Below are 43,964 nucleotides of genomic sequence, written 5' to 3'. Positions count from 1 at the left end.
CCCCCCCCCCCCCCCCCCCCCCCCCCCCCCCCCCGCCCCCCCCCCCCCCCCCCCCCCCCCCCCCCCCCCCCCCCCCCGCTACCGGAATTCATCAGGTGCCCCGCGGCTTCGCCCGGTGCGTGGCGGTCGCCGTCCACGGGTCCTCCGGCCACGGATGGCGCGGGTAGCGGCCCTTCATTTCCTTCTTCACCTCGGCATAGGTGTTTTCCCAGAAATTGCGAAGGTCCTGGGTGACCTGCAGCGGGCGGCCACCGGGCGACAGCAGGTGCAGGGTCAGCGGCACGCGGCCATCGGCGATGCACGGGGTGTCGGCCAGGCCGAACAGTTCCTGCAGCTTCACCGCCAGCACCGGCGGCAGCGGTTCACCGCTCTCGCTGTCCAGCGCGTAGCTGATCGATCGCTCCAGACCCGAGGGCACGGTGATGCGGATCGGCGCATGGCGCTCCACCAGCTGCCGCTGCGACCATTCCAGTGGCGACTTCAGTGCTTCACCGAAGCTGCCCTCGTCCAGGGCATCCAGCCGCGTCTTGCCGGCGAAGGCCGGCTGCAGCCATTGCGCGCGCGTGGCGAGCAGGGCGCAGTCGCTGCAGTCGGGCAGGCCGAGTTCGGGCATCCAGCGGCGCAGCGATTCCACCCGCGCCTGCCACTGGCGCAGCCCCTCGGTCCACGGCAGCGCGGACAGGCCGAGTTCGGCCACCGCATCGGTCAGTGCCTGCGCGGCATGCTGCGGATCGACGCGGCCGGCCGAGCGGCTGTCCAGCACGATACGGTCGAAGCGCGTCTCGCGCAGGGCCACCAGGGCGCGGCGCTCGCTGTCCCAGCGCACGGTGTCCTCGGTGACGAAGCGCTGCGGCCATGCCGCGCGCAACGCGTTTTCATCCACGGGCGCGGCGCGCAGCAGCAGGGCATCGCGTGCTTCATAGCGCAGCTCGCTGACCACCAGCCACGGCTCGCCGCGCAGGTCGCTCAGTTCATGCAGGCGCGCGCTGCGGCCGTTGGCCAGCAGGTAGCGCAGCGGATCGCTGGGGTGCTGGAAGCCGATGCGGTCGGGGAAGGCGTGGGCCAGCAGATCACCCAGTTCATGCGCTTCGATGCTGCTGGGCGGCGTGGCGTCGCAGCGCAGGCGTCGGCGCCACTGCTTGGCGGCGGCATCGATGGCGGCCAGTCCGCTGCGGTTGGCATCGGACGGCGCACGACCATTGCGGAATGCCGCCAGTGCACGCCAGCGCGCGGCCAGCGCATCGCCGCCCTGGCGCAGCGGATCGCGTGCTTCCAGCAGTGCGGCCAGATCGGCGGCCAGCGCTTGTGCGCGCGCATCGGGCGCGGCCAGCAGCATCGCCGCCATGCGCGGGTGGGTGCCCAGCGCCAGTACGCGGCGACCGAGTGCGGTGATCGCGCCGGTGTCCGACAGTGCGCCCAGGCGCTGCAGCAGTTCGCGTGCGGCGGCCATCGGGCCGGACGGCGGCGGATCGAGGAAACGCAGGTCGCTGCTGCCCCAGGCCGCCAGTTCCAGTGCCAGCCCGGCCAGTTCCACCTGGTCGATCTCGGCGCGGCGCTGCGGCTCCAGCCGCTGCGACTGCGGCCACAGCCGCCACGCCACGCCCTCGGCCACGCGTCCGGCACGGCCGGCGCGCTGGTCGGCCGAGGCCTGGGCGATGGCCACCACGTCCAGCCGGGTGAAGCCGCTGTTGGGATCGTAGCGCGGCTCGCGCGCCTGGCCGCTGTCGATCACCACGCGCACGCCGGGCAGGGTCACCGAGGATTCGGCCACGTTGGTGGCCAGCACCACGCGGCGGCGGCCATCGCTGGCGACCTGCAGCACGCGTGCCTGCTGTTCCACCGGCAGCTCGCCGTGCAGCGCCAGCACCTCGACGCTGCCGTCCAGCGATTCCTGCAGGCCCGCCTGCACGCGCGCGATCTCGCGCTGGCCGGGCAGGAACACCAGCAGGTCGCCGGGATGATCGGCCAGAGCCTGCTGCACCGCGCGGCGCACCTGCAGTTCCAGCGCCTCATCGCGGCGCGCCGGAAAATGGCTGACCGCCACCGGGTAGCTGCGGCCTTCGCTGCTCAGGCGCGGCGCATCGAGGAAGCGGGCAAGCCGCTCGCCATCCAGCGTGGCCGACATCACCACCAGCCGCAGGTCGTCGCGCAGCTGCGCCTGCACGTCCAGCGCCAGGGCCAGGCCGAGGTCGCCACTGAGGTGGCGCTCATGGAATTCATCGAACAGGATCGCGCCGACCGTTTCCAGCATCGGGTCATCCTGCAGCATGCGGGTCAGGATGCCTTCGGTGACCACTTCAATGCGGGTGCGCGCGGAGACCTTGTTCTCGAAGCGGATGCGGTAGCCGACGGTGCCGCCCACCTCTTCGCCCAGCTGCCGCGCCATGAACAGTGCGGCGCTGCGTGCGGCCACCCGGCGCGGTTCCAGCAGGATGATCCTGCGGTCCTGCAGCCACCGCGCATCGAGCAGGGCCAGCGGCACCTGGGTGGTCTTGCCGGCACCGGGCGGAGCTTCCAGCACCAGCCGCGGCTGCGCGGCCAGGTGCTGCTGGATCTGCGGCAGCAGCGGGGAAATCGGGAAGAGCGGGGCGTTCATGTGCAAAGGATAAGGGGCCATGGCCGGCGCGGGTACAATGCGCGGGCACTTTTCCCCCGCGATGACCATGCACCTGATCGATATCGGCGCCAACCTGACCCACGACTCCTTCGACCGCGACCGCGATGCCGTCCTGGACCGCGCACGGCAGGCCGGCGTGGTGCAGATGGTCATCACCGGTGCCAGCCGCGAGCACTCGCCGCTGGCCGTGCAGCTGGCCCAGCAGCATCCGGGTTTCCTGTACGCCACCGCGGGCGTGCACCCGCACCACGCGGTGGAATACACCGAGGAATGCGACGCCGAAATGCGCGCGCTGCATGCGCACCCGGACGTGGTGGCGGTGGGCGAGTGCGGGCTGGATTACTTCCGTGATTTCTCGCCGCGCCCGGCCCAGCACCGCGCTTTCGAGCGCCAGCTGCAGCTGGCCGCGGACAATGGCAAGCCGCTGTTCCTGCACCAGCGCGATGCGCATGCCGATTTCATGGCGCAGATGAAGAACTTCGAAGGCCGCCTCGGCCCGGCGGTGGTGCATTGCTTCACCGGCGAACGTGACGAGCTGTTCGATTACCTGGACCAGGACTGGTACATCGGCATCACCGGCTGGCTGTGCGACGAGCGCCGTGGCGCGCACCTGCGCGAACTGGTGAAGAACATCCCGGCCAACCGCCTGATGATCGAGACCGACGCGCCGTACCTGCTGCCGCGTACGCTGAAGCCGATGCCGAAGGACCGCCGCAACGAACCGATGTTCCTCTCGCACATCGTCGAGGAACTGGCCCGCGATCGTGGCGAAGACGTGGCCGTGACCGCGGCCAATGCCACCGCCGCGACGCGCACGTTCTTCCGCCTGCCCGACGCGGGTTGATCCTGTAGAGCCGAGCCCATGCTCGGCTGCCGCAAGCCGAGCATGGGCTCGGCTCTACAAGAGCGGTGGACACAGGACGGTAGCGCCGAGCCACGCCCGGCGAGCACAGCGGTGGGAATCAGACGTCGCGCGGTAGCGCCGGGCCATGCCCGGCGAGCGAAGCGGCCAGCTCCTCCAGCCCCTCCCGATACGTCGCAAACTTCGGCGCCCACGCCAGCGCTTCGCGCGTACCGCAGCTGTCGACGCGCTTGCTGCTGGCGTAGAAGCGCCGCAGCGTTGCGCTCACCGCCGGGTCATCCCAGGCCACTGCCGGTGGCAGCGCGAACCCACCGAGCCGTGCGGCATAGGCCAGCACATCCTGCGGTGGCGCCGGTTCGTCATCGGCAGGCAAGTACAGGCCATCCCGCGTGGGCCGCTGCATCGCCGCGATGACCACCGCCGACAGATCCTCCACATGCAGCCGGTTGAACACCAGCCCGGGCCGTACGACATGGCGCGCGCGGCGCTCGGCCAACTGCAGCAGCGCATTGCGGCCAGGGCCATACAGGCCCGGCAGACGGAACACCGCCGAGGCGATACCACGCGCGTCGGCCAGGGCCCGCCACTGCGTTTCGGCCAGGCGGCGCTGCACGCCAGCGGTTTCGCTGGCATCGGCCTCGCTGTTCTCGTCCACCCAGCCACCGCCACGATCGGCATAGACCGAAGTCGAGGATAGATAGCCCACCCAACGCAGCGCCGTACTGGCCTGCAGCGCAGGCAGCAGCTGGCGCAGTGCAGGGTCGCCCTGTGCATCCGGCGGCACGCTGCACAGCACCGCCTGCGCCTGTGCGATGGCCTCCAGCAACGCCACTGACGGCGCGGCATCGGCATGCAGGCGGTGCCGCTGCAGTCCATCGTCGGCTGTCGACGACGGATCGCGCACCGTGCCCGACACCTGTACGCCACGCGCCTGCAGCTGCGCGGCGAGTACGCGCCCACTCCAGCCCAGGCCGAGGATCAGCACCGGCGACGGCAGTGGCGCGGGCGATGCCATCACGCGCTGCGCTGCGACTGGTAGGCCTGCAGGCTGCTGTAGGCGACCTGCAGCAGCAGTGCTTCCTGCTCGGCCTTGCGTGCGCGCACCAGCATGTCACCGACGATGTGCGCCGCTTCCACCTGCTGGCCGGCTTCCAGATCGCGCAGCATCGAGGCTTTCAGTGCAGAACCGGCCTGGCTCAGGGTGCCGCGCGCGGTATCCTGCGCGGCCTGCGGCACCGGCTCACCGGCCGCCTCGGCTACGGCCAGGCACTCGTCGTACAGGCCGCGCACGATGGCCTCGCCATCATCGGTGGCGACGATCGTGCCGATGTCCGCGCGCAGCAGGCAGGTAGCCGCTGCGAGCGCGGTCAGGAAGGTGTACTTGATCCACTGCTCCTGGCCGATCTGCTCGCTGGCCAGGTGGTCCAGGTTGGCCTGCGCACAGGCAGCGGCGAAGGCACGCACGCGGTCGGAGATCGCACCACCGTCGCGCTCGCCGAAGGTCAGCTTGGCGGGCTTGCCCAGGTGCAGCACCGCGCCGTCGGGCGCCTTGGTGGCGCTGATGAAGCACAGGCCGCCGAGCACGGCCTCACGGCCGAAGCGTGCATCCAGCGCGCCGTAGTGGTGCAGGCCGTTGAGAATGGGCAGCACGCTGGTGTGGGCGCCCACCGCCGGTGCGATCGCATCGATCGAACTGTCCAGGTCGTAGGCCTTGCAGCTGAGGATGACCAGGTCGAAGGGCTGCTGCGCGGCAAGCGCGGGCAGGGCATCGGCAGTGACGTGCTGTACCGGGAAGCTGGCGTCGCCTACGGGGCTGCGGATGACCAGGCCATCGCGGTCCAGCTGGCTGGCGCGGGTCGGGCGGACCAGGAAGGTCACGTCCACGCCGGCCTGCGCGAGGCGGCCGCCGAAGTAACCGCCGGTACCACCGGCGCCGAGAATCAGGATGCGCATTGCACGTTCACCGTTTTCCGGGGGAGTGTTCGACCCCCGATTGTGCCGGAGATTGCAGGCAAAAAAAGAGCCGAGCATAGGCTATGCCGGTCGTCCTGACCGGCACCCTTCGGGCCGTCGCACGCAACGTTGGCAGCGGCTCCTGCCGCTGCCTTCGGCTCTACAGGTTTACGCCTCATCCTGGCCACCGGCCAACTGTCGAAGGCGGGGTGGGTCCGGTTGAGGGGGTGTGAGCGGCATGGATGGCGTGACCAAGCCCCCATGGATGGGTCTACGGCGTCCCCCTCAACCGGACCCACCCCGCCAACCCACGGATACCCAGCTTCTGACGTTGACGTTGCTCCGGCTTGCAGCGGGTGCAGGGCCGCAGGCCCTGCAGGCAACCCTCAGCTGCGCATGCCCACGCCACGGCGCAGCAGCCACAGCGCCAGCCCCGTCAGCACCACCACGAAGCCGAGCATCAGCGCATAGGCCACCCACACCGGCACGTCGCTGCTGCCCAGCAGGCCGTAGCGGAACGCATTGACCATGTAGAAGATCGGGTTGGCGTGCGTGGCCGCCTCGGCCCAGCCCGGCAGCAGCTTCACCGAATAGAACACGCCGCCCAGGTAGGTCAGCGGGGTCAGGATGAAGGTCGGCACGATCGCCACGTCATCGAACTTCTTGGCGTACACCGCGTTGATGAAGCCGGCCAGCGAGAAGATCGTCGCGCCCAGGATCACCGTGGTCAGCGTCACCAGCGGGTGCGGGATGCGCACCGGGGTGAAGAACATGGCGATGATGAGCACGATGACGCCCACCATCAGGCCGCGCAGCACCGCACCGGCCACGTAGCCCCACAGGATCACCCAGTTCGGCATCGGGCTCACCAGCAGTTCTTCCACGTGGCGGCCGAACTTGGCGCCGAAGAACGAGGAGCTGATGTTTCCGTAGCTGTTCTGGATCACGCTCATCATCACCAGGCCCGGCACGATGAACTGCATGTAGCTGTAACCGCCCATGTCACCCACGCGCGAACCGATCAGGCCGCCGAAGATGAGGAAGTACAGGGTCATGGTGATCGCCGGCGGCACCAGGGTCTGGCCCCAGATGCGCAGGATGCGCGCCACTTCGCGGCGCACGATGGTCATCAGGGCGATGCGGTTGCGCTGGGCGTCGGTGATCGGCGCAGCGGGCGTATTCGGGGTGCCGCTCATGCGGAGGTCTCCTGGTTGCCGGTGAGGCGCACGAACAGTTCCTCCAGGCGGTTGCTCTTGGTACGCATCGAACGCACGCGGATGCCGGACGCGTTCAACGTGGCGAACACGCGGTTGAGGTCCATGGCGCGCGGCATGTCGATGTCCAGCGTGTGCGCATCCGGCGCGGTGAGGGTCGCGCCCTCGATCATCGGCAGCTGCGCGGGCAGGTCACCATCGATGTCCAGCAGGAAGCCTTCCACATCGAGTTTGGCCAGCAGGGTACGCATCGGGCCTTGGGTGACGATCTGGCCGTGGTTGATGATGGCCAGGTTGCGGCACAGGTACTCGGCCTCTTCCAGGTAGTGGGTGGTGAGGATGATCGTGGTGCCGGCGGCATTGATCTCCTTCAGCACCCGCCACATGTCGCGGCGGATCTCGATGTCCACGCCGGCGGTCGGCTCGTCGAGGATCAGCAGGCGCGGGCGGGTCATCATCGCGCGGGCGATCATCAGGCGGCGCTTCATGCCACCGGACAGGGTGCGGCTCATCACCTGCGCCTTTTCCCACAGGTGCGCGCGCTTCAGTTCCTCTTCGGCGCGCTTCTCCGCTTCCTCGCGGGCCACGCCATAGAAACCGGCGTAGTTGACCAGGATGTCGAAGGGCTTCTCGAACAGGTTGAAGTTGATTTCCTGCGGCACCAGGCCGATCAGGCGCATGGTGGCGCTGCGGTTGCGCACCAGGTCGCTGCCGAACACTTCCACCTGGCCCTCGCTGAGGTTGACCAGGGAGCTGATGATGCCGATCAGGGTGGACTTGCCAGCGCCGTTGGGGCCGAGCAGGGCGAAGAAATCGCCCGGGGCGACCTCCAGGGAAACCCCTTTCAGGGCCTGGGTGCCGTTGTCATAGGTCTTGCGCAGGTCGCGCACGCGCAGGGCGGGCGCCGTATCGTTCAGGGAAGCCAAGCTCGAAGCCTTCGCGCCCATGGGCTGGCGCTGGAGAGGGGCGGGGAGGGGCTATTATAGAAGACCCCGAGGGCTTGCCCCGGCTACACACTGTCCCGAAAAGTCGTGCCTGTCCAATTCCCCATCAAGCTGGTCGGCCGCCGCATGCTGGCGCCCACCGTCGGCCACTACCAGTTCGTGCGTGATGACGGCCAGCCGCTGGATTTCCAGCCCGGCCAGTTCATCCAGGTCCATTTCAGCTACGCCGATGGCACCGAAACCAAGCGCAGCTACTCGCTGGCGACCCTCCATGACCACGCGCTGGGCCCGGGCGAGGCGGTGGATATCGCCGTCAGCTTCGTGCCCGGTGGTGCCGCCACGGCCCTGTTCGAGGCGCTGGACCTCGGCGGCCAGGTCAGTGCGTCCGGCCCGTACGGCCGCTTCTGCCTGAACCCCGGCGACCACAATGCCCGCTACCTGCTGATCGCCACCGGCACCGGCGTTACCCCGTACCGGTCGATGCTGCCGCTGCTGGAAACGGCCATGGCCGAGCGCGGCGTGCAGGTGGTCCTGCTGCAGGGCGCGCGCAGCCCGGGCGAGCTGCTGTACAGCGAAGATTTCTACAGCTTCGCCGAAAAGCACCCGAACTTCCGTTATGTGCCGTGCCTGTCGCGCGAACTGCCGGCCGACCCGCACCCGGACGTGCACCACGGCTACGTGCAGCAGGCCCTGGCAGGCTTCACGCCGGACCCGGCCACCGACATCGCCTACCTGTGCGGCAACCCGGACATGGTCGATGCCTGCGCCGAGGCGCTGAAGGAAGCGGGGCTCGGCAACCCGCAGATCCGCCGCGAGAAGTACGTCAGCAGCAAGTAGGCCGGCCACGGGCGCGATAGTGCCGGCCGCTGGCCGGCACCTCACGTTCTCGAAGCGGCACGTTGCCCAGGGTGCAGAACGCTTCGAGGTCCGACCAGCGCAGCCCGTCGCCGGCCTTCCAGCCATCGCGGGTGACATAGAACTTCCACTCGCGGGTGGCATGCGGCGCCGGGGCCAGGAACTCGAAGGTGTAGCGACCGCTGGCATCGGCGCGGATCAATGATGTCGTCCAGTCGCTGCGGTCCAGGTCCAGGCCGCGGTACTTGCTGTTGCCGCCGCTGCACAGCTGGCCATCGGGCACGACCGCCTGATGGTTGCCATTGGCGTTGGCCTGGTTGATGCCGGCCCAGTCGTAGAACGGCTGCGCCCCCCCAAGGCCTTGGCGGCGGCGCAGGCGGGGTTGGTCGGAATCTCCTGATTGCCCTGGTAACAGGCGTAGATGCGGCTCATCGGCTTGGACAGCGTGCCGTGCGCCTGCGCGCTGCCGGGCAGGAAGATCCCTGCGGACAGCGTCGCGGCGACGGCGAGCAGGAGGCGTGTCTGCATGGGGTGCGTCCCTGGACGTGTGGAAGAGGGGGCAGTCTCCACACCCGTTGCAGCCACCACCATGCAACGATTCCTAAAAGTGCACGAGTGCAAACGCGTTAACCGTTTTCATGCGATGCGTGCCGCAGACCACGCGCGCATCCGGCCGCTTGAATTCGCGCCCGCAACAGCGGTTTCGCCAGAACGCGCTAGGATGCAGGCATTGCCTGGCACGCACGGACCGCATGTCCCTGGACCTTCCCACCATCGGTGTACTTGGCCTGCTGCTGTGCATCGGCATCGCAACGGGCTTTTCGCTGCTGCTGGTGGCGCTGCGCGGGCAGCCGGTGCTGCGTTTGTGGACGGCCAGCCTGTGGCTGCTGACCCTGGGCGTGATCCTGATGGGGCTGCGCCCCTGGCTGCCGCAGGTGCCGGCCATCCTCGGCGGCAATGCGGCCATGGCGGCCTCGAGCGTACTGATGCTGCGCGGCATGGCCCTGCACCTCGGCCAGCCGATGCCGCTGTGGCGCTCGCTGGGCCTGGTCGCTGCCTTCATGGCCGGCATCTTCCTGTTCCTGGTGGCATGGCCCATCCTGGAGGTGCGCCTGCACGTGTTCAGCGTGTTCGCGATCATCATCAACAGCTGGATCGCTGTTCTGCTGCTGCGCCATGCGCCGCCGGCACAGCGCATCAGCTGCCGGCTGGCAGCGGCGGTGTTCCTCGCCGAAGCGGTGGTCTACGTCGTGCGCCTGTTCCTGCCGCCAGATGCCGATGCGGGCGGGGACATCATGCGTGTGGGCTCGCCGATGTTCCTCACCTACCTGGCCGGGATAATGCTGGAACTGGCGCGCTGCTTTGCGCTGGTCCTGCTGCTGCTCGAACGCCTGCTGGTGGACCTGCGCCGCGCCGCCCGTACCGATGGCCTCACCGGCCTGCTCAACCGCAGCGCGGTGCTGGCCGACGGGGCCGACCAGCTGCAGCAGGTGCGCCGCCTGCAGCGCCCGCTGGCGGTGCTGCTGCTGGACGTGGACCACTTCAAGGCGATCAATGACCGCTGGGGGCATCTTTCAGGCGACCAGGTGCTGCAGCATTTCACCGGCGTGCTGGAGCACTGCGCACGCGGCCACGTGCACCTGCTCAGTCGCTATGGCGGCGAGGAGTTCCTGTTGCTGCTGCCCGGCAGTGCCGGCGAAGCGGAGCGACTGGCCACGGTCATCCGTCATGCACTGCAGCAACGGCCGGCGCCGCTGGGTACCGGCCCGGTGGCGGTGACCGCCAGCATCGGCCTGGCCATGGATGATGGTCATAGCGACCTGGCTGGGCTGATCGCCCGCGCCGATGCCGCGCTGTACCGGGCCAAGGCCGAAGGCCGCGACCGGCTGGTGGCGGCTGCCGAAACGGCCTAGCGCGATTGCCCATCGCCGCCAGCGCCGGGGCCGTGTAAGTTTGTTCGAAAGTGGGTCACATCTGCCGCGGCGCTGCGTCGTGGTCGACAGGAACGTCCTCCAGGGGAATCAAGCACGATGCAAAAACACCATTTCCGACTGGCCAGGCGATCGGCCAGCATGCTGTTTGCCGGCGCGATACTTGCCGGCTGTAGTGCAACGGCTCCCGGTGCCGCCGACGGCAATGACACGCCAAGCCAGCGCTACGGGGCGATCGAGTTCCGTCCGTGCACGCTGACCACGGTCGGCGCCAGCGCCAACGTCGAAGCCCAGTGCGGCAAGCTGCAGGTGCCCGAAGACCGCGCCCATCCCGAGGGCCGCAAGATCGACCTGCGCATCGCCTGGCTGGAATCGGATGACAGCGGCAACGGCCAGCCGGATCCCGTGTTCTTCCTCGCCGGCGGCCCCGGCCAGGCGGCCAGCGAAGTGGCAGTCATCGTCGATACGGCCCTGCGCCAGGTGCGCAAGCAGCGTGACGTGTTCCTGATCGACCAGCGTGGCACCGGCGGCTCCAATCCGCTCAGCTGCCTGGGCGCGGACGGCAAGGCGCTGCAGATGGACGAGGACGCGGCGCCGAGTGAGGCGCTGCTGCGCGACTACGCACAGCAGTGCGCGGCATCGCTGCAGGGGCGCGCCGATGCGCGCTTCTACACCACCGCTGAGGCCATCGCCGATCTGGATGCGGTGCGCCAGGCGCTGGGCGCGGACAAACTGAACCTGGTTGGCGGCTCCTACGGCACCCGCGTGGCCCAGCGCTACGCGATCGCCTACCCGCAGCACACCCGCAGCCTGGTCATCGACGGCGTTGTGCCCAACGACCTGGTGGTCGGCGGCGAGTTCGCCAACACCTTCGACAACGCCATCACCCTGCAGTCCGCGCAGTGCCGCAAGGATGCCGCGTGCAGCAAGCGCTTCCCGGTCGATACCCGCACCCAGCTGCGCAGCGTGGTTGACACCCTGCGCCGCGCACCGGTCACCGTCGATTACCGCGACCCGGGCACCAACGCGCCGCGCCAGGATGTGCTGTCCCCGGACAGTGTGGTCGGCCTGGCCTTCGCCTTCTCCTACGTGCCCGAGTATTCCTCGCTGCTGCCGCTGGTGCTGGATGAAGCCGCACAGGGCCGCTATGCGCCGCTGGCTTCGCTGGCACGCGGCGCGACCCGCACCATGGATTTCCAGATCAACCGTGGCATGCAGTGGTCGGTCATCTGCAGCGAGGATGCACCGCGCTACCAGGCACCGGCCACCAGCGACGATGATCTGTTCGGCCCGGAGGCGGCGCGTGCGTTCTTCGCCGCCTGTCCGGTGTGGCCGCACCAGCCGGCTGCGGCCACGCTCACTGCACCGCTGAAAAGCGACCTGCCGGTGCTGCTGCTGTCCGGCGAGCTGGATCCGGTCACCCCGCCGCGCTACGCCGAACAGGTGCTCAAGGGCCTGCCCAACGGCCGCGCACTGGTCGCCCGCGGCCAGGGCCACGGCACCCTCACCGCCGGCTGCATGCCGCGCCTGCTGGGCCAGTTCATCGATGCCAACGATGCCAAGGCGCTCGACGCCAGCTGCCTGGACACGCTGAGCCACGTGCCGGCGTTCACCTCGTTCAACGGATGGACCCCATGATCGTCGCCGACAACCTGCACAAGGCCTTCGACACCCGCACCGGTCGCGTCCAGGCGGTGGCCAACGTCGGCTTCCGCGCCGCCGATGGCCAGATCACCGGACTGCTCGGCCCCAACGGCGCCGGCAAGACCACCACCATGCGCATGCTGTACACGCTGATGACGCCCGACCAGGGCAGCATCACCGTCGATGGCATCGATGCCGCCCGCGATCCGATCGAGGTGCGCCGCCACCTGGGCGTGCTGCCCGATGCGCGCGGTGTCTACAAGCGCCTGACCGCGCGCGAGAACATCACCTACTTCGGCGAACTGCACGGCCTGTCGGCGCAGCGCATCCGCGAACGCATCGAAGTGCTGTCGCACGCGCTGGACATGGCCGACATCCTCGACCGCCAGACCGATGGCTTCTCGCAGGGCCAGCGCACCAAGACCGCCATCGCCCGCGCGCTGGTGCACGACCCGCGCAACGTCATCCTCGACGAACCCACCAACGGCCTCGACGTGATGACCACCCGCGCGCTGCGCCGGTTCCTGCTGGGCCTGCGCGAGGAAGGCCGCTGCGTGATCCTGTCCAGCCACATCATGCAGGAGGTGGGTGCGCTGTGTGACCACATCGTCATCATCGCCAAGGGCACCGTGATGGCCGCAGGCAGTGCCGACGAACTGCGCGCGCAGGCCGGCGAAACCAACCTGGAAGATGCGTTCGTGAAACTGATCGGCAGCGAAGAGGGCCTGCACGCATGAGCATGATGTCGACCCTGATGACGGTGATGCGCAAGGAACTGCGCGACCTCTCGCGTGACCGCCGCACCCTGGCGCTGACCCTGCTGTTCGGCCCGCTGCTGTACCCGTTGCTGATCCTGGGCATGGGCAAGCTGTCGGAAAGCCGCTTCCGCACGCAGATCGAACAGCCGCTGGACATCCCCACGATCGGTGCCGAGCACGCCCCGAACCTGGTCCGCTTCCTTGCCGCGCAGGGCCTGAACGCGACTGCGGCACCGGATGACCTGGCCGAGGCGATCCGCGCCCAGGACATCGACGTGGCGCTGCGCATCAGCGCCGATTTCGGCAAGGACTGGGCCGACGGCAAGCCGGCGCTGGTGGAAGTGATCCGCGACAGCACGCGGCGTGCCGCCGAGGTGCCCACGGCGCGCCTGCAGGCGGCGCTGTCCACCTACAACGGGCAGGTGGGGGCGCTGCGCCTGATGGCTCGTGGCGTCGATGCGCAGGTCGCACGACCGCTCGACATGGCCACCCAGGACATGGCCAGTACCGAAGCCAAGCGCGGCATGATGCTGTCGATGCTGCTGCCGGTGCTGCTGACCCTGACCTCGTTCATCGGTGGCGCGTACCTGGTGATGGACACCACCGCCGGCGAACGTGAGCGGCAATCGCTGGAGCCGTTGCTGGCCACGCCGGGCTCGCGCAGCGCGATCGTCAGCGGCAAGATCGGCGCCGCCTGCGTGGTCGGGTTCGTGTCGCTGCTGCTGACACTGGTCGCGTTCAAGGTCAGCGCCCAGTTCGCCTCGGGCAACGTCGGCCGGCAGCTCAACATGAACATCCTCTCGATGGTGCAGATGCTGCTGGTGATGCTGCCGATGCTGCTGATCGGCACCTCACTGCTGACCTACCTGTCGGCTGCGGCCAAGAGCATGAAGGAAGCCCAGAGCCACATGACCTGGCTGGTGCTGCTGCCGATGCTGCCGGGCTATGCGCTGATGGCCTACCCGGTGAAGAGCCAGCTGTGGCAGTACGCCGTGCCGTTCCTGTCGCAGAACCAGATGCTGCTGAAGGTGATCCGCCACGAAGTGATCACCCCGACCATCTGGGCGGTCTACCTGGGCGCCAGCCTCGGCCTGGCCGCCATCCTGTGGTTCGCCGCCGTGCGCCGCTACCACCAGGAGCGCCTGGCCATTTCCGGCTGAAAAAAGGGGATGGGCAAACGCCAGCGCCGGGTCACGCCCGGCGGATGTGCAGCGAGGCCAGGTCATACCGGGCCTCGTTGTTTTTCGATCCGCCATGACGGGCTTCACCGCACGCCATACCGCGCCGGCGTCACCCCCATCTCGCGCTTGAACACGGCAATGAACGCACTGGGTGTGTCATAGCCCATCGACAACGCGACTTCGATGACTGTTTCCCCTGCCAGCAGACGCGGCAGCGCCAGAAGCACCCGAAGGCGCTGCCGCCACTGGCCCAGCGTCATGCCTGTTTCGGCCAGCCAATGGCGGGCCAGGCTGCGGCCGGACAGCGCACTGGCAAGCGCCCAGTCTTCAACGCTGCGGTTGTCATGCGGTGCGCGCGCCAGTGCGGCGGCAATGCACCGCAAGCGACGGTCGCGCGGTTGCGGCAGCGCAAGCGGCAGGGGAGTGCTGCTGCCAATCTCGTCGGCAATCACGCCCGCCAGTCTCAGCTGCGCATCCTCCAGAGCGCCATGCGGCCACTGCAGGGCGCGCGGTACAGCCGCCTGCAGCAGCACGCTGGGCTGGAATACACGCGGCGCAGCTGGCAATGCGATGCAGGCCGCAGTACTGAAGTACAGGCTCCAACCATCGAAGGCACCGATGCTGGCCAGAGCGTGCGGCAGATCAGGCGGCACCCAGGCGACGTACCCGGCAGGCAACAGCCAGTGATGGTTATCCACTTCAATGCGCAGCAGACCGTTGTGTGCACCCAGCAACTGTCCGCGTGCGTGCCGGTGCCGCGCGGTGCGGCGTGGTCCCGTCGTTGCCAGCTGCGCGCCCAGCAGGCACGGCCCGCTGCCAGCGTCAGCCAGTGCGGGTTCGATCAAGGGTGTCGGGGTTGGCTGGTCTGCCATATCAATTGGCAGTTATACGGCAGAACAGTCATCCCGCAAGCCTGACACTGGGCGTCCATCCCGGAGAGCACTTCCCATGAAACCGCAGGACATCCTTCCCGACCAGCAGAACGACGTGCAGGTGAACGGGCTGACCGTGCGCAAGGGCAGCGTCGGCGCCTTCCTCGCCAGCGTCCGCGACTGGCAGGATCCGACAGGCAGCGATGCCACCCGTGCTGCCGCCGAGACCGATCTGCGCAGCGTGTTGCCGGCATTGCACGCGCTCGGCCTCTTCCAGGTGCTGACGGCGCGTGATCCGGCGCTGCAGCAGCTGATCGACGGCGAGCACTGAAACAAACAAGGCCCGGATCGCTCCGGGCCTTGTGAGGGCGTCTCGCCAGGCATGGCCCGGCGCTACCGTGGCTCTGGTCAGCCGCCCGGCGCGAACACCAGGGTGCGGCGGGTGGTGACCGGGGCGCTCACTGGTTCGAAGCGCCAGCGCTTCACGGCGTTCAGCGCTTCGCGGTCGAAGACGCGCGACGGCGTCGCACGCAGCACGCGGGCGTTGGTCACCGAGCCGTCGGTACCGACGGTGATTTCCATCAGCACTTCGCCCGAGGTGCCCGAGCGCAGGGCCTCGGCCGGGTAGCGCGGGGCCGGGGTGCTGACCGGGCGCAGGGTCGGTGCGGCGGTTGCAGCGGCGGCGCGCGCGGCGCTGGCCTGCTGGGCCGCGGCCTGCTGCTGCTTCTGCTCGGCCTCGCGACGCGCGGCGGCCTGGCGTTCGGCGTCCTGGCGCTCGCTGTCGCGGCGGGCCGCATCCTGCTGGGCGGCAATCTGCTTGGCCGCGTCGGCTTCCTTGGCGCGCTGCTCGGCCAGGCGCTGCTGTTCAACCAGCTGCTTGGCGCGGTCCTCGGCGTCCTTCTTGACCTTGGCGGTCTCGTCCTCGGTGCGCTTGGCGGCCACCTGCACGCCCTTGGTCAGGCCTTCCTTCAGGCGCGGCAGGGCCGGCGCCGACGGGTCGACCTTCTCGATCAGGGCCACCAGGCGCTGGCCTTCAGCGAAGTCCTCGCGGCCCAGATGCTGCTCGGCGGCAATCAGGGTGTAGGGCAGCAGGTCGGTCAGCGCGCTCTTCACCGAGGCGTCGTCCGGCGTCTTGTCGCGCAGGGCGAGGTAGTACTCGATGGCGTTGTCGCCGGCCGGCGCGTACATGCGGTTCTCGGCCAGGGCACGGCTGGCCGAATCGCGCAGCTGTTCGGTGCCCATCGACTGCACTTTGGCCGCCACGGCCGGTGCGGCAGGCGTGGTGGCGGGCGTGGCAGCGCCTTCGGCGGCCGGTGCTGGTGTTTCTTCCTTGCCCGAACAGGCAGCCAGTGCCAGTGCCAGGGCAACCGGCATCCACCGGCGCGCGGCAGCAATCGTTGTGACGTGCGACATCCTGCTCCCCTTTAGAAGACGACGTTACGTAAGCCGTGGATCTGCATGGCCGGGACCGGGGTCCGGGCGTGGCGGCTGGCGTTTCCCGACGCCGCCGCCGGCAACGGCGAGGGTGCAATCTAGCATCCCGCCCACCCTTGCGCACAAGGGGATGGGCCGTGCCGATGGCGACAAAAGCGGTCGCCATCGGCCATGTGGCTCAGTGCGCGCCGGGTTTGCCGTGGCTGTCAGCCTTGTCGTGGCTGCCGGACATCAGCTTGTCGGTCCAGGCGATGCCGATCGCCGACAGGATGAACACGCAGTGGATGATGGTCTGCCACAGCACGCCGTCGGCGGTCAGCATCGAGCACTTGGAGGCGCCGATGTTGGCGGCTGCGATGTTCATCTGCTCCGGGGTGCACAGCGGGATGCCGCCCAGCGCGCCGGTGGCGATGAAGGTCTTCAGCAGGTGGATCGAGGAGATGCCGATGATCGCCATCGCCAGCTTCACCTTCAGCACGCTGGCGTTGACGTGGCTCAGCCATTCCGGCTGGTCCGGGTGGCCCTCCAGGCGCAGGCGCGACACGAAGGTCTCGTAACCGCCGACGATCACCATCACCAGCAGGTTGGAAATCATCACCACGTCGATCAGGCCCAGCACGATCAGCATGATCTGCTGCTCGCCCATCGAGGCCGAATGCGAAATCAGGTGCCACAGTTCCTTGCCAAACAGGAACACATAAACGCACTGCGCCACGATCAGGCCCAGGTACAGCGGCAGCTGCAGCCAGCGCGAGGCGAAGATCAGGTTGGACAGCGGGGAGAGCGGCGGACGGTTTGCACTCATGCGGGGGATGCTGCGTTTCGAGGGAGAGGCGAGGTTACCGGGCCACCATGACGGTGCCAAGCCAACGCACGCACTAGACTTCAGGTTCCTTCCGAACCCCGAGCCGACGCCATGATCGACCTGTATTACTGGCCCACCCCCAACGGCCACAAAGTCACCCTGCTGCTGGAGGAAGCCGGCCTGGAATACCGCATCCACCCGGTCAACATCGGCTCGGGTGACCAGTTCAAGCCGGAATTCCTGGCCATTTCGCCCAACAACAAGATGCCGGCCATCGTCGACCATGCCCCGGCCGATGGCGGCGCCCCGCAGAGCGTGTTCGAATCCGGCGCGATCCTGCTGTACCTGGCTGAAAAGACCGGCCAGTTCCTGCCCAGCGACCCGCGCGGCCGCGTCACCACCCTGGAATGGCTGTTCTGGCAGATGGCCGGGCTGGGCCCGATGAGCGGCCAGATGGGCCACTTCAACGTCTACGCGCCGGAGAAGATCCCGTACGCGATCGAGCGTTACGACAATGAAGTGCGGCGCCTGCACGGGGTCATGGACAAGCGCCTGGCCGAGCACGCCTACCTGGCTGGCGATGAATACACCATCGCCGACATGGCCAGCTACCCGTGGGTTGGCGCCTACGACAAGATTCCGGTCGATTTCGCCGCCTTCCCGAACCTGAAGCGCTGGCATGACGCCATCGCCGCGCGCCCGGCCACCCAGCGCGCCTACGCCCTGAGCAAGCAGGTGAACCCCAACGCTGGCAAGCCGATGAGCGAGGACGAGCGCAAGCACCTGTTCGGCCAGCGCTGAAGGTTGCAGAGGCCGGGGTCAGATACCTTTGCCCGGCAAAGGGATCTGACCCCGCCTGGCCATGGGCAGAAGGTCATGCTGCCTTCGCGCACCGGCTTGGTTAGGATGGACGCTGACGTTGCCCGGGATGTCCCATGCGCCACCTGTTCGCCTCGCTTGCCCTCATGCTCGCCACCACCACTGCCGCCCACGCTGAAAAACTCACCCTGGAAGCCATCACCGGCCCGCTGCCGCTGTCCGGCCCGACCCTGATGAAGCCCAAGGTGGCCCCGGACGGCTCGCGCGTCACCTTCCTGCGCGGCAAGGACAGCGACCGCAACCAGCTGGACCTGTGGAGCTACGACATCGGCAGCGGCCAGACCCGCCTGCTGGTCGATTCGAAGGTGGTGCTGCCCGGCACCGAAACCCTCAGCGACGAAGAGAAGGCCCGCCGCGAGCGCCAGCGCATCGCCGCGATGACCGGCATCGTCGATTACCAGTGGTCGCCGGACGCGCAGCGCCTGCTGTTCCCGCTGGGCGGCGAGCTGTACCTGTACGACCTGAAGCAGCAGGGCGCAGCGGCCGTGCGCCAGCTGACCCACGGCGAAGGCTTTGCCACCGATGCCAAGCTGTCGCCCAAGGGCGGCTTCGTCAGCTTCATCCGCGGTCGCAACCTGTGGGTGATCGACCTCGCCAGCGGCAAGCAGCTGCAGCTGACCGCCGACGGCAGCGCGACCATCGGCAACGGCGTGGCCGAGTTCGTCGCCGATGAGGAAATGGACCGCCACACCGGTTACTGGTGGGCGCCGGATGATTCGGCCATTGCCTTCGCCCGTATCGACGAAGCGCCGGTGCCGGTGCAGAAGCGCTACGAGGTCTACGCCGACCGCACCGACGTGGTCGAACAACGCTACCCGGCCGCCGGCGATGCCAACGTGCGCGTGCAGCTGGGCGTGATCGCGCCGGCGGCCGCCGCCACGCCGCGCTGGATCGACCTCGGCAAGGAACAGGACATCTACCTGGCCCGCGTCGATTGGCGCGATGCCAAGCACGTCACCTACCAGCGCCAGTCGCGCGACCAGAAGCTGCTGGACCTGGTGGAAGTGGCGCTCGATTCCGACCGCCAGCGCGTGCTCGCCCACGAGACCAGCCCGACCTGGGTGCCGCTGCACAACAGCCTGCGTTTCCTCGACGATGGCAGCGTGCTGTGGTCGTCCGAGCGCACCGGCTTCCAGCACCTGTACCGCATCGATGCCCAGGGCAAGACCACCGCGCTGACCCGCGGTGACTGGTCGGTAGACGAACTGCTGGCCGTCGATGAAAAGGCCGGCAAGGCCTACTTCCGTGCCGGCATCGATTCGGCGCGCGAAAGCCAGATCTACGCCGTGTCGCTGCAGGGCGGCCAGCCGCAGCGCCTGTCCAAGGCGCCGGGCATGCACACCGCCAGCTTCGCGCGCAACGCCAGCGTCTACGTGGACACCTGGTCGAACAGCACCACGCCGCCGCAGATCGAGCTGTTCCGGGCCAACGGCGAGAAGATCGCCACCTTGCTCGAGAACGACCTGTCCGATCCCAAGCACCCGTATGCGCGCTACCGCGAAGCGCAGCGCCCGATCGAGTTCGGCACGCTCACCGCCGCCGACGGCAAGACCCCGTTGAACTACAGCATCATCAAGCCGGCCGGCTTCGACCCGTCCAAGCGCTACCCGGTGGCGGTGTACGTGTACGGCGGCCCGGCCAGCCAGACCGTCACCGACAGCTGGCCCGGCCGTGGCGACCACCTGTTCAACCAGTACCTGGCCCAGCAGGGCTATGTGGTGTTCTCGCTGGACAACCGCGGCACCCCGCGCCGCGGCCGTGACTTCGGCGGCGCGCTGTACGGCAGGCAGGGCACGGTGGAAGTGGCCGACCAGCTCCGTGGCGTGGCCTGGCTGAAGCAGCAGCCGTGGGTGGACCCGGCGCGCATCGGCGTGCAGGGCTGGTCCAACGGCGGCTACATGACCCTGATGCTGCTGGCCAAGGCGTCGGACAGCTATGCCTGCGGCGTGGCCGGCGCACCGGTCACCGACTGGGGTCTGTACGACAGCCACTACACCGAACGCTACATGGACCTGCCCAAGCGCAATGAAGCGGGCTACCGCGAAGCGCGGGTGCTCACCCACATCGAGGGCCTGCGCTCGCCGCTGCTGCTGATCCACGGCATGGCCGACGACAACGTACTGTTCACCAATTCGACCAGCCTGATGAGCGCGCTGCAGAAGCGTGGCCAGCCGTTTGAACTGATGACCTACCCCGGCGCCAAGCATGGCCTGTCCGGCGCCGATGCCCTGCATCGCTACCGCGTGGCCGAAGCTTTCCTGGGACGTTGCCTGAAGCCCTGATCCGCAGCCGGGAAGGAGCCCGCCGATGACCCTGCCACCACCGATTCCCGCCCATCGACAGACGTCCGCCGGTTGGTGGTGCCGCCATTGGCGCTGGGCAATGCCGCTGACGGTGGTGCTGGTGCTGGGCGGCGCAGGTGGCGTGGTGACCTGGAGCGTGCTGCGCTGGAGCGAGGCGGCACGCGAGAGCCCGCCGATGCGCGAAGCGCTGCGTCGCGCGGGCTGCAGCATCGAACTGGTGGAAGCCTTCGGCGAGCCGCTGCATATCGAATCGATGCCGCTGGGCAGCATGCAGACCGCGATCAACGGCCAGCGCGATGTCGGCCTGACCGTTGCGCTGGAAGGACCGCATGCGCACGGACGGTTGTTCGTGCAGGGCAGCCGTCGCGATGAAGTCTGGGATTACCCGGTGATGTATGTACTGGCCGAAGACAAGCAGACCTTCGATCTGACCGCGCTGGATGACGACGAGGCTGCGGGAGAGTGCGAGTTGCAGGCCTGCCGTGATCGCGGCGAATGCCCGCTGACCGCGGCGTTGTGACCTCCGGCCGATTGTCGCCACCGCGCTGAGCGCGTAGGGTGCGGGCAACCCTGTCCTGGAGTGCACCATGAAGCCGATTGCGTTCGCCGTTGCCCTGGCCCTGACTGCCGCACCGCTGCTGTCCGCACCGCCGGCCCTGGCCGCGCCGGCTGCCAAGGCCGCCACACCGGCCAGCCCGGCCTGGGTCGCCCGCAGCAATGCGCTGGCGCAGATCCTGCTTGATGCACAAGGCCCGTTCCAGCCGGAGGAAACCGGTTTCTTCGGCGTGCCCGGCTACGACGACAAGGTGGCCGACCTCGGCCCCGACAACGGCAAGCGCTACCGTGCGGCGATCGCCAAGGCCCGCGATGAGCTGAAGACGAAGCTGGCCACGGAAAAGGATCCCAATGTCCGCCAGGATCTGGCGATCATCATCCACGCCGCCGACCAGAACATCGAAGGCAGCACGCTCAACGAGAAGTACCTGCTGCCGTGGAGCGACGCGCCGCAGACGGTGTTCAGCGGCCTCAACCTGCTGCTGTCCGACCAGGTGCCCGCCGAGCGCCGGGCCAAGGCGCTCGACCGCCTCAAGGCCTATGCTGGCCTGCAGCCGGGCGGCACCGCGTTCACCACGCTGGCCCGCCAGCGTTACGAAGAACGCCTGAAGGACAACACGCTGCTGCAGCCCACGCAGATCGAAGTGCAGCAGTCGCTGGACAACGTCGAGACCTACATCACCGGCATCGAGTCGCTGCTGAAGAAGTACCAGATTGCCGGCGCCGATGAGGCAATGAAGGCCCTGGCCACGCAGATGAAGGACTACGCCGCCTGGGCCCGCAAGGAAGTGCTGCCGAAGGCGCGCACCGACGCACGCCTGCCGGCCCCGTTGTATGCGTTCCAGCTCAAGCAGGTCGGCATCGACATCGATCCGAAGCTGCTGATGCAGCGTGCGCAGCTGGAATTCATGGAAACCCGCTCGGCGATGCAGCAGCTGGCGCCGCTGGTGGCGAAGGATAAGGGCCTGAAGGTCGCCGACCCGAGCGACCCGGTGGCGGTGATCCGCGCGCTGAAGGCCGACAAGATCGCTGACGATCAGCTGGAAGGCCACTACCGCAAGGTGATCGACGCGATCGATCCGCTGATCCGCGAACACGGCATCGTCGACGTGCCCAAGCGCGCCATGCAGATGCGCCTGGGGTCGGCGGCGGAGAGCGCCGCCAGCCCGGCCCCGCACTTCCTGCCGGCGCCGCTGGTCAACAACACCGGGCAGCAGGGCACCTTCGTGCTGCCACTGGGCAACCCGGCCGCAGGCCCGGGTGCGCAGTACGATGATTTCAACTTCGGTGCGGCGGCGTGGACGCTGAGTGCGCATGAAGGCCGTCCAGGCCACGAGCTGCAGTTCACTGCGATGGTCGAGCGTGGCGTGTCGCTGGCGCGCACCATGTTCGCGTTCAATTCGGTGAACGTGGAAGGCTGGGCGCTGTACGCCGAGGCGGAGATGGTGCCGTACGAGCCGCTGGACGGGCAGATGATCGCGCTGCAGTTCCGCCTGCTGCGCGCGGCCCGCGCCATGCTCGACCCGATGCTCAACCTCGGCCTGACCGACCGTGCCAACGGCGAGCGTGTGCTGATGGAGCAGGTCGGCCTGTCCAAGGCGATGGCCACCCAGGAACTGGACCGCTACATGGTGCGCATGCCGGGCCAGGCGGGCAGCTACTTCTACGGCTACACCCGCATCCTCGAACTGCGCATGCAGACCGAGCTGGCGCTGGGCGCGAAGTTTGATCGACTGGCGTTCAACAACTTCCTGCTCGACCAGGGCCTGCTGCCGCCGGACCAGCTGGCCGAAGCGGTGCAGCAGCAGTTCGTACCGAAGTACCAGAAGAAGTAAGCGGTAGCGCCGGGCCGTGCCCGGCGAGCGCAGCGGAAAAGCCGCCGGGCATGGCCCGGCGCTACCCGCGTTGCGGCGGTTGCGTCAGCGCTGCGGCTGCGGGGTAATCGTCTGCGTCGGCAACCGAGCCGGGGCGTCCGGGTTCGGTACCCAGATCGCGACACCGGCCGCGCGCTTCTGCGTGGTCGGGATGCCGATGCCGACGCCGCCGCCCACGTGCGAGCCGTAGCTGCCGGCGCCCACCGACATGCCGACCGGCGAGCCGCTGCTGCCTACGCCCATCAGGATCACGCCGTTGGCGCCCAGCGCCGCGGCTTCGCGCTTGAGCCGTGCGACGGCCGCGTCAGTCTGGCCCTGGGTACCGAAACCGACCGCCGAGGACGATTCCAGCTGGGCGATTTCCAGCGAACCGGCCGGCGGAGTGGAATAGATCTGCACCTGCGCCGGGTCGATCGGCGCGCGTGCGCGGCCCAGCATCACCTTGGAGGTGCTGGCGCAGCCGGCAGCGGCCAGCAGCATGGCGGTCAAAGCGAGCCAACGGATGTTCATGGCGTTTACCCCTGTAGGACAGTTCGGATCATCGGCCCGGGACTCTGAATCGGCGCCAACACCGTCGCCCGGGGCATGGCCAGCATGCTGGCATGGGGCGGGTGAGTGTGTCGCCAACGGTGGTAGGCGGCAGCCACCAGACAGGCTAATGTTGGGGAAGGAACCGACCTGAGGGGAGCTGGGCATGGGTGTGATCAGTCTGTTGTGGGGCATCGTGGCGCTGCTGTGGATGATCCTGGCCCTGATCCCGCTGCTGGGCTGGGGCAACTGGTTCCTGATCCCGTTCGCGGCGGTGGGCGCGGTCATTGCTGCGCTGGGCATCCTCTTCACCCACCCCAGCAAGCGCGGCCGCGCCAAGACCGGGCTGGTCCTGAACGGCATCGTGGTGCTGGTCGGCATCGTCCGCCTGAGCCTGGGCGGCGGGGTGATCTGAACACGCTGCTCGGAGTCGCGCCCATGGGTGCGACCGGGCGTCGCAGCCCCACGGCCCGGCGCCGGGCAGGGGAGTACAATGCCGGGCTGCGCGAGCCCCCCGCGTGCCTGTGAAACCGCGCCCGGCGCGGCTGACTCCATGATCATTCGTTCCCGTCCCCACGGCTGGCAACTGCTGTACATCCTGCGCGGTTCCATCGTGCCGGCCATCGCGCCGAAGGTGCTGGCCATCCTGGTGCTGTCGATTGCCGTCGCCGCCGTGGTGGAACTGGCCCCGCCGTTCGGCATCGAGCGGGTCTCGGTTACCCCGTTCACCCTGCTCGGTCTGGTCCTGTCGATCTTCCTCAGCTTCCGCAACAGCGCGTGCCATGACCGCTGGTGGGAAGGCCGCAAGCTGTGGGGCCAGCTGATCTACGAATCGCGTTCGCTGGCGCGCCAGGTGCACCTGCTGCTGGCCGACGACAGCGGCCGCCGCCGCCGCATCGCCTACCTCACCACCGCCTTCGCCCATGCCCTGGCCGCACGCCTGCGCGGGCGCATCGTCACCCTGGTGGCGCTGCCCTGGCTGGACAAGCCGCAGCGCGAGCAGCTGGCCGAGCGCGAGAACGTGCCCGACGCACTGCTGTCGATGATCGCCGCCGAGCTGGCCCAGGCGCTGCGCAGCGGCGAGCTGGAGCCGATCCTCTACACCCAGCTGGAGGACCGGCTGCACGCGATGTCCTCCATCCAGGCCGGCTGCGAGCGCATCCTCAGCACGCCGCTGCCGTTCGCCTACACCTTGCTGCTGCACCGCTGCGCGTGGATGTTCTGCGTGCTGCTGCCGTTCGGCCTGGCCAGTTCGCTGGGCTGGGGCACGCCGGTGCTGTCGGCGGTGCTGGCCTATGCCTTCTTCGGCCTGGACCAGCTGGGCGAGGAGATGGAAGAGCCCTTCGGCCTGGAGCCGAACGACCTGCCGCTGGACGCCATGGTGCGCACGATCGAGATCGACCAGCTCGACGCGCTCGGCGAACGCCCCCTGCCCGAACCCCTGCTGCCGCAGGGCTACCTGTTGCAATAGCCACTCCCCGGAGCCTGCCATGCCTCATCCACATTACCGCCCGCGGCGCATGCGCCATGACGAATTCTCGCGCCGCCTGATGCGCGAGAACACGCTGACCACCGACGACCTCATCTACCCGGTGTTCGTGCACGAGCTGGCCGGCCGCACCGCCGTACCGTCGATGCCTGGCGTGGAGCGCCTGTCGATTGAAGAACTGCTCAAAGTGGCCGAAGAGGCGCTGGAGCTCGGCATTCCGGTGATCGATCTGTTCCCGGTCATCGACAGCTCGCAGAAGTCGCTGGATGCGTCGGCGGCGTGGGCCGAGGACGGCCTGGCGCAGCGTGCGATCCGCGCGCTGAAGACGCGCTTCCCGGAACTGGGCGTGATGACCGACGTGGCCCTGGACCCTTACACCACGCACGGCCAGGACGGCATCATCGACGACAAGGGCTACGTGCTCAACGACATCACCGTTGAAGCCCTGGTCAAGCAGTCGCTGTCGCATGCCGAAGCCGGCGCCGACATCATCTCGCCCTCGGACATGATGGACGGCCGCATCGGCGCGATCCGCCGTGCGCTGGATGCCGACCAACACCTCAACGTGCGCATCATGGCGTACTCGGCCAAGTACGCCTCGGCGTTCTACGGTCCGTTCCGTGATGCGGTGGGCAGCGCCGGCAGCCTTGGCAAGGCCGACAAGAAGACCTACCAGATGGACCCGGCCAACGGTGACGAGGCCCTGCGCGAGATCGCGCTGGATCTTGAGGAAGGCGCCGACATGGTGATGGTCAAGCCGGGCATGCCCTACCTGGACCTGGTGCGCCGGGTGAAGGAGACGTTCGGCGTGCCGACTTTCGCCTACCAGGTCAGTGGCGAATACGCGATGATGAAGGCCGCCTTCGCCAACGGCTGGCTGGACGAACGCGCCTGCGTGATGGAATCGCTGCTGGGCTTCAAGCGGGCTGGCGCCGACGGCGTACTGACCTACTTCGCGCCGCAGGTGGCGCGTTGGCTGCGCGAGCGCTGACAATAGCGCTCACGACGGACGGAGGAACACGCGATGGGACCGGAAATGGGATGGATGCAATGGCTGATCTGGGGCACCGGCACGCTGGTGTTCGGCGCCATCATCGTCGCCGTGTTCGTGGCGGCCTGGCGTGCCAGTCGGCGCCCGCCGGAGCAGCTCTCCGCCGCCGCCCACGTGGCCCGTGAGCAGGCCCTGCCGGAAAGCGTGCAGGCCGAACTGGCCGCGCTGAACCGCCGCAAGGACAACGGCCAGCTGAGCGAGATCGATTACGAGAAGCAGCGCGCCCAGGTGTTGGCGCGCCGGTAGTCGCCAACCTTGGTTGTCGCTCCAGGGCATGCCGACCAAGGTTGGCATCTACCAGACGGTCATCCACGCACGGCGTGGATCTACCGCACGCACCCGGCCACGGCCGCGACCTTCGGCACCGCCAGCCGGTACACATCCACGCCACCGGCACGCGGTGCCCTGGCCGCACTGCTGGCCACCAGCATCTCGCCCGGCTTCGCATTGTCGACCACCGTCGCGCCAGTCCATCCGCCGGTCTGGTTGAACGACAGCCCCAGCGGCTGCAGCGCGGCACCGGTCCAGGCGCAGGCGCTGGTCATCACCTGCGCGGCCTCGCCGTTGCCACGGCTGAACACCACCGCGCCGTCATTGCCCAGCCAATCGCCGTCGGTTTCGTCGGCAGCGGTGTTGAGCGCGGCCAGGGCCACGGCCACACCGCGCATGCCCTGCGCATCCAGCGGCGCCACGAACAGATCCCAGCCCGCGCCACGGCCCTGGTCGCGCGCGAACAGCAGCCGGCGGCCATCGGCGCTGAGGGCCGCGCCACGCTCGGCACGGCTGCCATCCTTGCCGGCCAGCGCCTGCGACCGGCCCACGCTGCCATCGGCGGCCACCGCCGCGCGGTACAGCGCCCATTTCCCCTCGCGGCCGGCGGCGAACAGCAGCCAGTGGCCATCGCGGCTGAAATAAGGGTCCAGCGCCTCGCCGGCCACGTCCACCGGCAGGGCTTGGACCTGCTGCCAGCGGCCGTCCACTACCCGTGCCTGCCACAGCCCCCAGCCTGCCTCGCCACGGCGGGCGAAGACGATGCGCTGGCCGTCGGCACTGATCGTCGCCCGGCCCTCGTCGGCGCGGGTGGAGACCACGCCCATGCCCTCGATGCCGTACTCGTTCAACGCCATCGCCACGGGGGCAGAGAGTAGACTGGCGGCAAGCACCAGCAGGGTCGGGGTGATGCGCATCATCCGGGTCCTTGCACGAAAGTGCACCAGTCTAGCCAGCTTGAGGATTCCATGACCGATCGTTACGCCGTCTTCGGACACCCCGTTGCCCACTCGAAGTCGCCGCTGATCCACGCGACGTTCGGTCGCCAGGAAGGCATCAGCATCGACTACCGCGCGATCGACCTGGCCCCGGATGCCTTCCTGGCCGGGCTGGACGCCTTCGCCGCTGAGGGTGGTGTCGGCGCCAACGTCACCTCGCCGCACAAGGAAGCCGCGTTCTCGGCGTGCACCACGCTGACCGCGCGCGCGCGCCGCGCCGGCTCGGTCAACACCCTGCTGCGCAAGGGCGACCGCTGGCACGGTGACACCACCGATGGCATCGGCCTGGTGCGTGACCTGACCGACCGCCACGGCCTGGACCTGCGCGGCCGCCGCGTGCTGCTGATCGGCGCCGGTGGTTCGGCACGCAGCGTCGCCCCGGCGCTGCTCGATGCCGGCATCACCGAGCTGGTAGTGGTCAACCGCACGCCGGAACGCGCCGACGAACTGATCGACGCCATGGGCGAGCCGGGCCGCGCGCTCAGCCGCTACTGGGAAGACCTGCGCGACCTGGGCGATTTCGAACTGATCCTCAACGCCACCTCGGCCGGCCGCGACCGCGACGTGGAGTTCAAGCTGCCGCTGTCGCTGGTCAATTCGATGACCACCGCAGTGGACCTGAACTATGGCGAGGCGGCCATCGCCTTCCTGGCCTGGGCGCGCGCGGCCAACTGCCGCAACACCGTCGATGGCCTGGGCATGCTGGTCGAGCAGGCCGCCGAGAGCTTCCTGCAGTGGCATGGGGTGCGCCCCCAGACCGACGAGGTCTACCAGCAGCTGCGTGCCGGTGCCGGCGCGTTTGCCGGCCAGGACTGAGCCATGGACAGCTCCTCACTGCTGCTGAGCGTGCTGAGCATGATCGGCGTGCGCCTGCCGGTGCTGATCGCGCTGTGCGTCGGCCTGGCCTGGGTGGTGGGCGCGCCGCGTGATGCGGCCCGCAGCGGTGCGCTGGCCGGCCTGGTGCTGCTGCTGGTGGCCAACCTTGGCGGCGTGGTTGCCAACGTGGTGCCGCTGTGGATGGTCAGCAGCGGTGATTTCACCGCCATCTCGGCGATGAGCGCGGTGCTGGGCGGCGTGCAGTTCGTGCTGTCGCTGCTGAGCGCCTTCGGCATCGTGCTGGTGATCTGGGCGCTGGTGCGCGTGCTGCGCCAGCGGCCGCCGCTGCCGCCTGCCGCAGGCCGGTAGCGCCGGGCCATGCCCGGCGGGTGCAGCGGTCCTGACAGAGCCGCCGGGCGTGGCCCGGCGCTACCGTGGATGGGCTGGCAACGCCGCATCCGCCCCTGCCCGGTGCGTCAATGCAACCCATGACCGCCAACCCCCGACGCCGCTGACCCTGTTCAGCGCCCGCGCCTCGGTCCCGGTGGCCGGCCATGCGACAATGGCCGGCCTGATCCAGCCACGGTAGTTCCTGGCGTGACCGAAACCGTCGCCGCCCCGCGCAAGCTCGATGACGCCTTGAAGGACGCGATCCGCAAGGCGTACACGACGCTGCAGGCCAACACCCCCGGCTTCTCCACCCGCCGCTCGCAGAGCCAGATGATCGGTGTGGTGTCGCGTGCGCTGTCCACCAGTGGCGGTGTCGGCGTGGTCGAGGCACCGACCGGCGTCGGCAAGAGTCTGGGCTACCTCACCGCGGGCGTGCCGATCGCGCTGGCCAGCAAGAAGAAGCTGGTCATCAGCACCGGTACCGTGGCCCTGCAGTCGCAGCTGGTCGAGCGTGACATTCCCAATTTCCTCAAGGCCACCGGCCTGGAAGCGACCGTGGCCCTGGCCAAGGGCCGCACCCGCTACCTGTGCACGCGCAATGCCGCTGAAGCGCAGGGCGAGGGCGCGCAGGGCGGCATGTTCGAGGACGAAGCGCCGCTGTACGACCGGCCGCTGGCGCCCATCGAAATGGATATCGCCAAGCGCCTGTCCGATGCCTTCACCAGCGGCACGTGGGACGGTGACATCGACAACGCGCCGGAAACCATCAGCCCCGGCCTGCGCAGCCGCATCACCACGCCCGCCTCGGCCTGCGCCGGGCGCCGCTGCGCGTATTCGGCGCAGTGCGCGGTGCTGCGCTCACGCAACACCGTGCGCGATGCGCAGATCGTGGTGACCAACCACGCGCTGCTGCTGTCGGCGCTGTCCATTGGTGACAGCGACAACGGCCAGCCGATGATCGCCGCGCCGTCGGACATGCTGCTGGTGCTGGACGAAGGCCACCACATCGGCAACGTGGCCATCGACCAGGGCGCGGCCAGCCTGGCCCTGGACGAGATGGCCAAGCGCACCGGCCGCCTGCAGATCCTGATTGCCGGTGCCTACCGCGCGGTCGACAAGGACCGCCTGGGCAACCTGCTGCCGAACGAAGCCATCGACGTGGCCAGCAACGTGGCCAAGCAGCTGCGTGCCTTCCGCGACCACGTGGAAGCGGTGTGGATGCCGGCCCCGGCCGACGAGGACCCGATGTGGCGCGCCGCCAACGGTCGCCTGCCCGAGACCTGGCGCGAGCCGATCGAAGCGCTGGCCGACGACACCCGCAGCCTCTACAACTGGGCCCACGCCGCCACGGCGCAGGTGGCCAAGGGCAAGCCGGACGATGCCGCGCGCGAGCGCCTGCAGCGCAACCTCGGCATGGCGCTGGAAATGATCGAGCAGCAGTACAACCTGTGGCAGGCCTGGCGCCGCGAGGACAAGGACGGCGCGCCCCCCACCGCGCGCTGGGTCACCGCCACCCGCGACGGCGATCTGGTACTGCATGGCTCGCCGGTATCGGCCGCGCACGTGCTGCGCAAGCTGCTGTGGGATCAGGTGGATTCGGTGGTGATGACCTCGGCCACGCTGACCGGCGGTGGCGATTTCCAGTCGCTGGCCATCGACAACGGCATTCCGCCCGATGCAGAGATGGTCTCGCTGGCCTCGCCGTTCGATCTGCCCAACCAGGCTGAGCTGATCGTGCCGAAGTTCCCGGTCACGCCCGATGACCGCGAAGGCCATCCGCGCGAAGTGGCGCGCTACCTGGACCAGGAGCTGGACTGGGCCAAGGGCTCGATGGTGCTGTTCACTTCGCGCTGGAAGATGGAGAAGGTGGCCGGCCTGATGTCGGCCGCGCGCCGCAAGCAGGTGCTGGTGCAGGGCGACATGTCCAAGACCCGGCTGATCGACGAACACCTGCGCCGCGTCGCCGCGGGCGAAGGCTCGGTGCTGTTTGGCCTGAACTCCTTCGGCGAGGGCCTGGACCTGCCCGGCGAAGCCTGCACCACGGTGGTCATCACCCAGGTGCCGTTCGCGGTGCCGACCGACCCGCAGACCGCCACGCTGAGCGAATGGGTGGAAGCCCGTGGCATGAACGCCTTCAACCTGATTGCCATCCCGCATGCGCTGCGCACGCTCACCCAGTTCGCCGGCCGCCTGATCCGCACGTCCACCGACACTGGCCGCGTGGTCATCCTTGATTCGCGGCTGCTGACCCGCCGCTACGGCAAGCGCATCATCGACGCACTGCCGCCGTTCAAGCGCGTGATCGGCTGACCCCACCACGCACGCTGTCGCTCAACCGCCCTCCGGCTTCCGGCAGGCCTGGTTGCCATAGGCGTTGTGGTAATCGCGATCAAAGCAGCGCAGGAAGCCATCGAGCACGTCCAGGTTCGGTGGCCAGGCCACATCCACCTTCTGCCCGCCTGCGGTCGTGAAGTGGTAGCGCCCATCCTTCAACGCCCCGGCGAAACCCTCCGGTGTGGGAATCGCGACCAGCGCCGCGCGGGCCTCTTCCAGTGCCGCACGGTCGCGCTGCAGGAACGCAACCGTGCCGTCCACGTAGGCATTCCAGTAACCGGGATCCTTGTCCTTAGGCTTGTAGGTGCGTTGCATCAGCGCAATCGCCTGGGCCGTCTGCCCGAGCTCGGCGCGCAGCTGGCCTTCGTGCCAGATGATGGTGGTGTTGCCCGCCGCCTTGGGCAGGGCGCTGTAGGCGGCAAGCAGATCGGCCGCTTCGCGCTGGCAACCGCGCTCGGCCAGCGGTCGCCAGCCGCCTTCCAGGTCCTGGTCGAACGCATCCGGTTCCATCGCCAGCATCGCATCGCGGTCGTAGCTGCAGTCCGGCGCCTTCGACGGTTCGGGTGCGGCGCCCAGCGCAGCGGCCAGGGCAAGCGAAAGCAACGTCATCACAACCTCCGTGTCAGTGAGTACCCCGGCACCGTAGCAGATCGCGCGGGTAGTGCCGGCCGCTGGCCGGCAACCTCGAAGATCGAATTACCATGACGCGACTGCACGCGCGGAGGAAAGCCACATGCACGACTGGACCATCATCGCGACCCACAGTGACTGGATCGCCGCCACCTTTGAACTCGTTCTGCGCGATTCAACTCAAACCGAGCGCCGCCTGCAGTTCGATGCGGTGAAGCACGTGATGCTGGACAGGAGCGAGCCCTGGGGACCAAGTGCATCGATCAACGACGTGACGGCGAGCGAAGATCGCGCCGAAGGTCTCATCCGCGCGGTGTTTGAGCTGCAGTCGGGCGGTGCGATCCACATTTCAGCAGGAGCGTGCCGCCTGGAGGGCGAGCCGTTCGTGTTCTGAGTGCTGTGCCGGGGTCGGAGCCCTTTCTGCGAAAGGGATCCGACCCCTCTTCATCAATCGCCGAGCAGGGCGGTGTTGCGGACGGCGCCCTTGTCGGCGCTGGTCGCCAGCAGTGCGTAGGCCTTCAGTGCGCTGGTGACCTTGCGCGGGCGGGCTTCACGCGGCTTCCAGCCGCGCGCATCGGCGTCGGCGCGGCGCTGGGCCAGGGTGGCGTCGTCCAGCAGCAGGTCGATACGGCGGGCGGGGATGTCGATGCGGATGCGGTCACCGTCTTCCACCAGGCCGATGGTGCCGCCGCTGGCGGCTTCCGGCGAGACGTGGCCGATCGACAGGCCCGAGGTGCCGCCGGAGAAACGACCATCGGTCAGCAGCGCGCACTGCTTGCCCAGCCCCTTCGATTTCAGGTAGCTGGTGGGGTAGAGCATTTCCTGCATGCCCGGGCCGCCCTTCGGGCCTTCGTAGCGGATGACCACGACGTCGCCGGGCTGCACTTTGTCGGCCAGGATGCCGGCCACGGCCGCGTCCTGGCTCTCGAACACGCGTGCGCTGCCCTCGAACACGTGGATGGACTCGTCCACGCCGGCGGTCTTCACCACGCAGCCATCGATGGCCAGGTTGCCGCGCAGCACGGCCAGGCCGCCTTCAGCCGAATAAGCGTGTTCGACGCTGCGGATGCAGCCTTCGGCGCGGTCCACGTCCAGCGTGGGCCAGCGCGTGGCTTGGCTGAAAGCCACCTGGGTGGGAATGCCCGCCGGGCCGGCACGGAAGAAGTCGTGCACGCTGGATTCGTCGCTGACCGCCACGTCCCAGCGCTCGATGGCATCGGCCAGGGTGCGGCTGTGCACGGTCGGCACACTGGTATCCAGCAGGCCGCCACGCGCCAGTTCGCCGAGAATGCCGTACACGCCGCCGGCGCGGTGCACGTCTTCCATGTGGTACTTGGGCGTGTTCGGCGCCACCTTGCACAGCTGCGGCACGCGCCGCGACAGCGCATCGATGTGGGTCAGGTCGAAGTCCACTTCGGCTTCCTGCGCCGCGGCCAGCAGGTGCAGGATGGTGTTGGTCGAGCCGCCCATGGCGATGTCCAGGGTCATCGCGTTGGCGAACGCAGCCTGGGTGGCGATGCCACGCGGCAGCGCGCTTGCTTCCTCGCCGCCGTACCAGCGATGGCACAGTTCGACGATCAGGCGGCCGGCGCGCAGGAACAGCTGCTCGCGGTCGGCGTGGGTGGCCAGGGTCGAGCCGTTGCCGGGCAGCGACAGGCCCAGCGCTTCGGTCAGGCAGTTCATCGAATTGGCGGTGAACATGCCCGAGCAGGAACCGCAGGTGGGGCAGGCGCTGCGCTCGAATTCGGCGACCTTTTCGTCGCTGGCGCTTTCGTCGGCGGCGATGACCATCGCATCGACCAGGTCCAGCTTGTGCTCGGACAGCCTGGTTTTGCCGGCTTCCATCGGGCCGCCGGAGACGAACACCACCGGAATGTTGAGGCGCAGCGCGGCCATCAGCATGCCGGGGGTGATCTTGTCGCAGTTGGAAATGCACACCAGCGCGTCGGCGCAGTGTGCGTTGACCATGTACTCGACCGAGTCGGCGATGATCTCGCGGCTGGGCAGCGAGTACAGCATGCCGTCGTGGCCCATGGCGATGCCGTCGTCGACCGCGATCGTGTTGAATTCCTTGGCGACGCCGCCGACCTTCTCGATCTCGCGCGCGACCAGCTGGCCGAGGTCCTTCAGGTGCACGTGGCCGGGCACGAACTGGGTGAAGGAGTTGGCGATGGCGATGATCGGCTTGTGGAAGTCGCCGTCTTTCATGCCGGTGGCGCGCCACAGGGCGCGGGCGCCAGCCATGTTGCGGCCGGCGGTGGAGGTGCGGGAGCGGTATTCAGGCATGGCTGGCGGAACGGGCGGGCCGTACAACGTGGGGGTCGCTCGATCATGGACAATTTTTTCGGTTGCTGCTGCAACCACCGAAGGCGGTCTGGCAGGGCTTGCAGCCCTGCACCTGCCCAATCAACGTCAACGTCAACGTCAAAAGCGGGGTGTCCGTGGGATGGCGGGGTGGGTCCGGTGGCAGGGGACGGCGCAAGTACGTCCATGTAGCCTCGGTCGCGCCATCCATGGCGCTCACGCCCCTGCCACCGGACCCACCCCGCCTCCGACAGTTGGCCGGCGGCCAGTAGACCCACGCCATGCGTGGATGGAGGTCAGACGGAAAGGCGAAAATGAAATTCCGTTCATCTTTCCCACTTTGCCGATTCCGGTTGTTGGTACGGATTTGGCATCATTGCGGGAATTGATCCGATTCGGAGGCATGACGCCATGAAGCGTTCCCGCACCACCGCGCTGCTGCTGATGAGCGCTGCACCCCTGCTGTTCACCGCCTGCCAGAAGGAAGAGCAGGTGCAGGTGCAGGAAGGCCTGTACACCTCCGTGCAGGCCTGCACCGAGGCGACGGGCGATCCGTCCTCGTGCCGCAACGCCTTTGCCGAGGCCCAGCAGAAGGCGGCCGACGCCGCGCCGAAGTACGCCAGCAAGGAAGCCTGCGAACAGGACTACAAGCCCGAGCAGTGCGTGCAGCAGCACACCTCGGCCGGTACCTCGTTCATCGGCCCGATGATGATGGGCTTCTTCATGTCGCAGATGCTGAGTAACCGCGGCGGCCTGGCCCCGCAGGCGCCGGCCTCGGCCCCGGCCTACCAGGACAAGAACGCCGGCTGGGCACGTCCGGCCCCGGGCGGCACCGGTGGCATGAACACCGCCAGCGGCATCGGCGCCGGCAAGGCCGGCCTGGCCCCGGTCAGCAGCGAGCCGAACCGTGCCGTCACCGCCAGCCGCAGCGGCTTCGGCAGCACCAGCGCCCGCCGCAGCGGCGGCAGCTTCGGCGGCTGATCGACCCATGCAGCGAATTCGCATTGCCGAGCGCGCCCACTGGCGGGCGCGCGCGGAGGAAGCCGGTTTCCGCTTCCACACCATCGACGGCCAGCCGTACTGGGATGAAAGCGCGTACTACGCCTTCACCCTGCGCCAGATTGAAGTGGACATCGAAGACCCCAGCGCCGAGCTGCACCAGATGGCGCTGGACCTGGTCGGCGATGTCATCGCCAGCGAGCGGCTGATGGACCAGCTGGCGATCCCCGCGCACTACCGCGACTGGATCGCCGAAAGCTGGCGCCAGCGCCAGCCGCATCTGTACGGGCGACTGGACCTGGCCTACGACGGCACCGGCCCGGCCAAGCTGTACGAACTGAACTACGACACGCCGACCTCGCTGTTCGAGGCCAGCTTCTTCCAGTGGCAGTGGCTGGAGGACCAGCGCAACGCCGGCCGCCTGCCGCAGCACGCCGACCAGTTCAACGGCATGCACGAGGCCCTGGTCGAGCGTTTCGGCGAGCTCGCCGCGCGCCTGCCGCCGCCGCTGTACTTCAGCGCCGTGGGCAGTTCGGACGAGGACCGTGGCACGGTCGACTACCTGCGTGACTGCGCCGCCCAGGCCGGCCTGCAGGGCGAGGCCATCGCCATCGAGGATATCGGCCTGTCCGAGGACGGTCGCTTCACCGCGCTGGACGACACAGTGATCGGCACGCTGTTCAAGCTGTACCCGCTGGAAGACCTGATGGCCGAGGAATTCGGTCGCGCGCTGCCCGGTTCGGGCATCCAGTTGCTGGAGCCGGCGTGGAAGGCGGTGCTGAGCAACAAGGGCATCCTGCCGCTGCTGTGGCAGCGCAACGTCGGCCACCCGAACCTGCTGGAAGCGCACTTCGATGATGGCAGCGCGCTGGCCTCGGGCTGGGTGCGCAAGCCGCTGTTCTCGCGCGAAGGGGCCAACATCGAGATGCATCTGGCCGATGGCAGCACCCAGCGCAGCGACGGCCCGTACGAAGGCCCGGCGATCATCCAGCGTGCGCATCCGCTCACGCGCTTCGAAGGCGGCTATCCGCTGATCGGCAGCTGGGTGATCGGTGACCACGCCTGCGGCATCGGCATCCGCGAGGATGACAGCGCGATCACCCGCGACAGTGCGCGCTTCGTGCCGCATGCGATCGTGGACGAGGCGCCGACGCGGATCTACGTCTGATGGCGGTTCGGCGGCCCTTGGGCCGGCGCGGGCGAACAACGCCGGTGCCGGGGCGGCACTTCGATGATGGCCGCACGCTGCACGCCTTCGCCGGGCGCGTGGCCGTGCGCTGCCATCGCTGTGACACGCCGGGCTGGGTGGTCGCCAGCTGGCAGCCTCACCGCTGGACGGCGCGCTTCCGTTGCACCGGCTGCAGCGTGGCGCTGGACAGCGGTGCTTGGGTGGGCGCGGTGCGCATCGATGGTCGCCGACCGTGCGGTTACTGCGGTCACCAGTGGGTGTGCGTGCACCAGCATCGGCCGTCGGCCTCCGCGGCCGTGCCCGAGGTGTTGCCGGCCAAGTGCGCGCAGTGCGGGCGCACCAGCGAAGTGAAAGTCAGCGTCTGCCCGCTGCGCGATGCCGAGCCGGCAGATCCGCATTTCGGCCTGCCGCTGCGGTTGCTGGAACCTACCCGCGCGGGCCTGCTGTGGGCCTACAACGCCGAGCACCTGCAGGTGCTGCATGAGTACGCGACGTCGGCACTGCGCGAGCACGGCGGCGTGCACAACGCCTCGATGTTCTCGCGCCTGCCGCGGTGGATGAAGCTGGCCCGCAACCGGGTACTGCTGCAGCGTGCGGTGGAACGGTTGCAGCGGCGTTTGCTGCAGGAGTAGGTAGTGCCGGCCGCTGGCCGGCAGCCGAGCATGGGCTCGGCTCTACAGGAATCGGGCCGTCTGTAGAGCCGAGCCCATGCTCGGCTCCGGTCAATCGCAGGGTCAGAGCAGCCCTTCGCGCTTCACTGCCAGATACCGCTCCACCAGCGCGGCAGGCAGGGCGTCGGCGGTCACGTCCAGCACCATCACCTTCTCGCTGCGCAGTGCTTCGTGCGCCTTCGCGCGCTGCTGCAGGTACAGCGCGGCGGCGCCGGCCTGGGCGGCATCTTCCAGAGTCTGCACCTCGCCTTCCAGCGCGGTATCCAGTTCGCGTTCGCGCAGGCTGGCCACGCATACCAGGTGGCGGCGCTGCAGCAGGCGTACGGCGGCCAGCAGGTCTTCGATGTCTTCGTCGCGCACGTTGCTGACCAGCATCACCAGGGCACGCCGGCGCTGCCGCAGCGAGACTTCGGTGGCGGCCGCCAGGTAGTCGGTGGCTACGGCCTGCGGCTGCAGGTCGTAGCTGGCGCGCAGCAGGTATTCCACCGTGCCCATGCCGCGCTGCGGCGCCACCCAGCGGCGTTCGCCACCCACCGCGAACAGGCCGGCGGCATCGCCCTGGCGCAACGCCAGGTAGGCCACCACCAGCGATGCGTTCAAGGCATGGTCGAAGTGTGAGAGACCGCCTTCGCTGGCCAGCATGCGCCGGCCGCTGTCGAGCATCAGCAGCAGCTGCTGGTTCTTCTCGTCCTGGTACTCGCGCGAGATCAGCTTGCGCGCGCGGGCGGTGGCCTTCCAGTCCAGCTGGCGCAGGCTGTCACCGACGCGGTACTCGCGCATCTGGTGGAAGTCGGTGCCTTCACCACGGCGGCGCTTCACGTGTGCGCCCACCAGGCGCGAGGCCTGGTCGGCACTGAACAACGCGAAGCGGGTGAGCGGCACGAAGTTGGGATAGACCCGCACGTCCAGCACCGGCGGCAGCGTGCGCTGCTGCCACCACAGCCGCCACGGCGAGCGGATGCGCACGTCCACGCCGTCGAACTGGAAGCGCCCGCGCTGCTGCGGCTGCACCTGGTAGTGCAGGGTGCTGGCGTGGCCGGCGCGCAGCTGCAGGCGCTGCGGCAACCCTTCCAGCGGCCAGCCGCCGGGCACGCGATCGAACACCTGCACCTGCATCGGCTGCTCGGCGAACAGGCGCAGGCCGATCTCGCGGCGCACGCCCAGCGCAAGCGCTTCGGGCACCTGGCGCTGTACCTGCGGCGATGCACGTCGCCACTGCCGCCAGAGATCGACCAGTGCCAGCGGGGCCACCAATGCACCGGCCACGGCCCAGCTCCAGTACGGCAGCAGGCCAGCCAGCACCACGCCGCCCAGCGCGGCCCAGGCAGCCAGCAGGACCAGCAGCAGCGGCGCAGGCCTCATCGGCGCGGCGCTTCCACCTTGGCCAGCAGGGCACCAAGCACGTCGTCCGGGCCCTGGCCTTCAATCTGCAGTTCCGGTGCCAGTGCGATGCGGTGGCGCAGTGCCGGCCGGGCGATGTCACGCACGTCGTCGGGGGTGACGAAATCGCGGCCAGCCAGCACCGCCTGCGCACGCGCGGCACGCACCAGCGCGATGCTGCCGCGCGGGCCGGCACCGACGGCGATGCCCGGCCAGGAACGGGTGGCGGCCACGATGCGCACCGCGTAGTCGATCACTTCGTCATCGACGGTGATGGCGGCGGTGGCCTGCTGCAGCGCCATCAGTTCGCCGGCGCCAAGCACGCGCGGCACCTGGCTGAGGTCGAAATCGCTGGCGGCGCGGCCACGGGTGATGGCCGTGACCATGTGCTTCTCGTCTTCCAGCTGCGGGTAGTCGATCAGCACCTTCAGCAGGAAGCGGTCCAGCTGCGCTTCCGGCAGCGGGTAGGTGCCTTCCTGTTCCAGCGGGTTCTGCGTGGCCAGGGCCATGAACGGCGGCGCCAGGGTGAAGGCCTTGCCTTCGATGGTCACCTGGCCCTCCTGCATCACTTCCAGCAGGGCCGACTGGGTCTTGGCCGGTGCACGGTTGATCTCATCGGCCAGCAGCAGATTGGTGAACACCGGGCCGCGGCGGATCTTGAAGCTCTCGCTCTTCGGGTCGTACACCGCATGGCCGCTGACGTCGCTGGGCATCAGGTCGGGGGTGAACTGCACGCGCCCGTAGTCCAGCTCCATGGCCTGTGCCAGCGCACGCACCAGCAGGGTCTTGCCCAGCCCGGGCACGCCCTCGATGAGCACGTGGCCGCCGGCCAGTAGTGCCACCATGATCTGGTCGAGCACGTCGGCCTGGCCGATGAAGGCGCGGCCGACGGCATCGCGGATGGCATCGACGCGTTCGATCAGGCGGGCGGCAGCGGCCGCCGGAAGCTCAGGGGCATCGGTCATAGCAGGGATCTCATCTGGAGCAGCAAGCGGATGCGCTCGCGCAGGGCGGAGGAATCGTGCGGCGAAGGAGCGGTGAGGGCGGTGGCCACCCGGCTGGCGGGCCACTGCAGCACCTCGGCGATGGCCTGGTCGCGGGCAGCGCCGTCCAGTGCGGCCGCCACCGGCGCGCGCAGGCGCAGGCGATGCAGGAACAGCGCCTGCACCGCGTTGTACAGCTGCGCGCCCTGGCCGAAGCGCAGCAGCAGCTCGCCACTGGCACGCACGTGTTCCAGCAGCGAGCGGCGCTCGACCACCGGCGAAGGCAGCACGCTGCCCAGCCGCTGCGCGCGCGCCCACAGCCAGCCCAGCATGGCCAGCAGCAGCGGAATCCACACCGGCCAGCCCTGCAGCACGATGCGCGCCAGCAGCGTCGGCGGGCGACTGCCGTACACCAGCCACACCGTGCCGCGCCCGTAGTTGGGATCCAGCAGGTGGCGGGTCAGGTCGCGGTGGGAAAAATCATGCAGGCCGCCACGCTGCGGTGTGTTCTTGGCCGTCACCCCTTTGCGCGGCAGCGGGGTGGCGCCCGCGCCGCGCATGAAATCCATGTCGGCCAGTACATCGATGCGGCCCTTGCCGTGGCGCAGGCGGGCGAAGGCCAGCCCCTCCTCGTTGCCCCAGCGACGCTCGGCGTCGGCGCTGGCCCGGAAGCCGAGGCTGAAGCGGCGGCCGTTGCAGAACTCGACGTGGTTGGGATCATCCACCACATGGAACGGCTGGCAGTCCTTGCCATGGAACAGGCTTTCCACGCCGATGCGGTCCAGCAGCGGGCCCTGCGTGGTGCTGGTCTTGTCCTCGCCCGGCGGCTGCGTGCGCAGCAGCAGGTGACCACCGCGGGCGACCCAGTCCAGCAGTGCCTGCGCGGTGCCCGGCGGCATCTCGCGGGTGTCCTGCAGCAGGACCACGGTATCGGTGTCGGCCAGGGTCATCCTCGCCAGCTGCAGGCGTTCGCGCGACTGCACCTCGATGCCGTCGGCACGCAGCGCCTGCCCCAGCACGTACAGTGGGTTGTAGCTGGCTTCGCCGCGCGGCGGCAGCACCACGGTCTCGGTGACCTTCTCGTGCGTGCGCAGGAACAGGATGGTCAACGGCACGCCCAGCAGTACCAGCAGGCCGAGCAGCAGGGCCCAGAACGCGCGCGGGCTCATGCCTTCCACCCGAACTGCTGGCGCAGGGTCGCGGCCAGGCCATCGAACTCATCGCGCGTGGGCAGGCGGCCGCCGTACGCGGCGTACTGCCACATGCGCACGATGCGGGCGAACAGCTCGCGGTCCGCCGGCTGCGGCATGCGCCGCGAAGCACGCAGGCACTGCGCTTCGGTGGCGCCGGGCGGCAACGCGTTGCCGGTGCGCTCGACCAGGGTGCGCACGCTGGCGCGGTAAAGCAGGGCCAGGGCCTGGCGCGGACGTCCCTGGTCCCACAGCAGGCCGGCCTGGGTGGCCACGTCCGGCGGCAGCACCACCGGCAGCTCCACGGCCTCTTCCTGTACGCGCGGTGCGTCCTTCGGCGTGGGGCGGCCGGCGCCACGCAGCCACGGCCACCACAGGCGCGCGGTCAGCAGCAGCACCAGCACCAACCCGCCGAGCAACGCCCACAGGCCCCATTCGGCCACCCGCGCCAGCAGCTTCAGGCCGCGGTTGCGTTCGCCATGCTTCTGGCCGGCCTTGTCGTCCTTGGTGTCTTTCTTCCCGGCCTTCTTTTCCCCCGTGGCGTCGTCGATCGGCTTCCACTCGGTGACCTGGCGGACCGGCCGCTGCAGCGGATCCTCGTAGGCACGGTTCACCGCCTGGCGGAAACCGGCCGTGTCCACCTGCTGCTCGCCGAAGATGCCGGCGGCGGCATTGGCCGGATCATTGGCGGCGTTGGCTGCTTCGCCGTCGTCCTCGCCTTCGTTCGCGTCGGTCTGTCCAGCCGCCCGGGCCTCGTCGGCGACCTGGCGGGCAGTGTCCGCATCGGCGTCCTGCGCGTGGGCGGGGGCCAGCGGCAGTGCCAGGCACAGCAGCAGGGCCAGCGTCGATGCCGCCGGCAGCAGCCGCTCGCGCAGTCGGCGCAGCGCGATCTCCACGTCCCACGCTTCCATCTGCGTGCGCCGGTTGAGGTACAGGCCGAAGCCGGCGCCGACATAGAATGGGCCGACCAGGGCAGCGGCCAGCCAGCTCAGCAGGTTCAGCAGCAGGTCCGCCCACGGCGGGGTCTCGACGCTGATCATCGCCCAGGCCGCGCGCCACGAGTCGGGCAGCAGTTCCAGCGGAATGAACATGAAGACCGCGGCGATCGCGCCGAGCACCAGCACCAGCTCGAAGCCGAGGCAGATCAGCGCCAGCAGGATTGCCGGCCCGGCGGCGCCGGCGGCCACCGCGCGCCGGCGTGGGGCGCGCTGTGCGGGTGCGTTGCCTTCCAGCAGGTTGACCGGCAGGCACAGGCTGCGCAGCAGGCTGAAACGGCGCCAGCCAAGGTAGCCCCAGAAACCGGTACCGCCCCAGTGCCGTTGCGCGGCCAGTGCCGCACGCGCGCCGACCGTCTCGCCGAAGATGCCGCGTGAGAGCACGTACAGGGGCGCGCGCTCGAACAGCGGCTTGAACCACCACATCGCCAGCGATGCCCAGGCGAAGCCGTCCAGCCACCAGGCCAGCGCGTTGAACAGCACGAACAACGGCGCACTGGCCAGCAGCCAGCTGCCCCACACCGCGCGCGCATGGCGGCGGGCAAGGGCGGTGCCCAGTTCCATCGCTTCCCAGCCGCTGCGCGCACGCAGGGCCACTTCCAGGTGGTCAATCCGCACGTTCACCCCCGCGACCACCGCGCCACAGCCACAGCAGCACGCCGGCCCACAGCACGCCGGCCACGCTGTACTTGGCCCAGGCCGGGATCTGCGCGATCGATGACCAGAACGCTTCCACGAAGGCCGCCAGCAGCAGCATGAAGGCCACGCCCAGGCACAGGCGGGCGCCGATGCGGCCGCCTTCCACCAGCGCGTCGATGCGGCGGCGGCGACCGGGCGCCAGCAGTTTCATGCCCAGCTGCAGGCCGGCACCACCGGCGATGACGATGCCGGTCAGTTCGAAGGCGGCATGGCCGACCACGAAGCGCCAGAACGGATCGCCATGGCCGATCTGCTGCAGGTGACCCGCCACCGCGCCCATGATGACGCCGTTGAACAGCAGCACCAGCAGCGTGCCCAGCCCGGCCAGCAGGCCGCTGGCGAAGGTGCGCAGGGCGATGCTGATGTTGTTCATGATGTAGTAGCCGAACATCATCCAGTCGGTGCCGCTGTCACGCCCCAGCCGGTCCGCAGCCGGGTCGTACATGCGTTCCATCTCGGCGATCTGGCTGTTGTCCATCAGCAGGTGCACGCTGTCCGGGTACAGCTGCACCACGGCGAAGCAGGCCAGCGCCGGCACCGCGAACATCGCCAGTGCCACCCACATGCTGCGCGCCTGGCTGCGCACCAGCATCGGGAAGTCGGCCATCAGGAATTCCAGCGCCCGCCGCCAGCGCACCGGCGGCGTGCGGTACAGCACGCTGTGGCCCTGCTGCATCAGCTGCTGCAGGCGCTGCACCAGCTGCGGGCTGTAGCCGCGTTCGCGGGCCAGCGCCAGCTGCTGGCACAGGCGGCGGTAGCGCTGGGCGAAGGCGACGTCACCCGGATCAGCGGCTTCGGGCCTGCGCCGCCGGCGCCGCGAAGCATCGGCGCGCTGCTGCAGCCAGTACTCCAACTGCTGCCATTCGTGCTGGTGGCGGGCGACGAACTGTTCCTGCTTCATCGGCGGCCCAGCAGCCAATTGGCCATCGCATACAGGCGCAGCACGCCCACCTGGCCGGATGCACCGGTCAGCGGCTCGGCGATGCCCGCCAGTTCCTGCTGGCGGCCCGGCGACAGGCGGGGCGCGCGTTCGGCAAAGGCGAGGACGGCGGCCTGTTCCTGCGGGCGCAGCGGCTGCGACGGCACCAGCACGCTGTCGATGGTGGCCGGTGGCGGCAGGTAACGCATCGGCTCGTGCACTACCACGGTGCCGGCCACCAGGTCGCCGAGGCGGCGCCCGTAGGGATCGAACAGGCTGCTGAGCAGGCCCAGGGCATAACCGAACGGCAGCATGTCCACAGTACGCAGCAGGTTGCGGGTGATCGAGGCCATCCAGCCCACCGGTGCGCCATCGCGCGACAGCACGCGCAGGCCGAGTACACGCTTGCCCAGGGTGCGGCCCCACAGCGCTTCGCAGACGATCGGGTAGGCCCACATCAGCAGGAACATCGCGGCCATGTAGATGCCGCGGCCAAACTCATCGAGCAGGGCCAGCGGAATGGACAGCAGCACCAGCGCGCCGAAGCGGATGGCCAGGTCGACCAGCCAGGCCAGCGCACGTGGCATCGGCCCGGCGGTGGGCAACTGCAGCGGCACGCCTTCCGGCGTTACCACCTCGCGGTAGGTATCGAGCATGGGCGCGGTCATCAGTGCGATGGCCGCGGATGTGGGCGCTGGAGTCCTCTCCGGCGTGCTGCCACAGGCATGGGGGTCTCGACGGTTCCTGGTCGGGCCCCGACTTTAGCAGAGCCCAGTGGCCGACGAAGCGGCTCAGCCCAGGTATTCGTCCTTCAGCCGCACGTAGTGGTCGGCCGAATAATGCAGCGACTCGATCTCCTTGTCGCTGAGCGTGCGTGCCGGACGCGCTGGGTTGCCCACCCACAGCTCGCCCTCGCCGACCACCTTGCCCGGGCCGACCACGGCGCCGGCGCCGACGAAGGCATGGCGCTCGACGCGCGCACCGTCGAGGATGCAGGCGCCCATGCCGATCAGGCTGTAATCGCCGATGGTGCAGGCGTGGATGATGCAGCCGTGGCCGACGGTCACGCCTTCGCCGATCAGGGTCGGGTAGCCGGCCTTGTTGTACGGGCTGTGGTGGCTGACGTGGATGATGGTGCCGTCCTGCACGTTGGTGCGGGCGCCGATGCGGACATGGTTGACGTCGCCGCGGATGACCGTGCCCGGCCAGATGGAGACATCGTCGGCCAGCTCCACGTCACCGATGAGGGTGCAGGCCGGGTCGACGTACACGCGCTGGCCGAGGACGGGCATCTTGTCGCGGAAGGGGCGCAGGGGGTTCATCGCTGTCTCCAGGTGGGGCAAACACGACGATGATACGCGGCAGAGACATCGGTAGCGGGGGGGGGGGGGGGGGGGGGGGGGGGGGGGGGGGGGGGGGGGGGGGGGGGGGGGGGGGGGGGGGGGGGG

41 protein-coding genes and 1 pseudogene are annotated in these 43,964 nt (G+C 68.9%); 22 read left to right on the top strand and 20 right to left on the bottom strand.

Annotation, left to right across the window (positions count from 1 at the left end):
* Positions 1-91 precede the first annotated feature (91 nt).
* Positions 92-2,596 (bottom strand): ATP-dependent helicase HrpB, encoded by a 2,505-nt coding sequence (gene hrpB / locus NQ204_RS15915; protein ID WP_256644371.1) that lies wholly within the window; start codon positions 2,594-2,596, stop codon positions 92-94.
* Positions 2,597-2,663: 67 nt separating this feature from the next.
* Here hrpB and NQ204_RS15910 point away from each other — a divergent pair, with 67 nt between their 5' ends.
* Positions 2,664-3,461 carry a TatD family hydrolase gene (locus NQ204_RS15910; RefSeq protein ID WP_116865451.1) on the top strand — a complete coding sequence of 266 codons (798 nt, stop codon included), beginning with the start codon at positions 2,664-2,666 and terminating at the stop codon, positions 3,459-3,461.
* A gap of 118 nt (positions 3,462-3,579) precedes the next feature.
* Here NQ204_RS15910 and NQ204_RS15905 read toward each other — a convergent pair whose 3' ends face one another.
* From NQ204_RS15905 to NQ204_RS15890, 4 genes are all read right to left on the bottom strand, one after another.
* Entirely contained in the window at positions 3,580-4,494 is a 915-nt protein-coding gene (locus NQ204_RS15905) for an NAD-dependent epimerase/dehydratase family protein (RefSeq protein WP_256644370.1), read from the bottom strand.
* Entirely contained in the window at positions 4,494-5,432 is a 939-nt protein-coding gene (gene panE, locus NQ204_RS15900) for a 2-dehydropantoate 2-reductase (protein ID WP_256644369.1), read from the bottom strand. Before panE ends, NQ204_RS15905 begins: the two co-directional genes overlap by 1 nt.
* Positions 5,433-5,818: 386 nt before the next feature.
* On the bottom strand, positions 5,819-6,628 hold the full coding sequence (locus NQ204_RS15895; protein WP_256644368.1) for an ABC transporter permease: 810 nt from the start codon (positions 6,626-6,628) through the stop codon (positions 5,819-5,821).
* Positions 6,625-7,593 carry an ABC transporter ATP-binding protein gene (locus NQ204_RS15890; RefSeq protein WP_165835748.1) on the bottom strand — a complete coding sequence of 323 codons (969 nt, stop codon included), beginning with the start codon at positions 7,591-7,593 and terminating at the stop codon, positions 6,625-6,627. The genes NQ204_RS15895 and NQ204_RS15890 overlap by 4 nt, the downstream gene beginning before the upstream one ends.
* An 84-nt stretch (positions 7,594-7,677) precedes the next feature.
* On the opposite strand from NQ204_RS15890, the gene NQ204_RS15885 reads away from it, so the two are divergent.
* The gene (locus NQ204_RS15885) at positions 7,678-8,427 is read left to right on the top strand and encodes a ferredoxin--NADP reductase (RefSeq protein ID WP_256644367.1); all 750 of its coding nucleotides are present in this window, start codon (positions 7,678-7,680) and stop codon (positions 8,425-8,427) included.
* 52 nt (positions 8,428-8,479) lie between these two features.
* On the opposite strand, the pseudogene NQ204_RS15880 reads toward NQ204_RS15885, so the two are convergent.
* Positions 8,480-8,973: pseudogene (locus tag NQ204_RS15880) on the bottom strand (lytic polysaccharide monooxygenase); the annotation flags it as partial.
* A 224-nt stretch (positions 8,974-9,197) separates the two neighbouring features.
* On the opposite strand from NQ204_RS15880, the gene NQ204_RS15875 reads away from it, so the two are divergent.
* The 4 genes from NQ204_RS15875 to NQ204_RS15860 all read left to right on the top strand — a co-directional run bounded on the left by NQ204_RS15875 (position 9,198) and on the right by NQ204_RS15860 (position 13,938).
* Positions 9,198-10,358, top strand: coding sequence for a GGDEF domain-containing protein (locus NQ204_RS15875; protein WP_256644365.1), 1,161 nt, complete (start codon positions 9,198-9,200; stop codon positions 10,356-10,358).
* A 117-nt stretch (positions 10,359-10,475) separates the two neighbouring features.
* Positions 10,476-12,014: an alpha/beta hydrolase gene (locus NQ204_RS15870; protein WP_256644364.1), complete on the top strand. Its 1,539-nt coding sequence runs from the start codon at positions 10,476-10,478 to the stop codon at positions 12,012-12,014.
* Complete coding sequence (locus NQ204_RS15865) at positions 12,011-12,757, top strand: ABC transporter ATP-binding protein (protein ID WP_108766759.1); 747 nt, start codon at positions 12,011-12,013, stop codon at positions 12,755-12,757. Before NQ204_RS15870 ends, NQ204_RS15865 begins: the two co-directional genes overlap by 4 nt.
* On the top strand, positions 12,754-13,938 hold the full coding sequence (locus NQ204_RS15860) for an ABC transporter permease (protein WP_116865042.1): 1,185 nt from the start codon (positions 12,754-12,756) through the stop codon (positions 13,936-13,938). Before NQ204_RS15865 ends, NQ204_RS15860 begins: the two co-directional genes overlap by 4 nt.
* A gap of 104 nt (positions 13,939-14,042) precedes the next feature.
* Here the strand turns inward: NQ204_RS15860 and NQ204_RS15855 are convergent, their stop codons facing one another.
* Positions 14,043-14,831, bottom strand: a complete 789-nt coding sequence (locus NQ204_RS15855; protein WP_116865043.1) for a helix-turn-helix domain-containing protein — start codon at positions 14,829-14,831, stop codon at positions 14,043-14,045.
* Positions 14,832-14,907: 76 nt separating this feature from the next.
* On the opposite strand from NQ204_RS15855, the gene NQ204_RS15850 reads away from it, so the two are divergent.
* A complete protein-coding gene (locus NQ204_RS15850; RefSeq protein WP_116865044.1) occupies positions 14,908-15,162 on the top strand; it encodes a hypothetical protein in 255 nt (84 codons plus the stop codon).
* Between the two features lie 77 nt (positions 15,163-15,239).
* Here the strand turns inward: NQ204_RS15850 and NQ204_RS15845 are convergent, their stop codons facing one another.
* Both NQ204_RS15845 and NQ204_RS15840 read right to left on the bottom strand, forming a co-directional pair.
* Positions 15,240-16,244, bottom strand: a complete 1,005-nt coding sequence (locus NQ204_RS15845; protein WP_256644363.1) for an energy transducer TonB — start codon at positions 16,242-16,244, stop codon at positions 15,240-15,242.
* 199 nt (positions 16,245-16,443) lie between these two features.
* Complete coding sequence (locus tag NQ204_RS15840; RefSeq protein ID WP_116864190.1) at positions 16,444-17,070, bottom strand: TIGR00645 family protein; 627 nt, start codon at positions 17,068-17,070, stop codon at positions 16,444-16,446.
* 111 nt (positions 17,071-17,181) lie between these two features.
* On the opposite strand from NQ204_RS15840, the gene NQ204_RS15835 reads away from it, so the two are divergent.
* The 4 genes from NQ204_RS15835 to NQ204_RS15820 all read left to right on the top strand — a co-directional run bounded on the left by NQ204_RS15835 (position 17,182) and on the right by NQ204_RS15820 (position 22,642).
* Entirely contained in the window at positions 17,182-17,871 is a 690-nt protein-coding gene (locus NQ204_RS15835) for a glutathione binding-like protein (protein WP_116864189.1), read from the top strand.
* Positions 17,872-18,005: 134 nt separating this feature from the next.
* Positions 18,006-20,231 (top strand): S9 family peptidase, encoded by a 2,226-nt coding sequence (locus NQ204_RS15830; protein ID WP_256644362.1) that lies wholly within the window; start codon positions 18,006-18,008, stop codon positions 20,229-20,231.
* Positions 20,232-20,256: 25 nt separating this feature from the next.
* On the top strand, positions 20,257-20,772 hold the full coding sequence (locus NQ204_RS15825; protein ID WP_029379809.1) for a cytochrome c oxidase assembly factor Coa1 family protein: 516 nt from the start codon (positions 20,257-20,259) through the stop codon (positions 20,770-20,772).
* Positions 20,773-20,839: 67 nt separating this feature from the next.
* Positions 20,840-22,642 (top strand): DUF885 domain-containing protein, encoded by a 1,803-nt coding sequence (locus tag NQ204_RS15820; protein WP_256644361.1) that lies wholly within the window; start codon positions 20,840-20,842, stop codon positions 22,640-22,642.
* 84 nt (positions 22,643-22,726) lie between these two features.
* Here the strand turns inward: NQ204_RS15820 and NQ204_RS15815 are convergent, their stop codons facing one another.
* Positions 22,727-23,191 carry a hypothetical protein gene (locus NQ204_RS15815; protein ID WP_116864185.1) on the bottom strand — a complete coding sequence of 155 codons (465 nt, stop codon included), beginning with the start codon at positions 23,189-23,191 and terminating at the stop codon, positions 22,727-22,729.
* Between the two features lie 184 nt (positions 23,192-23,375).
* On the opposite strand from NQ204_RS15815, the gene NQ204_RS15810 reads away from it, so the two are divergent.
* The 4 genes from NQ204_RS15810 to NQ204_RS15795 all read left to right on the top strand — a co-directional run bounded on the left by NQ204_RS15810 (position 23,376) and on the right by NQ204_RS15795 (position 25,995).
* The gene (locus NQ204_RS15810; protein WP_108770397.1) at positions 23,376-23,624 is read left to right on the top strand and encodes a hypothetical protein; all 249 of its coding nucleotides are present in this window, start codon (positions 23,376-23,378) and stop codon (positions 23,622-23,624) included.
* Positions 23,625-23,762: 138 nt separating this feature from the next.
* A complete protein-coding gene (locus NQ204_RS15805; RefSeq protein ID WP_256644360.1) occupies positions 23,763-24,680 on the top strand; it encodes a bestrophin family protein in 918 nt (305 codons plus the stop codon).
* A gap of 19 nt (positions 24,681-24,699) precedes the next feature.
* The gene (gene hemB, locus NQ204_RS15800) at positions 24,700-25,689 is read left to right on the top strand and encodes a porphobilinogen synthase (RefSeq protein WP_116864183.1); all 990 of its coding nucleotides are present in this window, start codon (positions 24,700-24,702) and stop codon (positions 25,687-25,689) included.
* 33 nt (positions 25,690-25,722) lie between these two features.
* On the top strand, positions 25,723-25,995 hold the full coding sequence (locus NQ204_RS15795) for an SHOCT domain-containing protein (protein WP_116864182.1): 273 nt from the start codon (positions 25,723-25,725) through the stop codon (positions 25,993-25,995).
* A gap of 80 nt (positions 25,996-26,075) precedes the next feature.
* On the opposite strand, the gene NQ204_RS15790 is transcribed toward NQ204_RS15795, so the two are convergent.
* The gene (locus NQ204_RS15790) at positions 26,076-26,939 is read right to left on the bottom strand and encodes a TolB family protein (RefSeq protein WP_256644359.1); all 864 of its coding nucleotides are present in this window, start codon (positions 26,937-26,939) and stop codon (positions 26,076-26,078) included.
* Between the two features lie 48 nt (positions 26,940-26,987).
* Here NQ204_RS15790 and aroE point away from each other — a divergent pair, with 48 nt between their 5' ends.
* The 3 genes from aroE to dinG all read left to right on the top strand — a co-directional run bounded on the left by aroE (position 26,988) and on the right by dinG (position 30,533).
* Positions 26,988-27,833: a shikimate dehydrogenase gene (aroE, locus tag NQ204_RS15785; protein ID WP_108770392.1), complete on the top strand. Its 846-nt coding sequence runs from the start codon at positions 26,988-26,990 to the stop codon at positions 27,831-27,833.
* A 3-nt stretch (positions 27,834-27,836) separates the two neighbouring features.
* A complete protein-coding gene (locus NQ204_RS15780) occupies positions 27,837-28,202 on the top strand; it encodes a hypothetical protein (RefSeq protein ID WP_256644358.1) in 366 nt (121 codons plus the stop codon).
* Between the two features lie 228 nt (positions 28,203-28,430).
* Complete coding sequence (gene dinG / locus NQ204_RS15775) at positions 28,431-30,533, top strand: ATP-dependent DNA helicase DinG (RefSeq protein WP_256644357.1); 2,103 nt, start codon at positions 28,431-28,433, stop codon at positions 30,531-30,533.
* A 21-nt stretch (positions 30,534-30,554) separates the two neighbouring features.
* On the opposite strand, the gene NQ204_RS15770 is transcribed toward dinG, so the two are convergent.
* Positions 30,555-31,166: a hypothetical protein gene (locus NQ204_RS15770; protein ID WP_256644356.1), complete on the bottom strand. Its 612-nt coding sequence runs from the start codon at positions 31,164-31,166 to the stop codon at positions 30,555-30,557.
* A 124-nt stretch (positions 31,167-31,290) separates the two neighbouring features.
* Between NQ204_RS15770 and NQ204_RS15765 the strand changes: the two genes are divergently transcribed.
* Positions 31,291-31,581 (top strand): hypothetical protein, encoded by a 291-nt coding sequence (locus NQ204_RS15765; protein WP_256644355.1) that lies wholly within the window; start codon positions 31,291-31,293, stop codon positions 31,579-31,581.
* 53 nt (positions 31,582-31,634) lie between these two features.
* Here the strand turns inward: NQ204_RS15765 and ilvD are convergent, their stop codons facing one another.
* A complete protein-coding gene (ilvD, locus tag NQ204_RS15760; RefSeq protein ID WP_256644354.1) occupies positions 31,635-33,473 on the bottom strand; it encodes a dihydroxy-acid dehydratase in 1,839 nt (612 codons plus the stop codon).
* 429 nt (positions 33,474-33,902) lie between these two features.
* On the opposite strand from ilvD, the gene NQ204_RS15755 reads away from it, so the two are divergent.
* The 3 genes from NQ204_RS15755 to NQ204_RS15745 are packed head-to-tail and all read left to right on the top strand — an operon-like array spanning position 33,903 to position 36,311.
* The gene (locus NQ204_RS15755) at positions 33,903-34,472 is read left to right on the top strand and encodes a DUF1190 domain-containing protein (protein WP_079224108.1); all 570 of its coding nucleotides are present in this window, start codon (positions 33,903-33,905) and stop codon (positions 34,470-34,472) included.
* Between the two features lie 7 nt (positions 34,473-34,479).
* On the top strand, positions 34,480-35,658 hold the full coding sequence (locus tag NQ204_RS15750; protein WP_200751538.1) for a glutathionylspermidine synthase family protein: 1,179 nt from the start codon (positions 34,480-34,482) through the stop codon (positions 35,656-35,658).
* On the top strand, positions 35,658-36,311 hold the full coding sequence (locus tag NQ204_RS15745) for a hypothetical protein (protein WP_116864174.1): 654 nt from the start codon (positions 35,658-35,660) through the stop codon (positions 36,309-36,311). The genes NQ204_RS15750 and NQ204_RS15745 overlap by 1 nt, the downstream gene beginning before the upstream one ends.
* A gap of 102 nt (positions 36,312-36,413) precedes the next feature.
* On the opposite strand, the gene NQ204_RS15740 is transcribed toward NQ204_RS15745, so the two are convergent.
* The 7 genes from NQ204_RS15740 to NQ204_RS15710 form a co-directional block, all read right to left on the bottom strand.
* Positions 36,414-37,712 carry a DUF58 domain-containing protein gene (locus NQ204_RS15740; protein ID WP_116864173.1) on the bottom strand — a complete coding sequence of 433 codons (1,299 nt, stop codon included), beginning with the start codon at positions 37,710-37,712 and terminating at the stop codon, positions 36,414-36,416.
* Positions 37,709-38,695: an AAA family ATPase gene (locus NQ204_RS15735; RefSeq protein ID WP_256644353.1), complete on the bottom strand. Its 987-nt coding sequence runs from the start codon at positions 38,693-38,695 to the stop codon at positions 37,709-37,711. Before NQ204_RS15735 ends, NQ204_RS15740 begins: the two co-directional genes overlap by 4 nt.
* Complete coding sequence (locus tag NQ204_RS15730; protein WP_256644352.1) at positions 38,692-39,882, bottom strand: DUF4350 domain-containing protein; 1,191 nt, start codon at positions 39,880-39,882, stop codon at positions 38,692-38,694. Before NQ204_RS15730 ends, NQ204_RS15735 begins: the two co-directional genes overlap by 4 nt.
* On the bottom strand, positions 39,879-41,516 hold the full coding sequence (locus tag NQ204_RS15725; RefSeq protein WP_256644372.1) for a DUF4129 domain-containing protein: 1,638 nt from the start codon (positions 41,514-41,516) through the stop codon (positions 39,879-39,881). Before NQ204_RS15725 ends, NQ204_RS15730 begins: the two co-directional genes overlap by 4 nt.
* Positions 41,506-42,498 (bottom strand): stage II sporulation protein M, encoded by a 993-nt coding sequence (locus NQ204_RS15720; RefSeq protein WP_116864171.1) that lies wholly within the window; start codon positions 42,496-42,498, stop codon positions 41,506-41,508. Before NQ204_RS15720 ends, NQ204_RS15725 begins: the two co-directional genes overlap by 11 nt.
* Positions 42,495-43,184 (bottom strand): RDD family protein, encoded by a 690-nt coding sequence (locus NQ204_RS15715; RefSeq protein ID WP_116864170.1) that lies wholly within the window; start codon positions 43,182-43,184, stop codon positions 42,495-42,497. The genes NQ204_RS15720 and NQ204_RS15715 overlap by 4 nt, the downstream gene beginning before the upstream one ends.
* Positions 43,185-43,307: 123 nt before the next feature.
* Positions 43,308-43,838: a gamma carbonic anhydrase family protein gene (locus NQ204_RS15710; RefSeq protein WP_108770379.1), complete on the bottom strand. Its 531-nt coding sequence runs from the start codon at positions 43,836-43,838 to the stop codon at positions 43,308-43,310.
* Positions 43,839-43,964 lie beyond the last annotated feature (126 nt).

The sequence above is a fragment of the Stenotrophomonas testudinis genome (genome assembly GCF_024499815.1).
Classification (GTDB): Bacteria; Pseudomonadota; Gammaproteobacteria; order Xanthomonadales; family Xanthomonadaceae; genus Stenotrophomonas.
Note: the sequence above shows the minus strand (reverse complement) of the source record. Positions and strands in the feature narration are given on the sequence as shown.

What these genes read in the sequence shown, in the direction of transcription:
- NQ204_RS15720 (WP_116864171.1), bottom strand. Translation starts at nt 42,498, where the DNA reads ATGAAGCAGGAACAGTTCGTCGCCCGCCACCAGCACGAATGGCAGCAG.
- NQ204_RS15815 (WP_116864185.1), bottom strand. Translation starts at nt 23,191, where the DNA reads ATGAACATCCGTTGGCTCGCTTTGACCGCCATGCTGCTGGCCGCTGCC.
- NQ204_RS15730 (WP_256644352.1), bottom strand. Translation starts at nt 39,882, where the DNA reads ATGAGCCCGCGCGCGTTCTGGGCCCTGCTGCTCGGCCTGCTGGTACTG.
- NQ204_RS15830 (WP_256644362.1), top strand. Translation starts at nt 18,006, where the DNA reads ATGCGCCACCTGTTCGCCTCGCTTGCCCTCATGCTCGCCACCACCACT.
- NQ204_RS15870 (WP_256644364.1), top strand. Translation starts at nt 10,476, where the DNA reads ATGCAAAAACACCATTTCCGACTGGCCAGGCGATCGGCCAGCATGCTG.
- NQ204_RS15825 (WP_029379809.1), top strand. Translation starts at nt 20,257, where the DNA reads ATGACCCTGCCACCACCGATTCCCGCCCATCGACAGACGTCCGCCGGT.
- NQ204_RS15890 (WP_165835748.1), bottom strand. Translation starts at nt 7,593, where the DNA reads ATGGGCGCGAAGGCTTCGAGCTTGGCTTCCCTGAACGATACGGCGCCC.
- NQ204_RS15895 (WP_256644368.1), bottom strand. Translation starts at nt 6,628, where the DNA reads ATGAGCGGCACCCCGAATACGCCCGCTGCGCCGATCACCGACGCCCAG.
- NQ204_RS15735 (WP_256644353.1), bottom strand. Translation starts at nt 38,695, where the DNA reads ATGACCGATGCCCCTGAGCTTCCGGCGGCCGCTGCCGCCCGCCTGATC.
- NQ204_RS15850 (WP_116865044.1), top strand. Translation starts at nt 14,908, where the DNA reads ATGAAACCGCAGGACATCCTTCCCGACCAGCAGAACGACGTGCAGGTG.
- NQ204_RS15790 (WP_256644359.1), bottom strand. Translation starts at nt 26,939, where the DNA reads ATGATGCGCATCACCCCGACCCTGCTGGTGCTTGCCGCCAGTCTACTC.
- aroE (WP_108770392.1), top strand. Translation starts at nt 26,988, where the DNA reads ATGACCGATCGTTACGCCGTCTTCGGACACCCCGTTGCCCACTCGAAG.
- ilvD (WP_256644354.1), bottom strand. Translation starts at nt 33,473, where the DNA reads ATGCCTGAATACCGCTCCCGCACCTCCACCGCCGGCCGCAACATGGCT.
- NQ204_RS15715 (WP_116864170.1), bottom strand. Translation starts at nt 43,184, where the DNA reads ATGACCGCGCCCATGCTCGATACCTACCGCGAGGTGGTAACGCCGGAA.
- NQ204_RS15765 (WP_256644355.1), top strand. Translation starts at nt 31,291, where the DNA reads ATGCACGACTGGACCATCATCGCGACCCACAGTGACTGGATCGCCGCC.
- NQ204_RS15820 (WP_256644361.1), top strand. Translation starts at nt 20,840, where the DNA reads ATGAAGCCGATTGCGTTCGCCGTTGCCCTGGCCCTGACTGCCGCACCG.
- NQ204_RS15745 (WP_116864174.1), top strand. Translation starts at nt 35,658, where the DNA reads ATGGCGGTTCGGCGGCCCTTGGGCCGGCGCGGGCGAACAACGCCGGTG.
- NQ204_RS15750 (WP_200751538.1), top strand. Translation starts at nt 34,480, where the DNA reads ATGCAGCGAATTCGCATTGCCGAGCGCGCCCACTGGCGGGCGCGCGCG.
- NQ204_RS15810 (WP_108770397.1), top strand. Translation starts at nt 23,376, where the DNA reads ATGGGTGTGATCAGTCTGTTGTGGGGCATCGTGGCGCTGCTGTGGATG.
- NQ204_RS15710 (WP_108770379.1), bottom strand. Translation starts at nt 43,838, where the DNA reads ATGAACCCCCTGCGCCCCTTCCGCGACAAGATGCCCGTCCTCGGCCAG.
- NQ204_RS15865 (WP_108766759.1), top strand. Translation starts at nt 12,011, where the DNA reads ATGATCGTCGCCGACAACCTGCACAAGGCCTTCGACACCCGCACCGGT.
- NQ204_RS15805 (WP_256644360.1), top strand. Translation starts at nt 23,763, where the DNA reads ATGATCATTCGTTCCCGTCCCCACGGCTGGCAACTGCTGTACATCCTG.
- NQ204_RS15740 (WP_116864173.1), bottom strand. Translation starts at nt 37,712, where the DNA reads ATGAGGCCTGCGCCGCTGCTGCTGGTCCTGCTGGCTGCCTGGGCCGCG.
- NQ204_RS15855 (WP_116865043.1), bottom strand. Translation starts at nt 14,831, where the DNA reads ATGGCAGACCAGCCAACCCCGACACCCTTGATCGAACCCGCACTGGCT.
- NQ204_RS15845 (WP_256644363.1), bottom strand. Translation starts at nt 16,244, where the DNA reads ATGTCGCACGTCACAACGATTGCTGCCGCGCGCCGGTGGATGCCGGTT.
- hrpB (WP_256644371.1), bottom strand. Translation starts at nt 2,596, where the DNA reads ATGAACGCCCCGCTCTTCCCGATTTCCCCGCTGCTGCCGCAGATCCAG.
- NQ204_RS15840 (WP_116864190.1), bottom strand. Translation starts at nt 17,070, where the DNA reads ATGAGTGCAAACCGTCCGCCGCTCTCCCCGCTGTCCAACCTGATCTTC.
- NQ204_RS15835 (WP_116864189.1), top strand. Translation starts at nt 17,182, where the DNA reads ATGATCGACCTGTATTACTGGCCCACCCCCAACGGCCACAAAGTCACC.
- NQ204_RS15910 (WP_116865451.1), top strand. Translation starts at nt 2,664, where the DNA reads ATGCACCTGATCGATATCGGCGCCAACCTGACCCACGACTCCTTCGAC.
- NQ204_RS15770 (WP_256644356.1), bottom strand. Translation starts at nt 31,166, where the DNA reads ATGACGTTGCTTTCGCTTGCCCTGGCCGCTGCGCTGGGCGCCGCACCC.
- hemB (WP_116864183.1), top strand. Translation starts at nt 24,700, where the DNA reads ATGCCTCATCCACATTACCGCCCGCGGCGCATGCGCCATGACGAATTC.
- NQ204_RS15755 (WP_079224108.1), top strand. Translation starts at nt 33,903, where the DNA reads ATGAAGCGTTCCCGCACCACCGCGCTGCTGCTGATGAGCGCTGCACCC.
- NQ204_RS15905 (WP_256644370.1), bottom strand. Translation starts at nt 4,494, where the DNA reads ATGGCATCGCCCGCGCCACTGCCGTCGCCGGTGCTGATCCTCGGCCTG.
- NQ204_RS15860 (WP_116865042.1), top strand. Translation starts at nt 12,754, where the DNA reads ATGAGCATGATGTCGACCCTGATGACGGTGATGCGCAAGGAACTGCGC.
- panE (WP_256644369.1), bottom strand. Translation starts at nt 5,432, where the DNA reads ATGCGCATCCTGATTCTCGGCGCCGGTGGTACCGGCGGTTACTTCGGC.
- NQ204_RS15875 (WP_256644365.1), top strand. Translation starts at nt 9,198, where the DNA reads ATGTCCCTGGACCTTCCCACCATCGGTGTACTTGGCCTGCTGCTGTGC.
- NQ204_RS15780 (WP_256644358.1), top strand. Translation starts at nt 27,837, where the DNA reads ATGGACAGCTCCTCACTGCTGCTGAGCGTGCTGAGCATGATCGGCGTG.
- NQ204_RS15795 (WP_116864182.1), top strand. Translation starts at nt 25,723, where the DNA reads ATGGGACCGGAAATGGGATGGATGCAATGGCTGATCTGGGGCACCGGC.